General features: G+C 64.3%; 46 protein-coding genes and 1 tRNA gene (1 of these 47 running past the window's edge). 22 read left to right on the top strand and 25 right to left on the bottom strand.

Annotated features, from left to right (window positions below):
• Window positions 1-46: 46 nt before the first annotated feature.
• Window positions 47-123 (top strand) — tRNA-Met (locus AC1DE3_RS17360).
• Window positions 124-437: 314 nt separating this feature from the next.
• On the opposite strand, the gene AC1DE3_RS17355 is transcribed toward AC1DE3_RS17360, so the two are convergent.
• The 6 genes from AC1DE3_RS17355 to AC1DE3_RS17330 all read right to left on the bottom strand — a co-directional run bounded on the left by AC1DE3_RS17355 (window position 438) and on the right by AC1DE3_RS17330 (window position 9,445).
• Window positions 438-1,598 carry an SGNH/GDSL hydrolase family protein gene (locus AC1DE3_RS17355; RefSeq protein ID WP_476797563.1) on the bottom strand — a complete coding sequence of 387 codons (1,161 nt, stop codon included), beginning with the start codon at window positions 1,596-1,598 and terminating at the stop codon, window positions 438-440.
• Window positions 1,599-1,600: 2 nt separating this feature from the next.
• Complete coding sequence (locus tag AC1DE3_RS17350) at window positions 1,601-2,740, bottom strand: glycoside hydrolase (RefSeq protein WP_476852604.1); 1,140 nt, start codon at window positions 2,738-2,740, stop codon at window positions 1,601-1,603.
• A complete protein-coding gene (locus AC1DE3_RS17345; RefSeq protein ID WP_441513875.1) occupies window positions 2,740-3,915 on the bottom strand; it encodes a polysaccharide pyruvyl transferase family protein in 1,176 nt (391 codons plus the stop codon). The genes AC1DE3_RS17350 and AC1DE3_RS17345 overlap by 1 nt, the downstream gene beginning before the upstream one ends.
• A 138-nt stretch (window positions 3,916-4,053) precedes the next feature.
• The gene (locus AC1DE3_RS17340; protein WP_441513876.1) at window positions 4,054-5,229 is read right to left on the bottom strand and encodes a polysaccharide pyruvyl transferase family protein; all 1,176 of its coding nucleotides are present in this window, start codon (window positions 5,227-5,229) and stop codon (window positions 4,054-4,056) included.
• A gap of 24 nt (window positions 5,230-5,253) precedes the next feature.
• Window positions 5,254-7,944: a glycosyltransferase gene (locus AC1DE3_RS17335; protein WP_476797558.1), complete on the bottom strand. Its 2,691-nt coding sequence runs from the start codon at window positions 7,942-7,944 to the stop codon at window positions 5,254-5,256.
• Window positions 7,937-9,445 (bottom strand): DUF6212 domain-containing protein, encoded by a 1,509-nt coding sequence (locus AC1DE3_RS17330; RefSeq protein WP_476797557.1) that lies wholly within the window; start codon window positions 9,443-9,445, stop codon window positions 7,937-7,939. The genes AC1DE3_RS17335 and AC1DE3_RS17330 overlap by 8 nt, the downstream gene beginning before the upstream one ends.
• A gap of 656 nt (window positions 9,446-10,101) precedes the next feature.
• On the opposite strand from AC1DE3_RS17330, the gene AC1DE3_RS17325 reads away from it, so the two are divergent.
• The gene (locus tag AC1DE3_RS17325; RefSeq protein ID WP_476797556.1) at window positions 10,102-10,326 is read left to right on the top strand and encodes a hypothetical protein; all 225 of its coding nucleotides are present in this window, start codon (window positions 10,102-10,104) and stop codon (window positions 10,324-10,326) included.
• 86 nt (window positions 10,327-10,412) lie between these two features.
• Here the strand turns inward: AC1DE3_RS17325 and AC1DE3_RS17320 are convergent, their stop codons facing one another.
• Window positions 10,413-10,622 (bottom strand): hypothetical protein, encoded by a 210-nt coding sequence (locus AC1DE3_RS17320; RefSeq protein WP_441513880.1) that lies wholly within the window; start codon window positions 10,620-10,622, stop codon window positions 10,413-10,415.
• 1,137 nt (window positions 10,623-11,759) lie between these two features.
• Here AC1DE3_RS17320 and AC1DE3_RS17315 point away from each other — a divergent pair.
• The 6 genes from AC1DE3_RS17315 (at window position 11,760) to AC1DE3_RS17290 (ending at window position 16,560) form a co-directional block, all read left to right on the top strand.
• Window positions 11,760-12,479: an amino acid ABC transporter permease gene (locus AC1DE3_RS17315; RefSeq protein WP_476797555.1), complete on the top strand. Its 720-nt coding sequence runs from the start codon at window positions 11,760-11,762 to the stop codon at window positions 12,477-12,479.
• Window positions 12,476-13,132, top strand: a complete 657-nt coding sequence (locus AC1DE3_RS17310; protein ID WP_476852603.1) for an amino acid ABC transporter permease — start codon at window positions 12,476-12,478, stop codon at window positions 13,130-13,132. The genes AC1DE3_RS17315 and AC1DE3_RS17310 overlap by 4 nt, the downstream gene beginning before the upstream one ends.
• Window positions 13,129-13,857 (top strand): amino acid ABC transporter ATP-binding protein, encoded by a 729-nt coding sequence (locus AC1DE3_RS17305; RefSeq protein WP_441513883.1) that lies wholly within the window; start codon window positions 13,129-13,131, stop codon window positions 13,855-13,857. The genes AC1DE3_RS17310 and AC1DE3_RS17305 overlap by 4 nt, the downstream gene beginning before the upstream one ends.
• A gap of 10 nt (window positions 13,858-13,867) precedes the next feature.
• Window positions 13,868-14,467, top strand: a complete 600-nt coding sequence (locus AC1DE3_RS17300) for a helix-turn-helix domain-containing protein (RefSeq protein WP_476852602.1) — start codon at window positions 13,868-13,870, stop codon at window positions 14,465-14,467.
• A gap of 89 nt (window positions 14,468-14,556) precedes the next feature.
• Window positions 14,557-15,627 carry an NAD/NADP octopine/nopaline dehydrogenase family protein gene (locus AC1DE3_RS17295; RefSeq protein WP_476797554.1) on the top strand — a complete coding sequence of 357 codons (1,071 nt, stop codon included), beginning with the start codon at window positions 14,557-14,559 and terminating at the stop codon, window positions 15,625-15,627.
• 60 nt (window positions 15,628-15,687) lie between these two features.
• The gene (locus AC1DE3_RS17290; RefSeq protein WP_441513886.1) at window positions 15,688-16,560 is read left to right on the top strand and encodes an amino acid ABC transporter substrate-binding protein; all 873 of its coding nucleotides are present in this window, start codon (window positions 15,688-15,690) and stop codon (window positions 16,558-16,560) included.
• A 111-nt stretch (window positions 16,561-16,671) separates the two neighbouring features.
• Here AC1DE3_RS17290 and AC1DE3_RS17285 read toward each other — a convergent pair whose 3' ends face one another.
• The 10 genes from AC1DE3_RS17285 to AC1DE3_RS17240 form a co-directional block, all read right to left on the bottom strand.
• A complete protein-coding gene (locus tag AC1DE3_RS17285) occupies window positions 16,672-18,405 on the bottom strand; it encodes a hypothetical protein (RefSeq protein ID WP_476852601.1) in 1,734 nt (577 codons plus the stop codon).
• Window positions 18,406-18,412: 7 nt separating this feature from the next.
• Window positions 18,413-19,522, bottom strand: a complete 1,110-nt coding sequence (locus AC1DE3_RS17280) for a protein-glutamate methylesterase/protein-glutamine glutaminase (protein WP_476797552.1) — start codon at window positions 19,520-19,522, stop codon at window positions 18,413-18,415.
• Entirely contained in the window at window positions 19,519-20,418 is a 900-nt protein-coding gene (locus tag AC1DE3_RS17275; protein WP_476797551.1) for a CheR family methyltransferase, read from the bottom strand. Before AC1DE3_RS17275 ends, AC1DE3_RS17280 begins: the two co-directional genes overlap by 4 nt.
• Entirely contained in the window at window positions 20,418-20,894 is a 477-nt protein-coding gene (locus tag AC1DE3_RS17270; RefSeq protein WP_476797550.1) for a chemotaxis protein CheW, read from the bottom strand. Before AC1DE3_RS17270 ends, AC1DE3_RS17275 begins: the two co-directional genes overlap by 1 nt.
• A gap of 81 nt (window positions 20,895-20,975) precedes the next feature.
• Window positions 20,976-23,054: a HAMP domain-containing methyl-accepting chemotaxis protein gene (locus tag AC1DE3_RS17265; protein WP_476852600.1), complete on the bottom strand. Its 2,079-nt coding sequence runs from the start codon at window positions 23,052-23,054 to the stop codon at window positions 20,976-20,978.
• A gap of 27 nt (window positions 23,055-23,081) precedes the next feature.
• Window positions 23,082-23,504 carry a chemotaxis protein CheW gene (locus AC1DE3_RS17260; protein ID WP_476797562.1) on the bottom strand — a complete coding sequence of 141 codons (423 nt, stop codon included), beginning with the start codon at window positions 23,502-23,504 and terminating at the stop codon, window positions 23,082-23,084.
• Between the two features lie 65 nt (window positions 23,505-23,569).
• On the bottom strand, window positions 23,570-25,591 hold the full coding sequence (locus AC1DE3_RS17255; RefSeq protein WP_476852599.1) for a chemotaxis protein CheA: 2,022 nt from the start codon (window positions 25,589-25,591) through the stop codon (window positions 23,570-23,572).
• Window positions 25,591-25,953, bottom strand: coding sequence for a response regulator (locus AC1DE3_RS17250; RefSeq protein ID WP_441513893.1), 363 nt, complete (start codon window positions 25,951-25,953; stop codon window positions 25,591-25,593). Before AC1DE3_RS17250 ends, AC1DE3_RS17255 begins: the two co-directional genes overlap by 1 nt.
• 31 nt (window positions 25,954-25,984) lie before the next feature.
• Window positions 25,985-26,275, bottom strand: a complete 291-nt coding sequence (locus tag AC1DE3_RS17245; RefSeq protein ID WP_476797546.1) for an STAS domain-containing protein — start codon at window positions 26,273-26,275, stop codon at window positions 25,985-25,987.
• A gap of 236 nt (window positions 26,276-26,511) precedes the next feature.
• Window positions 26,512-27,489, bottom strand: a complete 978-nt coding sequence (locus AC1DE3_RS17240) for an AraC family transcriptional regulator (protein WP_476797545.1) — start codon at window positions 27,487-27,489, stop codon at window positions 26,512-26,514.
• Window positions 27,490-28,063: 574 nt separating this feature from the next.
• Between AC1DE3_RS17240 and asnB the strand changes: the two genes are divergently transcribed.
• The 5 genes from asnB (at window position 28,064) to AC1DE3_RS17215 (ending at window position 34,134) form a co-directional block, all read left to right on the top strand.
• Window positions 28,064-30,001 carry an asparagine synthase (glutamine-hydrolyzing) gene (asnB, locus tag AC1DE3_RS17235; RefSeq protein WP_476852598.1) on the top strand — a complete coding sequence of 646 codons (1,938 nt, stop codon included), beginning with the start codon at window positions 28,064-28,066 and terminating at the stop codon, window positions 29,999-30,001.
• A 23-nt stretch (window positions 30,002-30,024) separates the two neighbouring features.
• On the top strand, window positions 30,025-30,291 hold the full coding sequence (locus AC1DE3_RS17230) for an acyl carrier protein (protein WP_441513897.1): 267 nt from the start codon (window positions 30,025-30,027) through the stop codon (window positions 30,289-30,291).
• Between the two features lie 12 nt (window positions 30,292-30,303).
• Entirely contained in the window at window positions 30,304-31,848 is a 1,545-nt protein-coding gene (locus AC1DE3_RS17225; RefSeq protein WP_476852597.1) for a class I adenylate-forming enzyme family protein, read from the top strand.
• On the top strand, window positions 31,845-32,852 hold the full coding sequence (gene nadE, locus AC1DE3_RS17220) for an NAD(+) synthase (RefSeq protein ID WP_476797542.1): 1,008 nt from the start codon (window positions 31,845-31,847) through the stop codon (window positions 32,850-32,852). Before AC1DE3_RS17225 ends, nadE begins: the two co-directional genes overlap by 4 nt.
• A gap of 361 nt (window positions 32,853-33,213) precedes the next feature.
• On the top strand, window positions 33,214-34,134 hold the full coding sequence (locus AC1DE3_RS17215) for a hypothetical protein (protein ID WP_476797541.1): 921 nt from the start codon (window positions 33,214-33,216) through the stop codon (window positions 34,132-34,134).
• Between the two features lie 95 nt (window positions 34,135-34,229).
• On the opposite strand, the gene AC1DE3_RS17210 is transcribed toward AC1DE3_RS17215, so the two are convergent.
• From AC1DE3_RS17210 to AC1DE3_RS17200, 3 genes are all read right to left on the bottom strand, one after another.
• Complete coding sequence (locus AC1DE3_RS17210) at window positions 34,230-35,342, bottom strand: hypothetical protein (protein ID WP_476797540.1); 1,113 nt, start codon at window positions 35,340-35,342, stop codon at window positions 34,230-34,232.
• Window positions 35,343-35,344: 2 nt separating this feature from the next.
• Window positions 35,345-36,007, bottom strand: a complete 663-nt coding sequence (locus AC1DE3_RS17205; protein WP_476797561.1) for a N5-glutamine methyltransferase family protein — start codon at window positions 36,005-36,007, stop codon at window positions 35,345-35,347.
• Between the two features lie 317 nt (window positions 36,008-36,324).
• Window positions 36,325-38,931, bottom strand: a complete 2,607-nt coding sequence (locus AC1DE3_RS17200; protein ID WP_476852596.1) for a bifunctional diguanylate cyclase/phosphodiesterase — start codon at window positions 38,929-38,931, stop codon at window positions 36,325-36,327.
• 217 nt (window positions 38,932-39,148) lie between these two features.
• Here AC1DE3_RS17200 and AC1DE3_RS17195 point away from each other — a divergent pair, with 217 nt between their 5' ends.
• Window positions 39,149-39,940, top strand: coding sequence for a PstS family phosphate ABC transporter substrate-binding protein (locus AC1DE3_RS17195; protein WP_476797538.1), 792 nt, complete (start codon window positions 39,149-39,151; stop codon window positions 39,938-39,940).
• 21 nt (window positions 39,941-39,961) lie between these two features.
• On the opposite strand, the gene AC1DE3_RS17190 is transcribed toward AC1DE3_RS17195, so the two are convergent.
• Both AC1DE3_RS17190 and AC1DE3_RS17185 read right to left on the bottom strand, forming a co-directional pair.
• Window positions 39,962-41,005, bottom strand: coding sequence for a 2Fe-2S iron-sulfur cluster-binding protein (locus AC1DE3_RS17190; protein WP_476797537.1), 1,044 nt, complete (start codon window positions 41,003-41,005; stop codon window positions 39,962-39,964).
• Window positions 41,006-41,135: 130 nt separating this feature from the next.
• Window positions 41,136-42,878, bottom strand: a complete 1,743-nt coding sequence (locus AC1DE3_RS17185) for an ethylbenzene dehydrogenase-related protein (RefSeq protein ID WP_476797536.1) — start codon at window positions 42,876-42,878, stop codon at window positions 41,136-41,138.
• 579 nt (window positions 42,879-43,457) lie between these two features.
• On the opposite strand from AC1DE3_RS17185, the gene AC1DE3_RS17180 reads away from it, so the two are divergent.
• Window positions 43,458-46,517 carry a cyclic nucleotide-binding domain-containing protein gene (locus AC1DE3_RS17180; protein WP_476852595.1) on the top strand — a complete coding sequence of 1,020 codons (3,060 nt, stop codon included), beginning with the start codon at window positions 43,458-43,460 and terminating at the stop codon, window positions 46,515-46,517.
• Window positions 46,510-47,358 (top strand): MBL fold metallo-hydrolase, encoded by an 849-nt coding sequence (locus AC1DE3_RS17175; RefSeq protein ID WP_476852594.1) that lies wholly within the window; start codon window positions 46,510-46,512, stop codon window positions 47,356-47,358. Before AC1DE3_RS17180 ends, AC1DE3_RS17175 begins: the two co-directional genes overlap by 8 nt.
• 77 nt (window positions 47,359-47,435) lie before the next feature.
• On the opposite strand, the gene AC1DE3_RS17170 is transcribed toward AC1DE3_RS17175, so the two are convergent.
• From AC1DE3_RS17170 to AC1DE3_RS17160, 3 genes are all read right to left on the bottom strand, one after another.
• On the bottom strand, window positions 47,436-48,494 hold the full coding sequence (locus AC1DE3_RS17170; protein ID WP_476797533.1) for a sugar phosphate isomerase/epimerase family protein: 1,059 nt from the start codon (window positions 48,492-48,494) through the stop codon (window positions 47,436-47,438).
• A gap of 142 nt (window positions 48,495-48,636) precedes the next feature.
• The gene (locus AC1DE3_RS17165; RefSeq protein WP_476797532.1) at window positions 48,637-49,782 is read right to left on the bottom strand and encodes an acyl-CoA dehydrogenase family protein; all 1,146 of its coding nucleotides are present in this window, start codon (window positions 49,780-49,782) and stop codon (window positions 48,637-48,639) included.
• 10 nt (window positions 49,783-49,792) lie between these two features.
• On the bottom strand, window positions 49,793-50,956 hold the full coding sequence (locus tag AC1DE3_RS17160) for a dihydrodipicolinate synthase family protein (RefSeq protein ID WP_476797531.1): 1,164 nt from the start codon (window positions 50,954-50,956) through the stop codon (window positions 49,793-49,795).
• A 165-nt stretch (window positions 50,957-51,121) separates the two neighbouring features.
• Between AC1DE3_RS17160 and AC1DE3_RS17155 the strand changes: the two genes are divergently transcribed.
• The 6 genes from AC1DE3_RS17155 to AC1DE3_RS17130 all read left to right on the top strand — a co-directional run.
• A complete protein-coding gene (locus AC1DE3_RS17155) occupies window positions 51,122-52,174 on the top strand; it encodes a LacI family DNA-binding transcriptional regulator (RefSeq protein ID WP_476852593.1) in 1,053 nt (350 codons plus the stop codon).
• Window positions 52,175-52,195: 21 nt separating this feature from the next.
• Window positions 52,196-53,788, top strand: a complete 1,593-nt coding sequence (locus AC1DE3_RS17150; protein ID WP_476797529.1) for an acyl CoA:acetate/3-ketoacid CoA transferase — start codon at window positions 52,196-52,198, stop codon at window positions 53,786-53,788.
• Window positions 53,785-54,558, top strand: coding sequence for an enoyl-CoA hydratase/isomerase family protein (locus tag AC1DE3_RS17145; RefSeq protein WP_476780406.1), 774 nt, complete (start codon window positions 53,785-53,787; stop codon window positions 54,556-54,558). Before AC1DE3_RS17150 ends, AC1DE3_RS17145 begins: the two co-directional genes overlap by 4 nt.
• A gap of 1 nt (window position 54,559) precedes the next feature.
• On the top strand, window positions 54,560-55,321 hold the full coding sequence (locus tag AC1DE3_RS17140) for a 3-ketoacyl-ACP reductase (protein WP_476797528.1): 762 nt from the start codon (window positions 54,560-54,562) through the stop codon (window positions 55,319-55,321).
• A gap of 112 nt (window positions 55,322-55,433) precedes the next feature.
• Window positions 55,434-56,102 (top strand): amino acid ABC transporter permease, encoded by a 669-nt coding sequence (locus AC1DE3_RS17135; protein WP_476780408.1) that lies wholly within the window; start codon window positions 55,434-55,436, stop codon window positions 56,100-56,102.
• A 10-nt stretch (window positions 56,103-56,112) separates the two neighbouring features.
• Window positions 56,113-56,466 carry the 5' portion of an amino acid ABC transporter permease gene (locus AC1DE3_RS17130; RefSeq protein WP_476780409.1) on the top strand. Its footprint extends 297 nt past the window's final position, so only the first 354 of its 651 coding nucleotides appear in the window; its start codon is at window positions 56,113-56,115; its stop codon lies off the right edge, out of view.

Raw genomic sequence — 56,466 nt, 5'->3', positions numbered from 1 at the left:
GCCGCGCAGCCGTTTAAAAAGACCTCAAAAGGTCCCATATCCTTACCGCGGGGTGGAGCAGCCCGGTAGCTCGTCAGGCTCATAACCTGAAGGTCGTCAGTTCAAATCTGGCCCCCGCAACCAAACACAAAAACCCGTCGCAAGCAGCGACGGGTTTTTGCGTCTAAAATCCAAAAAAACAAGAGAAAAGCGCCAAAAACCGCCCCAAAAGGGCGGCTTCGTCGTGGCGAGCCGCGCCGAAACCGACCGCGCAAGCACGCAAACACAACGAAAACAACGCAGAGGACGCGACGCGATCGAATCATCGGGAACTCGAAACGAAGCTGCTGCCGGATGCGATGGGGTGGCATCGCCAAAGCCTCAACCCGAGGCCTCCCGCCGGCGGCGGCCAGTCCGGGTATGTGTTGCCCTTGGTATGCCAGCGCGGGCCGACGCTGCTATGCGGTCGCCGCCTCGGCTGGTCGATCCGAGGTCGAGGGCCGCTGCGTGCTGGCGCTCTCGATGGCGCAGGTCTTGAGATTTCCGGTGAAGAGAATGCCCGTGATCGGAAGGGCTGGCTCTGCCGGAAAGGTTTCGTGCCGAACGCTATCTTTAGGCACATGCAATTTGTGCCCAGCGGCTGCGGTTCCCCCGGAGAGCGTCAGCGTGCGCGTCTGCTGCATGTCGAGAAGCGCCGGGCCATAGAGGAACTCGAAGCTCAGCATCGAGACCAGGAACTTGTAGGTGCCGTCGCGCACGCCGCCCTTGAGCAGCGCTGCACGGTGCATCTCGTCGCCGGCCCGCAGATCCAGCGGGGGCGTGCGGGGCTCGCAGACATAGCTCAAGGCGAGCAGCATGCCCTTGTCGATGTCGAAACGCAGCCGGTCCCGCCCGAGATCTACGGCCGCCACCGAGAAGCGGCGGTTGGCATAATCGACCACTGGCCGCCCGAGCCGCTTGGCCAGCCACGCGCCGTCGAGCGCCCGGGCATTGGCGAAATGCTCGGGATCGATCGCGGGCGGCAACGCGGCGGAGCGAGGAGGGGCGGCGAGGGCCGGCTCCAATTCATCTGCGATCAGGTTGGCGACGATGGTTGTCGCCACCGGCCGGGCATAATGGCCCTGGTCGGAGTAGAAGCTGGGATGGCCGACGACCTCGCGCCCGAGGCGCTGCATGAGCAGCCGCGAGACATCGATGCAGGTCGTCCCATACCATTGCGAGATATAGGCGATCCCGGCGTCGATCGCGGGCACGGCTGTCAGGAACGAGCCGTTGCGGGCGCCGAAGACGAGGGTGGCGATCCTGAGCTTTGGGTTTCGCTCGCGGGCGAAGCGGATGATGCCCTCGTAGAAGCGCGCCCAGTGCCGGAACGGGCGCCGCTCGTCGCCATAGACGAAGGCGTCGTTGAGCGCATATTCGATCAGCAGCAGGTCGCAATCGGCGAGTTCCTGCTCATGCAGCTTGAGCTGGTAGAGGCCGAAGGCACTCGTCGTGCCGCCAACCGCGAGGTCCGCGACGATATCGAGCGCAACGCCGCGCCGCGCCATGACCGAGAGCAGCGCGGAGAGGTAGCCGGGCTGCATGACAGTGTTGGAACCGCCGATGATCAGGGTTTTCATCGTCAAGGCGTCACCGCGGCCCGGCCAGCGGGAGAGAGTTCGCCGCAGCGCCAGATGCCATAGGTCGTCGCGTCCCAGTCGAAATAGAAGGCGGCAGCGATCCGGCCGTCGCGCATGAGATCCGCGAAGCGTTCGCGGGTCGCCTTGACCAGCCGTTCACGGCGGCTGTCATCCGCGGGGCAGGTCTTTGCGGTGTTGGCGAAGCCCCATTCGGTGACCCAGCAGGGCTTGCCCTCCGCCGGGCCCGCGCGGCAGATCGTAAGGGCCTGCTCGATATGCTGTTCGCGGGCGGCCGGCGAGCGGTCGCCTCCGGGATAGATATGGATGCCATAGCCATCGGCGGCCTGATCGAGCCCATGCTCGCGCATGAGGGCGGTGAAGCTCGCCGGGTCAATGCTGTCGATGCCGCGTCGGTCGGCATGCTCCGGCGGGATGTCCGAGAGCCCGGCCGAGATGATTTTGGCGCCGGCGCTGAGCGTCGTCTTTGCCAGTTCGGCGCGGGTGACCTTCAGCAGTTCGACGTAGTTCGCCGCACCGCGCGCGACCGCATCCGGGTCCGATACGTCCCGAAGCGAGCGGGCCGTCCGGCTGTTGGCTTCGGGCCTGATATCGAGATCGCCGTTATAGGCGCCCCAGTTGATCTCGTTGCCGGGTTCGACGGCGATGAGGGGGACGCCGAGCCGGTCGATCCGTTGCAGGGCGTCGCGCAGGACCGCGCGATAGTGCTCCGGAGAGATGTCGGAGAGGCGATACATGTCCCAGATCCGGCCGCGGCCCGAGCGCGGCTTGGTGCCCTCGGGGTAGAGGGCGGCGTTGTTGAGCGAGATCTCAAGGAGGATGGCGAGGCCCTTTTGATGGGCCAGCCGGACGGCGTCGATGCTGCCATCCATCGGATTGGTCAGGGAGAGCCGCACCGAGCGGATGCCGCTCTGCGCGATCTGATCCAGCACCTTCTCGCGGCCGGCGGCGTCGACCCAGGCGAGATTGACGCGGTTGACGCCGAACTGCGTGGGCGCGGGCGGCGCCGCGAGGGCAGCAACCGCCAAGCCCGACGCAGCGACAAGGGGGATCAGCCGGCGCAGCAGCGCCGACTCTCCGGTACGCCAGCTCCATCCTATGGCTCTGCGCGCACCTCCTGCCATCAGCGGATACCGATATCCTTGAGCGCCGCGTTGAAGTTCTCCTCGCAAGCCGAATAGCGATGGATCGCCGCCGGTACGTCGATCTTCGAGAGGAAATCCTGCAGGAAGGCCTTCTTCTTCGCTTCGCGGTTCCAGACCGACGCCTCGATATAGGGGAAGCCCACGAAATCGAGCATCTCGCGCATGCGGTCGTCGACCGCGATCATCAATGCCGGCACGCCGGCCTGCATGCCGATGATCGAGCCGTGGAAGCGGCGGCCGAAGCAGAAATCCTGCCCCGATACCCAGCTGCGCCATTTATGCGTGTCGAAGAAGACGCGGAATTCGCAGTCCCGCTGCCATTTCTCGGCGTGCTTGTACTCGGTCTTGGCGACGATGCGGCCGGCGGCCTGATCGTAGGCGTCGCCTGTCTCCTCGGCGAGGATGTTGAGGTTGTAGACGGTGATCTCGTCCTGGATGACATAGCTCGCGACGCTGTCCTGCCGCAGCAGCGCATGCGCGTCGACGATCGTGTCCGGCACGCTGCCGAGATAGCCGCCGAAGGCGATCCTCTGCGAGTCCGCGAGATCGGGATCGGCGAGGTGGCTGAGCGAGCGCTTCATTGCCGCCGGCTCATAGTACAGTGACGGGCAGCCGGTCGGACGGACGTATTTCAAGCCTTCGGCCTTGAGGAAATCGGCCGTGAAATGGCCCCGCGTCAGAAAGAAGCTTTCCTTCTTCTTGAGTACGTTGAGGAAACGGCGCGTGCCTTCCGGCAGGGCATCCTGAAGGTTCTCCTTCTTCTGGATGCCGATGCCCATGACCACGATCGGCATGTTGAGCCGCTCGAACACGAAGGACTCGGTCGTCGCCGCATAGCCCGGCCGCAGCAGATTGGCCGAGGCGAACAGGCACAGATCGAAGCTCTGGTTCAGCGCCTCGTAGGTTTCCGGCGAATTGACGTTGTTTGCCAGATGCCAGAACGGCACATAGGTCACGTCATGGCCGCGCACGCTGTTGGCGGCCCCTTCGCCGATCAGGTAATTGCCGGTATTGGCGATCTTCTTGACCTGGGAGATCAGGTCATTCTTGGTTCGCACCGGCTCGAAATATGGGCGGTGCCTGACGGTCGCTCCTGATGCACTCTCGACGGTCCGCATCAGGTAGGATGGTATGCCTGTGACCATGATCCGCATGTCAGTCTGCCCTTAAGCCCCGTTTTGCCCAGAGCACTTCCGCGCCGTTCCGACACGGAAGTGCTCAATCTCTTCGTTTCGCCGCATTTTCTTCACGCGAACCGGTGTCCGCTTCGCTCGAAAATGCTCAAACCGGCATCAGGCGATGCCGATCTCGTTCAAGACCGAGCGGAAATTGCGCTCACGCTCGGAATAGGTCTCGACGACCTGCGGAATGTTCATCGCGGCGAGGTGATCGGCGACGAAGGCGGCGCGATCCTTGGCGCTGTTGAAATCGGCGGCTTCGACCTTGGGCAGCCCGGAAAAGTTCAGCATCTCGCGCATGCGGTCGTCGACGGCCACGATCAGGCTGGGAACACCGGCCTGCAGCGCGATGACGTTGCCGTGGAAGCGCCGGCCGAAGGCGAAGTCCATCGACGAGGTCCAGGCCCGCCACTGATTGGTGTCGAAGAAGGCATGGACGTTGATCTTCTTCTTCAGCTCGTTCGAGCCCTTGAATGTCAGGTCCCCTATGACCGCGCCCGAGGCGGAATTGTAGACGCGGCCATCGGCGTCCGGCTCGACCTGCATGTCGAAATGCAGCAGTTCGTCCTGCACCACATAGGATGAGCGCCCGTCATTCGAGGACAGCGCATTCATATCGCCGATCGTGTTGAGCTCAGCGCCCATATAGCCGGTGAAGACCGTGCGGCATTCGCCGACCTTCACGTCCGGTAGCCGGCGCAAGGCGCGCCGGACATTGGCCGGCTGGAAATAGAGAGAGGGGCAGCCGACCGGCCGGACGAAGGAGAAGCCCTGATCCCTGAGATAGGCGGCGGTCTCCTCGCCACGTGTCAGGAAATAATGCTCCCTTTCCTTCAGGACCTTCAGCAGGCGCTGCGTGCCCTCGGGCAAGGATTGTTCGAGATCGGGCCGGTTCTGGATCCCGATGCCGAGCATCACGACGGGCATGTCGAGCTTCGAGAGCACCAGCGCTTCGGCATCGGCCGACAGGCCCTTGCGCAACAGATTGGCGCAGGTGAAGACGCAAATGTCGAAGCGATCGTTGATCGTGTCGAGCCCGGTGCCGTTGTTGACGGCGTTCCACAGATGCCAGAACGGGATATGCGTCGCGTTCGGCGACAGCGCCCGCAGCGCGCCTTCGCCGATCAGATAGTTGCCGGTATTGCTGATGTTCTTGAGCTCGCGGAGGAAGGCCTCCTTGCTCTCGGGCTGCTGCGCCTTCTCCGAATAGAAGACTTGGGCGCCCTCTGCCTTCTGGATGAGGCGGGTGAGATGGCTCGGTATGCCGGTGACAAGAATTCTGGGGGCCATGGCTTCAGGATCTTCCGTTGATCGTCACGCGACGGCACGGACGGAGAGCGTGGTCTCGGCCGTAGCCTCGTCGTCTGCGAGCTTGCCTGCAGCGGCGTTGCGTTGGATGGGAGCAGCGGGTGCGATAGCCTCGCTCCATGCGATGAAATCGGCGAAGGAAGCGCTCCAGGAACGTTGCGCTGCCGTCGCGAGCGCGCCTTCGGCCAGGCGGCCAAGCGTGGCGCGGTCCCGCGCGAGGATGGCGATCGTCCGGGCCATTTCGACCACGATTTGCGCGTCGGCCGCATTCGCAATCAGGACGCCGTCCTGGCCGTCGACGACCAGTTCGTCGACGGCGCCGACTGCGGTCGCCATCGGGACGCAGCCGAGCTGCTGCGCCTCCGCGATCATCAGGGGCGCGCCCTCCCAACGCGACGGCATGACCAGGACATCTGCCCAGGCGAGATGCGCCGCGAGGTCCTTGGCGGCGAAGACCGGCGGGACGACCTCGACGTCGATATCCCGCAAGCGCGTCATCCAGGACGAGCTGGGGTCGTCGGAGAGGATTTCGCCGCCGACGGCCCGGGCCTCGAAGGCGACATCCCGCTGCTTGAGCTGGACAAGTGCGCCATGCAGCCGGTCGATGCCCTTCTGCCGGTCGAGCCGGCCCATATAGAGCAGGCGCAGCGGCTCACTCCCGCGCCCGGCCTTGCGCGCCTCCGTCACCTGGGTCCGCAGCTTCGCGTCGATGGAGAAGCTCGCCGCATTCGGCACGGCGAAGATCTTGCCGAAGGGGACGCCGAAACTGTGCAGGTAGCTCTTCAATTGCTCCGAGCAGGTCAGGAAGGCGTCATAGGCATGCTCGAAGGCGATGGCGGCATAGGGCTGCCCGGCCGGGCGCCGAAGCGCGGTCTCATCGACGACGTGGAGATAGCAGGCCGTGCGGGTTCCGGCGGAGCGGAACTGCGCCATCAGCGGATGGGCCGCCATGACATGGTTGTTGACGATCAGGTCGAAGCCGGAAAGCAGGCCCTTCAGCCCGGCCCAGTCGAGGCCGTGCTCGTCGGTGATGAAATCCTGGCCGAGGAACTGGCCGCTCGCGCCCCAGGCCGGCACGCCGTCCTTCCAGAAATGGAGATGGTCGAATGCCTGGTCGAATTCGTCGAGCACCTCCATCCGTCCAGAGCCGAGCACGAAAAGATGGGTTTCGAAGCCGTTCTGCCTCAATTCCCGCCCGGCCGCGTAGGCGACCTTTTCGGCTCCGCCGAACGAGGCGTTGGGCACCAGCACCGCTGCCGTCCGGCGCGGCACGGCCGGATGCGCCAGCGGCAGCACGGGTGAGCCGCCGAGCTCGGTTCTGAGCAGCTTGTAGAGCTCGGACAAAGCAGGCAGCCGGCGGGGGCGCCATGTCCAGCGCGTCGAGGCCGTCGCACGCAGCGGGCTCGTCGTGAGCGCGCTGACGAGATTGAGCAGCGCCTGCTCCGGCCGGATCAGCGACCGGCGTTGCCGCGCCTTCGGAAAGGGGAAGCTGACTTTCAGGCGTGCCGATGTCGGCCAGGCCTGGTCGCGGCCAATCGACGAGAACCAATCGAGCGCGTCGTCCTTGATGACGTTCCTGATCAGATCGGTCGAGACGAAGGTCAGATCAGCCGCACTGCGCTGAGCGCCGGAGGGCAGGATTTCCCACTCGATGCTCCGCTGCGAAACGACGTTGTTGAGCTCGACGAAGACGACGTTGCGCCGTTCCGCAAAGGTCTCGAGATGGCAGAGAATGTTCGGCAGGAGCCGCGAGCGGGCGAGGAGCTTGAGCGTCTCGCTGCTGCATGCGGCGACGAAGGGCGGGAAATGGACATTGTCGGGCTCGCCGACATTGCCCCAGAAGGCTCGCACCGCTTCGTCGAAGCCGATCTGCCCGGGCGGCAGCATCGGATCGGTGAAGACGTCGAGCATGCCCTCGCCGGTGCGGATCAGAGCATAGCGCGGCGCTTCCTCATGCTCGAAGCCGACGAGGGTCGGCCGGCGGAACAGCGCCTTGTGGCGCCGGCGAAGGAAGCTCATCGAGGCCGAGCGGTCGCGGTTCGCCTCTTTGAAGCGACTTTCGGCGCGCAGACGGTATTCGAAGGCGGTGTCATGACAGGGCTCGCCGACAAACCCTTTTTCGACGGCCGAGAGCCAGAATTCCCAGTCCTCGAAGCCGTTCTGCCGATCTTCCGCGAAGCGGACGCCGCTCCGGAAGACGTCGATCGAGATCATGGACCCGGTGTCGCAGATATTGTCGCTGATGCAGTGGATCAAGCGCGAATAGCTGTTGCCGTAATGGGCCCGCCAATTGACCGAGAAGGTGTCGATATTCGTGTAGACCCATCCCGCCTTGCCAGCCTTCAGCCGGCGATAGAGCGTTTCGACGGTGTTCGGCAGGACGCGATTGTCGGCGTCGAGAAAATAGACCGCCTTGGCTTCCGGCAGTTCGTCGAGGATGTAGTCGATCGCGCGGTTGCGGGCGCCGCCCGGGCCGGCATTCTCTCCGAAGATCACGTGGACCTCCGGATGCGCAGCGGCATGCAGCGCGAGCTGATCGAACACCTCGTGCTGCGGGTCGCCATCGACCGAGACGACGATAGCGAGCCGGCACTGCGTTGCCGAAGCCAAGGCCGATTCCAATGCCTCGATCACGAGCGCGGCATGGCCGTAGAGCGGCATGGCGATGGCCACCAGATCCTGAGGCTCGTCACGCATTGACGACCTCCCGGACCGGGCTGTTCTCCAGATACTTCACCAGCCGGAAATTGAAGACCTTCAGCCAGGCGAAATCGACCGAATGAGTTGCAGCCTTGCTCAGGATGACGAGATCCATGGTGCGCGTTGCCGGCGCTTCCAGCATGAAGTTGATATCCACCGGCTGCGCGGCCGTGATCTCCATCCATCCGCTGAAGAACGCCGTGGGCGGCAATGCGCGGCCATCGGCCAGAGCAGCGATTTCCTTTCGGATATTGGCGGACAAGGGGACGAGCATCAGCCCGACCGTCCCTGGCTTGCCGTCCGGGTGATCGATGACGGCGCGGGCCGAGATGCGCGCAGTGCCAGGCGCAACCACCCGGCGGACGGCGCCGGCGGTGATGCCCTCGCTCAGCGGATGACAGACGATCGCATCCTCGAGCTCAAGAAAGCGCACGGTCTGAAAGCTCGGCTCGATCGGGCTCAAGGAGACGTTGGCGACCGCACGCAGGAGCTCGACCGGCAGCCGATAGTCCTCGATCTTCCGCCCGGAGATCAGCGTGGACGGTGCAAAGACATTCGGCAGGGCGGTCGGACGGGCGCCCGGGAGCCCGGTGAAGATCCGGAGGGCGAGCGGGCGCATGTCGAGGTCGGCATGCGGCATCCGCGCCTGGGCGGCATAGCGCTCATTGGTGATGACGTGGCCGAGAGAGAGTTCGGGCGGCAGCCCGCCGCTGGCCGAAATCCTCAGCCGCAGCGTGCGGGGGCTGCCGTCGCATGCCTTGGGCAGGGAGAAGAAGTTCCAGCCCTGAGTAACGCTGCCATAGGGAATTTGCCATTCCGCGACGCCCTCGCTGCTCTCCACATAGTCGAGAGTGACGATGAGCCGGCCGGTCTTGTCGGTCGGGGCTTCGCGAAAATGCAGGGCGAAGCCGGAGACCGCATAGCTCGAGATCGGGAAGAGCTGCACGATCTCGGATTCGCACAGCAAGGCCGCGAGCCCCTGGTCCTTGGGGTCGACGAAAGGCCCGTGGCCGAACACTTCCGAGACCGAATCCCAGTTGTGGGCGTGGAATGCGTTCTCAAGCGCACGGTAGTTCTCGAAAAGCGTCTCGCGCTCTCGTCGCAGCGTCGCGAGTTCGGTGTTGGCGCTTGCCATGTGCCGCGACAGGCGCCCCAGACCGCCCTCAAGCACGCGGGCCACAAGCTCCGCGTCCGACGCGAGCGCCCCTTCCTGCAGCCGGACGACCGGGATATCCGGCAGCGTACCCATCTTGCGGAACCGCTTGAGCGCGGCTCTCAATGCGCTGCTCCCCTCATCGGATGTCGCGACGCCGATGAGCGGAAACGTGGCCCGCAGGCCTTCGGTATCGGACTCCGGATCAACAAACACGAGAAGGTCGCTGAGCGGAGAGGCTTCGAGCGCATCCTGGTCGCGGATCGAGGCAACCACATAGCGATTGCGACGCGGAAGTCGATGAATGGTCGCAGACAGTGACTCGTTCAAGATAGCGTCCACCATGGGTCAGAAATCATAAAATCCGTTCTGCGTGCGGTGCAGCATCCTGAGTATAACTCACTTCATGTCAACACTATAATTATGGCATTTTTGCGTGATATCTAAATCAATCTAGGTAATTGAAAGAAAAATTAGTTTGAAATTGAAAACATATCTGAATAGTTCTCCATCTTACTTTCATATAATTGTCGCGTTTGAGGCGCGAACGATATGCCCGGGGCGACATCCTCTTCGACCGCGCGGGGGAGAGGGGCCATGTGGCGAAATGGTCGCGGCGGATGGAGCGGGAAGACGGTCGATCACGGCTATGCTTTTGCCTTTGGCCGAGCGTTCGGCGCGCGACCGATCCAATCCGGCAACCGGCCTTCGCCTCCGCCGTGCCGTGATCGGGGCTTGCGCGCGGGCGGCCCGCTCTTCGAGTTCGGCTTCGAATCCGAGCCGAACTGAAGGAGGGCGCCGGACTACCGACGGCAGCCTGCCGGGGACGCCTTCATGCTGTCGGGCGAGGCATTCGCCATCGCCTGCTTCTGCACCACCGAGCGGCTTGATGCCGGCTGCCATGGCGGCCTAACCTGCCCGGTGAGAACTGCTTCGAATTGAGCGCATCTGGCGCGCGTGTTAGCGTGCTCGCTGCTCAGCTACAGGTTAGCCGGTGCGCCATGTATCAATTCTCGGCGGACGAATCCCAACTTGGCTGGTTTCTGGACTTCATCGCCTGGTGGTGTTCTCTCTTTGACTCGCAAGATATCGCAATCATAAAGACCGCTGCGGCGGTGGTGATTGCCGGAATCCTGCTGTTGATCGGCGCATTCATTATCAAGTTGCTGAGCATGATCGTCGCGCGATTATTTCGAACGGGATCCACCCCGCGCCGCTCACTGTGAAGGCGTTTCCGAGGGTGGCGATGACCTCGCGGCCGGCCTTGTCCGGCGTTCTTCGGGCCGAAAAGTGCTCCGCCAAAGTGCCGCGCTCAGTAGCAATTCACGTTCTGGCCTTTCATCGTACAGGTGCTCGTAATGTGCTCCTCCGCCGGCGGCGGCTCGAAGCCTCCCGCTGATCGGGGAACATAGGTCTCTCCCGTGCTTTGCATCGGATCGAGCCCCGGGGGCTCCATCGCGCCGCCGAAGGCGGCGCATCCCGTCAAGAACAGACCGCACGCCGCCGCGAGAAACTTCTTCATATAGAGGGCTCCTTGTCCAAGCCGATCCTGCCGCGATGCAGGAGCGAAGTCACGGCTTCTTCTCGCGGCTATCTCAGGGCGCCTGTCGCAGCCCGCCGAAGGAACGCCTGGGCGGCAAAGCGCAAGGAGCCTCTCGGTTAGTCCTTTCGACGCATGGTCGAGATGCCCAAACGAGGATGGCCGGCTAGGGCGGCGGGCCGCTATCTTGCTGCGTCGCACAATTTCGGATGCGGCGCACAATGAGCTTTCGAGTCCATCATGGCTAAACGAAACAGCGGATCTGTCCGGCGCCGAAAGGCATCTGTGCAGCGCAAGCAATGGAAGGCGGTCGTTTCAGCCTGGCAGCAAGGGGATCTCGACTGGCAGCCCGCCTGGGGCCCCCCACCGACCGATCCGGCTTGCCTTTGCCCGCAGGCCGTGCTGGCCGAGCTTGGTGTGACGGCGAAAGCAGCGGCCTGACGCCAAGGTCTACGGCAATATTCGCGGATTGCGACGAGCATAGGCCATCGGGAATCGCCGGGCGCGATCCATGTGTGACCGGGGTTGCCGCGGTCCCACGCCATGTGACGGGGGTGTTTGCGTGCCGGTGCTGACGTCGCATGGACGGCTATAGTTCAAAGGGCGTCTTCCTTTTTCACGCGACGCGCACCAGAATTGAGCCATCGCGCAGGGTACGCGAAGGTCTTTCGCCCGGCCCCAGGCGTCTTCCATCCACGTCTCCCACGCCTCGCGCTGCCTGCCGACGCGCGCTCATGGGGCGCTGCGATTCGCGTAGCCCTGCTTCGCGCGACCGACGCTTTCGCGATGCTTACTGACAAGATGTGAGTGAATGCCAGCGACTTGCCTTCGATGGGCTCGAGGTCACGCGTCGGCTTCTTAGCCGCGTATGTTATTTTCGTTATAGTGGAATAATTTGCGCGCCTTGACGCTTGTTTTTATTGTCGACAATAAGCAATATGCTTATCCAATGTGTCCTATTTTCCGATGTGGACGGCAATATAGCAAACGCCACCCCTCGTGTATTGAAATTTCCGGCAAGATAATTTCGAGATTGACATTGTCGTCTGGCAATGGGCCAATTCCAGTATATCGGAATGGAATGCGTCTCGGGATTGCCTTGGCGATAGGTGGGGTCGGATGAATTACCGCTGGGACTGGTCCGTCCTGATACGCGAGCCTTTCGTCGATTGGCTGTGGAGCGGTGTGCTCCTGACCCTCGCGATCAGCCTGATGAGTTGGGCTGTTGCGCTCGCGATCGGCACCGTCGCGGGCGTCGCCCGCAGCGCCCCGTCGCCGGTGGCTCGTTTGCTGGCCGGCATCTATATCGACGTGTTTCGGAGCGTGCCCCCGCTCGTTCAACTGTTTCTCTGGTATTTCGTCCTCCCGGAGATCGTCCCCGATGCGGTCGGCCTCTGGTTGAAGCGCGATTTGCCCTATCCGGAGATCGTCACGGCCGTGGTCGCGATCGGCCTGTTCGCCGGCTCTCGCGTGGCCGAGCAGGTTCGCGCAGGCATCGAGGCCGTTGGCGTGCCGCTGCTGCCGGCGGCTCTCGCGACCGGCCTGCGCCCGATGCAGGCCTTTCGGCTGATCGCGCTGCCGCTCGGCCTGCGCGCCATCGTCGGGCCTTTGACTTCGGAATTCCTGATCACGATCAAATTGTCGTCGCTCAGCCTGACGATCGGCGTGCTCGAGCTGACCGCGCAGAGCCGCCATGTGGAGAATTACACCTTCCAGGGCTTCGAGGCCTTCACCTTCGCGACCATCGGCTATCTGGTCATCGGCCTGTGCGCGACCGGGTTGATGCGCCTCATCGATAGCCGGATGGGCGGGGCTGCGCTGCGAAAGGCCACGACGTGAGCGATTTCGACTGGGGCGTCATCGCCCGCTCGTCCGGTTTCCTCGCGGAGGGGATGGCGCTCAGCGCGCTGCTGGTGCTGGTCGCGACGCTGGGCGGCCTCGTCGTCGGCTTTGGGCTGGCGCTGATGCGGCTGTCTGCGCACCGGCTGATTGCCGTTCCCGCGGCCGCCTACGTCACGGTGATGCGCTCGTTGCCGCTGGTGCTGGTGCTGTTCTGGTTCTATTTCCTGATCCCGCTCGCCATCGGGCGGCCGGTCGGCTCGCTCAYCTCGGCCCTGATCGCCTTCGTGCTGTTCGAGGCGGCGTTCTATTGCGAAATCATCCGCGCCGGCATCGGCAGCGTTCGCAAGGGCCAGAGCGATGCGGGGCTGGCGACGGGCCTACGCCGCTGGCAGGTGCTGCGGCTGATCGTGATGCCGCAGGCGATGCGGGCCATGGGGCCGCTGATCCTCAACCAGATCGTGATCGTCTTCCAGGATACGTCGCTGGTCTATGTCGTGTCGCTGCACGACTTCCTCACCGCCGCGAGCGTCGTCGCAGCGCGCGACGGGCGCGCGACCGAAATGTATCTGTTGGTTGCCGTCGTCTATCTGGTGATCTGCCTCTCCGTCACGAAGACCGCCGAATTCTACAGGAAGGGGCGCCCGTCATGATCGTTCTGGATGACGTGCACAAATCTTACGGTTCCCAGAAAATCTTGCGGGGCTGTTCGGCCGAAATCCGTCTGGGGGAGGTCGTGGTGGTCTGCGGGCCGTCGGGATCCGGCAAGAGCACGCTGATCAAATGCATCAATGGCCTGGTGCCTTTCGAGCAGGGTACGATCACCGTCGACGGCATCTCGGTCTCGTCGCCGAAAACCGATCTTCCCGCCTTGCGCTCGCGGATCGGCATGGTCTTTCAGAGTTTCGAGCTCTACCCGCATATGACGGCGCTGCAAAACGTCAGCCTGGCGCAGGTCCATGTGCTCAAGCGTTCGCAGAAGGAGGCCGACGAGCGTTCCGCAAAGATCCTGACGCGGGTCGGCCTCGGCGACAAACTCAGCAACCGCCCGTCTCAACTCTCCGGCGGGCAGCAGCAGCGGGTGTCGATCGCTCGCGCCTTGGCGATGAACCCGCAGGCGATGCTGTTCGACGAGCCCACCTCTGCGCTCGACCCCGAAATGATCAACGAGGTTCTGGAGGTCATGCAGGAACTTGCCCTCGAAGGCATGACCATGGTCGTCGTCACACATGAGATGGGTTTTGCCCAGCGCGTCGCGGATCGCGTTCTGTTCATGGATCGCGGAGAGATCGTCGAGGATACGCCCAAGGACCAGTTCTTCACGGCCCCCGCCTCGGAGCGGGCGAAGCAATTCCTGAAGCAAGTCCTGACGCATTGACGAGGGGCCGATGAGCGAGCTGAACGCCCCTCAGATCGGCCCGCTTCTCCAACGCCGACGCAAGGAGCGGGGCCTGACGTTGCAGCAGCTCTCTGCGCTATCGGGCGTTTCAAAATCGATGCTGTCGCAGATCGAGCGCGGGGAGGCCAATCCGACCTTTGCCGTGCTCTGGAGCCTGACGCGTGGATTGGGCATCGACTTCGTTGCGTTGCTGGGGGAGGGGCAGGCGACGTCAGGTGCCGACAACGCCATCGAGATGCTGTCGCTGGAGCACACGCCGGCGATCCGGAGTGCTGACAGCTCCTGTCAGCTGCGCATCCTGAGTCCGCCCAGCCTGTCCGGCGACATCGAATGGTATGATGTCGAGATCGCGCCGGACGGATGCCTCGACAGCTCCCCCCATGCAGCCGGAGCCGTCGAGCATTTCACGGCGCTGTCGGGCGAGTTCGTGATCGCCAGCGGGGCCTCGCGCCATTTTCTGAGGCAAGGTGAGACAGCGCGATACCCGGTCGACGTCGCGCATTCCATCAGCAACCCGTCGGAGAAGCCGTCGCGCGGTTTGATGGTGCTGCTCTACCGCAAGTCGTCGAAGGGTCGAAATGCCTCGTAAGACGCAAAATGTACCGAATTTCAGTTTCTCCGAAGCGGCTGGCTCCATTTCTGCTGAACGGCCGCTCCCAGCAGAAGAGGCGATTTCATATGCGCGTTAGTATCTTGGGCGCAGGGGCGGCTGCCTGCGGCGCCGCCGCCCAGCTATCGGCGATGGGACATGACCCCATGCTCTGGTCACCGTCGGGCCGGAGCACCGAGGCGCTCGCGGCCGGGGCACCGTTGCGCGCGACGGGCGCGATCGAAGCTAGCATCCACCCCCGCGTCGCGGGCAGTGCCGAGGAAGCCGTGGCCAGCGCGGACGTCGTGATGCTGGCGATGCCGGGCTATGCCCACAAGATGGCGTTCGACGCGATTGCCCCTCATCTCAGGGAAGCGCAGCCCGTCATCATCAGCTCGCATGCCTCCTTCGGCGCGCTCTATCTTTCGCGGTTGCTGGCAGCGCGGAAAGTGCGCGCTTCGATCATCGCATGGGGCACCACGCTGACGACCGGCCGCAAGGTCTCCCCGACCGAAGTCACCGTGAATTCGCTGCGTTCGAAGATCGATCTCGCGTCGGTGCCGCAGAACGCTTCGGCCGAGGCGAAGGCGCTGTGTACCTCCCTGTTCGGCGAGCGTTTCGTCCTCCGCGAAGGCCTCCTCGCGATCGCGTTGAGCAATCTCAACCCGCAAAACCATCTCGCCATCGCTCTGTTCAATCTGACCCGGATGGAGCGGGGCGAAAGCTGGGGGCAGGCCGAGAACGTCACGCCCGCGGTCGGGCGCGTGATGGAGGCGCTGGATGCGGAGCGGCTCGCCATCGCCGAAGCCTTCGGCGTTTCCGTCAGGACGATCCGCGAGCACTATGCCTTTTCCTACCAGCTTCCGGTCGCCAGCATCGCGGAGATGAATGCCGAGCTGCACGGCCGCGGAAAGGGTGGCTTGGGGCCTGCGACATTGGAGAGCCGCTATGTTCTCGAAGATGCGCCGTACGGATTATTGCCTACCGTGCTGCTCGGCCGGCTCGTCGGGCGGCCGGCGACGTTGCACGAGGCGGGGCTGACCCTGCTATCGGCCGCCTATGGCCGCGACTTCACCAGCGAGAACGAACTACTGCCCGCGCTCGGCTTCGACGCGATGACTCGCGAAGAGCTGGCCGCGCAGGCGAAGGACGGATTCTAGATACCGCTTTCCATCGAGGGCGGGCACCAAGCGAGCGATCGCAAAAACGGGAGAGAGCTTATGAGATTCCATCTTGCTGCAGCCGCGGGCGCATTTTTGGCCCTGAATTTGGCGAGCTCGGCCGCGGGGGCCCAAGAAGTCGACGCGATCGTCAAGAAATTGCGCGACACCCAGACCATCACCATGGGCGTTCGCGAGGCGCTGTTTCCATTCAGCTATCTCGACGACAACAAGAATCCGACGGGCTATGCGGTCGAGTTCTGCAAGCGCATTATCGACGACATCAAGACCGAGCTGAACCTGCCGGAGATCAAGATCAAATACGTGCCGATGACGATCCAGAACCGGCAGGCGCTCGTCGCCAACGGAACGGTCGATCTGGAGTGCGAGGGAACAGTCAACACCTTCGGGCGCAACAAGCAGGTCGACTTCTCGTCCGTCAGCCACGTCTCGGCGAGCCAGCTCTTGGCTCTCAAGAGCACGGGCATCAAGAACTACGACGATCTCAACGGCAAGATCGTCGCCGTCGCGACCGGCGGAACCAGCGAGCCCGACCTCAAGAAGCTCGTTGCCGAACGGAAGCTCAACCTGCGCGTCATCAATGTCGATGACCACGCGGCGGGCCTGATCGCGGTCGAAACCCGGCGCGCCGACGCGTATTTCAGCGACAATGGCGCGTTCTACGGGCTGATCAAGCAATCGAAGAAGCCCGACACCCTCGAGATCGTCGGTGACGAATACGGCTACGCGCCGCAGGGGTTCATGGTGCCCAAACTCAATCCGACGATCCTCTGGATCGTCAATCACACGATGGGCAAGATGTTCAAATCGGGTGAGGCCGAAGCCTTGTACCTGAAGTGGTTCGGGCCGCTGGGGGCCCATGTCGGCCCGAAGCTGAAGGCCGCCTGGGCGACGCAATCCTACGCCGAGTGAACGCGGCGAGAGCCACCCGATAGTGGCTGAACCCGCCATGGCCGCATGGCGGGTTCAGCTGGGAAGGCAGAGACGGGCTCGGGGTTCAGCGGATCCGTCGCTCGCCGGGCATCAAAACAGCAGGGCATCGACGTCATCGAGGGCAGGCTCTGCCGTCGTTGCTTGCGCCGCAAGGTCCCAGACGGGCTCGATCACGCCTAGGTGGATCGTCCGTTCGATCGCCATCGTGTAATGCGGCCATATGGCGCCGGTCAGCCAGCTCCGGACGCGTTCGTTCATGTCCGGGGGAACGGCATGGTCGTCGGAGGCCATTGCCGCAAGCGCATATGCGGCCCCTCCGATGGTCTCTCCCGTTGCTGCGGCGCCGGAGAAGCCGAGCCGGGCCTGATCGAAGGCCTTGCCGAAGGTCGCACCCTCGCGCATCAGGCGGCTGAGCTCCAAGGCCAGTTCAGAGGCCGTCTCCTGCACGACGATGAGCGCGGTGCTCATCTCGCGATCGAGTGTGCCGAAATGCGCTGCATCGAGCCGATCCTGGCGCTTCAGTTCGCCCGCAGCCCGCTGCATCTGTTCGAAGATCGGCGGCAGGCGCCGGGAGACGCTGGCCACGAGGTCGGCCGCCAGTTTCAGCTCTTGCGCGATGATGACCAGACTGCGGCCGTTGCTGCCGACACGCGCGGCCCGCAGGCTGGCGTTCGTGCCGATGAGAACGATATTCGAGACCGTGGCGGCAAGCGCGTCGACCGTCTGTTGGGAGGTGTCGAGCAGCGCGGTCAACGCATGCGCAACCTGGTCGGCACCGGCACGGGCGCTGTTGCACTTGCCCAGAAGCACTGAAGCATGGGCGAGATCGGCTCCGAACTGCGCCATGAAGGAGCCGGTATCCGCGCCGCCCGCCCCGTGGAGCGAACGGACGAGGTCGACCAGGTCGACGGTATCGTCTCGCAGCTGCAGCAGGCTCTGTTCGATCGCCGCGGCGTCCTCGCCGAGAGTCGCGGCGCTCGCCTCGAGCTGTGCCGCCTCGATCCTGAGCAGCAGGTCTCGGGCATGCGGAAGGGCCTCCGCCGGCAGTCCCTGAGCAGGACCGCCCTCCTCCAATGTCTCCACCATGCGTAGTCCCACGGTCGCATGCTCAAGCCGTTGGCGGATGCTATCGCCGGATTGCAAGGCGACGATGGCCATCCCCGCCGCCATCGCGATCTTGCCGGAGCGCGCCGCCGCTTCGCTGGCGAGCGTCATGCCGCTGTGCTGCCGAGCCTCGACCTCGGCCAGCGTGACCGAGAGCTTGTCGGCGAGCGACGAGAGCGCGGCGCCATATTGCGTCTCGAATTCGCGTTGCGAAGCCAGCGCTGCGGCCAGGAGCTTGCTCATGCGGGCGTGATCGCGCGCGCAGGCCTCGATCGTACGCTGGGCCTGGGTCGTCAGCTCGAAGATCTCGTTGGCGAAGTCGCCGAAATCGCTCCTCACGCCCTGAAACGAGATCGACTCGATGCGGGCGTAATGGGCGATGATCGTGATCAGCCGGATATGCTCGACGAGCTTCTCCCAGGTCTGGCCGGCGGCTGCGCTATGCGCTGCGATGTCCAGCAAGGAGCGGGTTTCCGCGGCCAGCGTCTGCCGCAGCGGGCGCAGATCGTCCGCGAGCCGTGCCAGAGCGCCGCGCGCCGCGATGATCCTGTCGCCGGAGAGCCGGCCGGAAAGGGCGGTCAGCCGTTCCTTCAAGGTGTCGAAGAGGTTCAGCCCCCTGCCGAGATCGCGGCCGGCGACCGCAAAGGTCGCATCGACCGAGCGGGCGTGATCCTCCAATGACGTGATTAGCTGCGTCAGAGGTTTTGCTGGAGCGTTCATCGCGCCCTCACGCATGCCTCGATGCGGGAGCGGCGGCGCGCGCCGCCAGCGGCCAGGCCATGATTTCCTGTGCGATGAGCTGCAGGCGCACGACGCGTTCGGCCGCGCCGAATTCGATCGCCTCCTTCGGCATGCCGAAAACGACCGAGCTTTCCTCGTCCTGGGCTAGCGTCCGCGCGCCGGCTTTGCGCATTTCCAGGAGGCCGCGAGCGCCGTCGTCGCCCATGCCGGTCATGACGATGCCCAGCGCGTTGCTGCCGGCGTATTGCGCTGCCGACCGGAACAGCACGTCGACGGAAGGGCGGTGCCGCGAAACCGGGGGGCCGTCCTTGATCGCGACACGGTAGTGCTGGCCGACGCGCTGCAGCAGCATATGGCGATTGCCGGGGGCGATCAGCACGCGGCCGGTCTTCATCTCGTCACCATCCTCGGCTTCCTTGATCTCCATGGCGCAGATGCCGTCGAGCCGGCGCGCGAAGGCGGCGGTGAACTTCTCCGGCATGTGCTGGACGATGGCGATGCCGGGGCAGTGGGCCGGGAGCGCCTCCAGCACTTCGCGCAACGTCTCGGTGCCGCCGGTGGAGATGCCGATGCAGGCGATGCGATCCGTGCGCGCGTGGAAGCGGCCGGAAAGCGGCGGCGGCATGATGACGTCGGCCGTAAGTTTCGCTTCGATCAACATGGCGGGACGCTCGGCCCGAGGCCGCGGCTTGGCCTGCGCGGCGGCATGGACCGCATGGCGCAGCCGGTCGGCGGTCTCCAGCAGCGCGTTGCGCGTATCGATCCGCGGCTTGGCCAGCACCTCGACGGCCCCGCTTTCCAGCGCCTCGAACAGGGTGGGCGAGCCGGTTCCGGTCAGGGTCGAGCAGATGATCACGGGGATCGGCCGCTGCGCCATGATCTTGCGCAGGAAGGTCAGGCCGTCCATCCCCGGCATCTCGATGTCGAGGATCAGCACGTCCGGTACTTCGTTCTGCATGCGCCGCGTCGCCGCGTAGACGTCGGCAGCCGTGCCCATCACCTCGATGCCGGGCGATTGCGACAGGATCGAGCTCAGCACCTGCCGCACCGAGGCGGAATCGTCGACGATGAGCACGCGTATGGGCTTGCGCGTCATGCTGCGCTCCTCCCGAGGGCGGCCGGCTTTGCCTGGTAGACCGTTGGCGCGACCGAATGCAGGCCCGGCACCCCGGCTCCCGCCATGGATTCGGAATGCCCCAGCAGGATGTAGCCTCCGGGGCGCAGATGGGACATCAGCCGGGACAGCACCGCGGCCTGGGTCTGCCGGTCGAAATAGATCAGTACGTTGCGGCAGAAGATGACGTCGATGTCGCGGTCGTAAGGGTAGGTTTCGTCCATCAGGTTCAGATGCTCGAAACGTGCCCTGCGGCGCAGCTCCGGAGTGATCCGCACCGTGTCCTGCGCGGGGTTGCGGGACCGCATGAGATAGCGCTGTTGCAGCGCGGCCGGGATCGGCGAGACGAAGGATGCCGGATAGACCGCGTCGCGCGCGGCGGCGAGAACCTGCGTCGAGATATCGGTGCCGAGGATGGAGAAGTTCAGTTCGCCTGAGCTTCCGCGCGTGGCGTTCGCGAGGTCCTGCAGAACCATCGCGATGGTATAGGCCTCGGCGCCGATCGAGCAGGCAGCGCTCCAGATCTTGAGCCTGGTCGGGCGCGCCCCGTGCAGGCGGCGGAGCGCAGGCACTGCCGTGTCGCACAGGAACGTGAAATGACTCGGCTCACGGAAGAAGTCGGTCTTGTTCGTGCTGACGCAGTCGATCAGGTGCACATATTCCTTGTCCAGGCCGCCGCGTTCGAAGAGCAGGCTGCCATAGTCCGCCAGGTTGCTCAGGCCGAGCGCACGGACCCGCTTGCGCAAGCGGCCTTCGACCATCGTGCGCTTGGTGCGCGGCAGCTTGATGCCGGCATTGCGCTCGACGAGGCTCGCGATGGCATTGAAATGCCGCTCTTTGAGTTGATCGCTCATGGGCTCTGTCGTCGCCGGGGCCATCACGCGGCTTCGCTCGCATCGATGTGAGAGGGAACCCCCGCGCCTGCCATGAGCCGCGCGAGGTCGAGGACGATGACGAAGGCTTCGCCCTTGCGCCCGAGGCCGGCGATATAGTTCGACTGCCAACGGCCTCCGACGTCGAGCGGCGCGTCGGTCTGCGCCGAATCGAGGCTCGTCACCTCGAAGACACGGTCGGCAACGAAACCGACGCCAAGAGTCCGGCCTTCCAGCGGCACGTCCAGAATGATGATCCGCGTCGCCTCCGTCGGTGCGACGCGCGGAATGCCGAGCTTCGTACGCAGATCGACGATCGGGAAGCCGGCGCCTCGCACGTCGATCATGCCGAGAAGGAAGTCGGGGGCATGCGGGAGCTTCGAGATCGGCCGCATGTCGAGGATCTCTCGCACATGCGCGATATCGATGCCGAAGGACTCGCCGTCGATCCCGAGCGTCAGATATTGTGCGTTTTGGGTCAAAGCCGTCTCCGCCAAGGGAAATCGTCGTGCGCCGGATGCCGGCGGGATGGGCGCTCCGCTGGAGCGAAGCGCCCGCGCGCTTCAGGAGGCGCGGCGGAATTCGGCGTCCCGCGCATCATGGGCGTCGTCGAGATCGAAGGAGAACCCTCCCGAGGCCGCCTTGGTCTGTGGTTTGGCCGCGGTCGGCTTGCTGGCCACGGGCCTGGCTGCCTTCGGGGCGGAGGCGGTCTTCATCCTGGCCGCCTGCGCCTTGAGCTGCTCCACCGCACGGTCGACGCCCGGGCCGGCCGCATCGATCTTGAAGAAGGCGATGGCGGTCTGAAGCTGCTCGGCCTGGGCCGCTAGCTCTTCGGACGTCGCGGAGACCTCCTCCGAAGCCGCGGCATTCTGCTGCGTCACCTTGTCGAGCTGCTGGATGGCCTGATTGATCTGCGCGGAGCCGACATCCTGCTCGCGGCAGGCGGCGGTGATCTCCTCGACCAGCTCGGCGGTCTTCTTGATGTCGGGAACGAGCTTGGCGAGCATGGAGCCGGCCTCCTGCGCGACCTTGACCGTATCGGTCGAGAGCGTGCCGATGTCGGCGGCCGCCGCCTGGCTGCGCTCGGCGAGCTTGCGGACCTCGGAGGCGACGACGGCGAAACCCTTGCCGTGCTCGCCTGCCCGGGCCGCCTCGACGGCCGCATTGAGAGCGAGCAGGTCGGTCTGGCGCGCGATCTCCTGGATGATGGTGATCTTGGAGGCGATGGTCTGCATGGCGTCCACGGCCTTTCCGACCGCGGTGCCCGAAGCCTCCGCATCCTTGGCCGACTGGGCCGCGATCTGCTCGGTCTGGCTGGCATTCTCGGCGTTCTGCTTCACATTCGCCGCCATCTCCTCCATCGAGGCCGAGGCCTCCTCCGTGGAGGAGGCCTGCTCCGTCGAACCCTGCGAAAGCTGCTCGGCGCTCGCCGACAGCTCCTGCGAGCCGGCGGAGACGTTTTCGGCGGCACGCAAAGCATCGGACACGACCTCGCGCAGCCGCTCGACGGTGCCGTTCAAGGCGGTCAGCAGGTCGCCGACCTCGTCATCGCTCCGGACGGTCATGGTGCGTGTCAGGTCGCCGGCCGCCACGGCATTGGCGAGGCCGACGGCACCGGCCAGACCACGGCTGATGCCGAGAGCGGTCCAGACCGCGACGGCGACGGAGATCAAGGCCGAGATCGCGACGATCGACGTCAGCAGCATCTTGGCGAAGCTCGCCACCTCGGCCGCGTCGGCGCTGATCTCGCTCATCCGCCTTTCGGCGAAGGCGGCGTATTGATCCATGGCGGCGATCGTGGCGTTCAGCGCGTTGCGCCCGTCTCCCTTGCTGAGCTGGGTCGCCTTGATATTCCCGCCTTCGCGCGCGACCTCGATGGCGCCCCTCATGGCCGTCTGCAACTGCTCGGACTGGACTTCGATAGGCCCGATCGAGAGACCCGCGTCCTTCAGCGCCGACAGGGCCGATGCGGTGGCCGGGCGCAGGATGTCCATCTGGGCGAGAGCGGCCGCGCTGCGGCTGGCAAGTTCGCCTTCGGCAGCCGCGGTGAAGATCTCATAGGTCATCCGGAGGGCGCGAGCGGTCTGATAGCGCATCATCAGAACCTGGCGCGCAGCTGCCTCGTATGCCGCGCCGCCCTGCTGAGCGAGATCGCGGCCGAGGCTGTCCAAGGCGGCATTCTGGGCGTTCAGAGCGGGAAGGCCGCGCGCGGTCCACAGTGCCTCGGCCTTGTTGCCGGAATTGAGCTTGGCCTGCCGGATGGTCTCGTCCTGAATGGCGTCGAGCGCCTTTCGATTTCCGATGACCTTGTCGAGCAGAAGCTTGCCCTGATCGCTCGCCCTCTGCTCGATCTCGGTGAGGATCTTGCCGGCTTTCTCCCGCCGCTGGAGCACATCTGCAGCGAAAGCCTCGATGTCGCGGCCCTCGGACGCCAGGATCACGTTCTTCTCGGAGCGGACCTGGCCTTCGAATTCCGCCTGCAGGTCGCCGAGGAGGCTCACCTGCTTGGCCTGCCGCAAGATGCGCTGCTGGGCCGCCTCCATCTCCGCCAGGCGGTTATAGGCAATTCCCCCCGCGGCGACCGAAAGGGCGATGATGACGCCGAATGACGTCGCAAGCTTCGCTTTGATAGTAAATCGCATGGGTAGCCCCCGTTTTCGCCAATTTTATTAGATCAATATGGTCGACATACTCGGAACGATGATGAATTCGTCGTTCCATTTGGTAATGAATTGGATGTATTCGGGTCGCCAGCTCATGCCGATTCGTGGCGTCGTCTGAATATCATCTCGCGAGATCTCGGTGACCTCGTAGACCTTGTCGGCGATGATGCCGAGCGTCACGGGGTCGTTGTCGATCTCGACCTCGATCACCACGATGCGGGTGTCGGGCGCGGCTTCGACCTGCGGCATCCCGAAGCGCTCGCGCAAATCGGCGAGCGGGATGATGTTGCCGCGGACATTGATCAGTCCGGGCAGATGCGGACGGGCTCCGGCGACGCGCGTCAGCGGCACGGGATCGATGATCTCCCGGACCATCTCGGTTTCGATCGCAAAGATCTCCGGGCCGAGGCCGATCATCAGGGCCTTCATGGCACCTCGCGAAGCAGGGTTCGGAGAGAGGCTGCCCTGCTTGAGGGGCGGTTGCGTCCGCGTCATCACGCCGCCTCCGTCATCTTTTCGATTTCGGCCTGCATCTGCCCGAGCCCTACCAGCTGGGCCACGTCGAGGATCAGCGCCGCCGAACCGTCACCGAGAATGGTGGCGCCCGAGAACATCGTGACGTCGGCATGCAGCTTCGATAGCGACTTGATCACCGTCTGGTGGCTGCCGATGATCTGGTCGGCCACGAGGCCGACCCTGACCTCGCCGGTCGAGATGATGATGACCTTGGGATGTGGGTCGGGGTCGCCTTCCGCGCTAAACTGCTCGCGCAGCCGCAGGAAGGGGACGAGCTCTCCGCGCACGCTGAGGAAGCTGCGGCCCCTAGAGCGGTTCTCGTCGGCCGCGGTCAGCTCGATGCATTCTTCGACCGCCGAGAGCGGGATGATGTAGCGGCCGCCGCCGACCCGGATCAGCAGTCCGTCGATTATCGCCAATGTCAGGGGCAGGCGCAGCGTCACGGATGAGCCTCGGCCGGGAAGGGTGGCCAGATCGATCGAGCCGCGCATGCCCTCGATGGTGCGCTTCACCACGTCCATCCCCACGCCACGGCCGGACAGTGCGGAGACGGTCCGCGCGGTCGAGAATCCCGGGTGAAAGAGGAACTGATGGACCTCGTGGTCGGAGACGCCAGCTCCGGCCTGAAGCAGGCCCTGCTCCTCGGCCTTGGCGCGAATACGGGCGGTGTCGAGGCCGCCGCCGTCATCCTGCACTGAGACCAGGACCTGGGCACCGACATAGCGTGCGGAGAGCTCGATGCGGCCGATAGCCGGCTTGCCGACAATGGCACGGCGCTCGGGGCTCTCGATGCCGTGGTCGATGGCGTTGCGGATCAGGTGGACCAGCGGGTCGGCGAGGCGCTCGATCATCGTCTTATCCATCTCGGTGTCCTTGCCGACCGTGACGAATTCGACCGGCTTGGCGAGATCGCGGGCGAGATCGTGGACGAGACGCCGGAAGCGCCCGAAGAGCGAGCCCATCGGCACCATGCGCACGCCCATGGTCGTGTCGCGAAGGCCGGAGGCGAGCCTCTCGATCTCCTCGGCGATCGCCTTGATGGCGAGGTCGTCGCTGGCATGGGCAAGCTGGGAGAGCCGAGCCTGGGCGATGACTAGCTCCCCGACACGATCCATGAGCTCGTCGAGCCGTTCGGCCTGGACGCGCACGGTCGAGCTCTTGTCGTCCGCCCGGCGATTGTATTCGGTCTTTTCGACGGGCCTGTCCGTGGTGGCGACCGACGGATTGGGCGCGGCCGATGCGGGTACTGTCTCGGCATCGGCATCGACCACGCCCCCGGACGGAGCCAGCGTTTCCTGCGAGGCGCCGGCGTCGAACGGCGTGATCGCGAGTGCCATTTCGTCGCGCACGAACATGAAGACGTCTTCGATCGCCTCGCGCGGGCACGAGGCTCTCAACGCGACTCGCCAGGCGATGAAGCAGCCCTCCGGGTCGAGCGCGGTGAGATCGGGCACATCGTCGAGACGGGCGGTGATCGTGCAGGGGCCGAGGTCGCGCAGTTCGTCCAGGAGGTTCAGCGGATTGGTACCGTTGCGCAGGATGTCCGGCCGGAACGCGATGTCGATCAGCCAACCCGGCGCCTGATCAGACGCGGTCGGCGCATGCGCCTCTGCCGGCGCTGCTTCGAGCCCCGAGACCAAGCGGTGGAGTGCCGCTACGGTAGCCTCCCCGATAATCTCGTCTGTGGAGTCGGGATCTTCGATGAGGATCCGGATGTAATCCTTGGCCGAGAGCGCGACGGTAACGATGTCATGGTTCGCCTCGATCCGACCCTTGCGGATCAGGTCGAAGGCGGTTTCGAAATCGTGGGTGAAGGCGGCGACGCGGTCGAAGCCGAACATGGCGCCGGAGCCCTTGATGGTATGCAGGGCCCTGAAGGCTGCATCGACCAGATGGCCTTCTCCGGGCCGCTGACCGAGGTCGAGCAGGACCGTCTCAAGCGTCTCGAGCAGTTCGGCGGCTTCCTGCCGAAAGGTCTCTGCCGGATCGAGGTCCAGCATCAGCGCACCAGCTTGGCGACAACCGCCAGCAATTGTTCCGGCTTGAAGGGCTTGGTGATCCAGCCCGTCGCGCCGGCGGCCTTGGCCTGCTGCTTCACCGCGTCATTGGATTCGGTCGTCAGGAAAACGATCGGCACGCCGGTGAGCCCAGGCAGTGCCCGCATGCCGCGGATCATGTCCAGCCCGTTCATCACCGGCATGTTGAGATCGGTGATCACGAGGTCGAAGCGCTGCGCCTTCGCCCTGGCCAGCCCATCGGCGCCATCGCCGGCCTCGGCCACCTCGTGGCCGGCTCCGCCAAGGACGAGCTTGATCATCTGTCGAATGCTGGGAGAATCGTCCACCGTCAGAACGCTGGCCATAATCGTCACTTTCCGGAAAGAAGGCGGGTGTTTACGCCAGCGAGACGCTGGCGCGGGCGAAGGCCGAACGAACGGCGGCCGAAGCCCCCTCGATCGTCAGCGGCAGCCTGCGCGCGGCGAAGCTGCGGCGGGCGCTGATGATGAGTTGCACGAGGGCAATGTCGGCGGCCTCGATATTCGCGCAGTCGATCTCGGCGGGTTGGCCTGCGGCAAGCAGGTCGCGCATCCTTTCCGCGACGGCGCCGATGCCCCTGATCGAACAATCGGTCGGCAAGCTGAGTCGAACCGGTGTGGCGATCCGTTCCGGTGTCGTCCGCGGCATCCTTGGCGGCCTCCAAATGAAAGCATCATCTGGGGGCGCATTTCTTACGAGCTAGATTGATGACATATTAAGAGTGCCGCGACGAATATTATCCAATTCTTTACGATTATTCGCGCGGCGAGTCGGGCGTGCGCTCCCGGAGTCACTGCGGGGTCGTCGCGTAACCCCGCGTTTACCATGTGCGAAACTTGTGCGTCGGCGTCGCCGGAACCGCTCCGTCTCGGCTGGGCCGGCATTCAACGTGCGCGGCGGGTCTCGGACGGCAGCTCGCCGAAAAGCCTGCGGTACTGCGCGGCGAAATGACCGCGGTTGGCAAAGCCCCATTTACGCGCGATCTCCTCGACCGAGTGCTCCGAATGCGGATCCTCGATCTCGCGGCGCGCGCCGTGGAGCCTGGCGGCTTTGATGTATTCCTGCGGCGACGTCTGCAGGACCTTTCTGAAACTCTGCTGCAGCGTTCGAAGGCCGATCCCCGCCGCGCGAGCTACGTCCTGGACCGCAATATCCTCGTAAGCATGGGCGAGAATGTAGTCGACGGCTCGCCTGACGTGCAGGGGAGCATGTTGCGTGCTGCCGCGCGACATGCCCTGCGAGTAATTATGGGGGAGATTTTCCAGAACGAGCGCGACCCAGCTCGATTGGAGGAAATCGGCCGCGCATGGCGAGATCGCCTGGGTATCGTCCCCCGCCGATCCGACGACGGTCGCAGCGAGAATCGCGGCAAGCACGGACCCGGTTCCTGAACGGATATCGAAGCTGGTGGTGATCTGGAGCTGCTCTTCAAGCCGCCGGCCGGCCAGTCTTTCCAGGAGCGGAACGATGTCATCGATCCTGACCCTGAACATGCAGAATTCAGTTCCCGCCAAAAAGGTCACGCGGCGCGCCAGGGAGGTGTTCAGCGCAACTCCGTCGCCTCTGCGACAAGTCAGGAGCCCATCCTCGACCTCCAGTCTCACATCCCCCGACAGGACGAAGATGGCGGTGATGTTATCCGGGCAATCGGCGAAAGCTCCTTCGAGGCTCTGCGACACCCTCGACAACATGATTGTCGTGTTGGCGACCTTGATCGAGAGGAGTTTGTTGCTGCCTGATCCGCTCGTTTCTGCCTCGTGCCTAAAATTGTAACCCAATATACGTTCATAATATGAGATCAAATGCTCGACTTCAACGGAAGGGAGATTGATATTGATGAATGTATTACCGATGATATCCACGTATTTCTTCCGAATATAAAAATATCTATAAAATAAAATGTAGCTCTAATCTAAATCGATGGAAAATTTTGTCGAGGTGATATTAGGTATTATCGCTCACGAATTAGTATGAATTACGGGATGATCAAGTAACGCTGGAATCACAATCTCGGCATATGCGTGTATATGCACTGGTAAGCCTCCTCGCGATTGACCGATTTCCGGATGCGCCGAGGACGACGCTGCCGGGCCAGCTCCGTTTCCGTCGATGCGAATTTGATGCCGGGACCGACCGGCGGAACGGTCAACCCACCGCCGGTGAACCCGCGCGACGGGCATTTCGCGTCGACGTTTCCTGTCTTGCGCGCCGGCTTGCGAGGGCGAGATCGCCACGTCCGCGCGGGACCCATGTTTCTGCGCGTCCTTCCGCTTGCCTGACGAGCGCCTCTCGGCCGAGCCGTATTTGCGGGAAAAAAGCGTCCCGGACGCGACGTCAAATTTACCATTCCTGCGAATAGCCGCGGATCTTTAACGCCTGCCGGTGTGTTGCTGGCTATAGTCCGAGCCGCGCTGATAGACTCGGAATTATCTCGGCATGTGCGGTTTTGGCGGCTATTTCGGCCTTGTCCGGGATGGGAGGGCGCTCCTTGAAAGGATGACGGCCGCCATTGCGCATCGCGGCCCGGACGGGCAGGGCTTCTTCACCGCAAAAGCAGCCGGCCTCGGCCATGCGCGGCTGTCCATCGTCGGCCTCGGCGACGGCCAGCAGCCCATGTCCGATGCGACCGGGGAACTGACGATCGCCTTCAACGGCGAGATCTTCAATTATGTGGAACTGCGCGAGCAGTTGCGCGCCAAAGGTCGCCAATTCCGGACGAGCAGCGACACTGAAGTGATCCTGCATCTCTATGACGAGATGGGCGAGGATTGCGTCTCCATGCTCAATGGCGATTTCGCCTTTGCGCTCTGGGACGGTCGCCGCCGCCGCATGGTTCTGGCGCGCGACCGGATGGGGGTTCGGCCGCTCTTCTATACGAGGCAGGGCGAACGGCTCTACTTCGCCTCGGAGGTTAAGGCGCTGCTCCAGGTCCCGGGCGTCGTGGCCGAGCTCGATCCGGTCGCGCTCGACCAGATCTTCACGCTCTGGGCTCCGATCGCGCCGCGCACGGCCTTCCGCGACATCTACGAACTCGAACCTGCCAGCCTGATGATCGTGCAGGAGGGCGGCGTCTCGACGCGGCCCTATTGGAAACTGGACTATCCCGACCGAGAGACGCTGCCCCGGCACCGGGACGAGCGCGCCGCGGCCGAGGAACTGCGCGCCCTGCTGACGGAGGCGACGCGCATCCGCATGCGCGCCGATGTGCCGGTCGGCTCCTATCTCTCCGGCGGCCTCGATTCCTCCATCACATCGGCGCTGGCGGCGGGCATGGCGCCGGGCCGGCTGAAAACCTTCTCGGTCACCTTCGCCAGCGCCGAACATGACGAGAGCGCCTTTCAGCTCGAGATGGCGCGCGCGCTCGGCACCGATCACAGCTCCGTCGCTTGCGGCGAGGGCGATATCGCCGCCGTGTTTCCCGATGTGATCCGCTTCACCGAGCGCCCGATCCTCAGGACTGCCCCGGCCCCGCTCTACAAGCTTTCGCGCCTCGTGCGCGAGGCCGGCTTGAAAGTGGTGCTGACCGGCGAAGGTGCGGATGAAGTCTTTGCCGGCTACGATATTTTCAAGGAGGCCAGGGTTCGCCGCTTCTGCGCCAGGCAGCCCGGCTCCCGCATCCGGCCGCATCTGTTCCGCAAGCTCTACCCCTATCTGCCGGGGCTGAGGCAGCAATCGGCCGAATATCTGGCCTCGTTCTTCGGGGCTGGCGGCACGGGGCTTGACGACCCGCTGTTCTCCCATCGGGCGCGGCTCGACGGCACGGCAGCGACGAAACTGTTCTTCTCGGGTGACCTGCGGGCCACATTGTCGGGATATGATGCCGCCGAGGACCTCGCAGCGCGGCTGCCCGAGGCTTTCGCCCGCTGGCACCCCCTGCACCAGGCGCAATATCTGGAGGCCCGCTTCCTTCTGCCCGGCTATATCCTGTCGAGCCAGGGTGACCGCATGGCGATGGCCCATGGCATCGAGGGCCGCTTTCCCTTCCTCGACCATCGTCTGGTCGAGTTTGCCGCCGGGCTTCCTCCCGAGATGAAGCTGAAGGGGCTCGTGGAGAAGCATATTCTCCGCGAGGCGACCAAGGATCTGCTGCCGCCCGCGATCGGCAGGCGACCCAAGCAGCCCTATCGCGCGCCGGACAGCCAATCCTTCGTGGGGGCGGGGGCGGGAGACTATGTCCGGACGGCGCTGAGCGAAGCCGAGATCGGTGCCGGCGGCCTCTTCAATCCAAAGGCGGTGGCAAAGCTGCACGAGAAATGCAGTCGCCACCCGGCCTCCGGCTTTCGCGACAATGCGGCCTTCGTCGGCATTCTGTCGACGCAACTGTGGCTGACGGCCTTCACCGGCACAGGCAGTTGCAGCGCCAAGGCCGCCTGACACCATCAAGAGAGGAAAACGATATGACAGATACGATCCGCGACACCGTGAAGGCCTTCGTCATCGAGAATTTTCTGTTCGGCGACACCACCCACGCCATCGCCGATACGGACTCGCTCATCGAGAACGGCATCATCGACTCGACCGGCGTTCTGGAACTCGTGGCCTTCATCGAAGACCGCTACGAGATCGCCGTCGCGGACGCCGATATCGTGCCGGCCAATCTCGATTCACTGGCGCGCATCACGGCCTTCATCGCATTGAAGACCGCGGCGCTCGCGGCGGCCTGACGGTTCTGGTTCATGCGGGTCGAGCAATTCCTCATCACAAACGCGGCGGCGCGTGTCGCGAAGACCGCGCTGGTCACCGAGCGGACGCGGTTGCGCTATGACGAGTTGGACGACCTGTCGAATCGGCTCGCGGCTGCTCTCGCCGCGAGTGGCGTGCAGCGCGGCGACCGTGTTCTCGTCTTCATGGACAATTGCTGGGAAGCCGTCGTCTCGATCTTCGCGGTTCTCAAGGCGGGCGCGACCTTCAGCCCGATCAACGCCTCCACCAAGGCCGACAAGCTCGCTTACGTCATCGGCGATTGCGAGGCTGCGGCGATCCTGACCCAGGCGAAGCTGATGCCCATCGTGGCGCAGGCGCGCGCGCTGTCGGACCGGCCGCTCTTCGTCGCGTCGACGCAAGGACCATCGGGCTTTGTGCCGGATGGCGCCGCCTCCTTCGAGGGTTGTCTCGAAGTCGCGCCTGAGCCAGTGAACCATGGCGGGATCGACGTCGATCTCGCCATGCTGATCTACACCTCGGGTTCCACGGGCCGTCCCAAGGGCGTGATGATGACGCATCGCAATATCGATGCTGCCGCGGACTCGATCACCAGCTATCTGCGCAACACCCCCGACGACATCATCCTTAACGTGTTGCCGCTGGCTTTCGACTACGGCCTCTATCAGTTGCTGATGGCGATGCGGCTTGGTGCGACCCTCGTCCTCGAAAAGTCCTTCGCCTTTCCGCAGGCGATCTTCGAGCGCATCCGCGCCGAGCAGGTCACCGGCTTCCCACTCGTACCGACGATGGCCGCGCTGATCCTGCAGATGCGCGACGTCGAACCGGGTTTCCTGCCGAGCCTGCGCTATATCTCGAACACCGCCGCGGCCCTGCCGCCTCCGCACATCGCGCGCTTGCGCGAACTCTTCCCCGGCGTTCGGCTCTATTCCATGTATGGCCTGACGGAATGCAAGCGCTGCACTTATCTGCCACCGGAGGAGCTGGACCGCCGGCCGGGTTCCGTCGGCATCGCCATTCCCAACACGGAAGCGATCGTCGTCGACGATGAGGGCAACCGCGCGCCGCCCGGCGTCGCGGGCGAGCTGGTCATCCGCGGACCGCATGTCATGCAGGGCTATTGGCGCAACGAAGTCGCGACTGCGCAGATGCTGCGCCCCGGCCCGTTTCCCTGGGAAAAGCGCCTCCATACCGGCGACCTGTTCCGGACGGATGACGACGGCTTCCTTTATTTCGTCGGCCGCAAGGACGACATCATCAAGACGCGCGGCGAAAAGGTTGCTCCGAAGGAAGTCGAAGCGGTTCTCCATGCCCATCCCGGCATTGCCGAAGCCGTGGTGACCGGTGTGCCGGACCCGGTGCTTGGCCACGCCATCGCCGCCGTTGTTGTTCTCTCGGACGAGAGCTTGAGCGAACGGGACATCATTCGCCACTGCGCTGTTCATCTCGAGGATTTCATGATGCCGAAGCTCATCGAATTCCGCCATGAGCTGCCGAAGACGGATACCGGAAAGGTCAGCCGAAGGCTGGCGGCCGAAACGCTGGGAGCGGCGGAATGAACATCTCTCCTGCGCCGAGTCGTCCCGCCTTCTCGGCTGACGTGCTGATGCTCGACAACACCGCGGAAACCGACCGCATCGTGACCGGACTGCGCGGGCAGCTCCGTGGCATGCGCAAGCGCGGCCTCGTGCTCGGTCTTTCCGGCGGCATCGATTCCAGCGTCTCGGTCGCGCTGGCCGTGCGCGCTGTCGGGGCGAAGAACGTCTTCTGCCTGTTCATGCCGGAAAGCGACTCCGATCCCGAGAGCCTGCGCCTCGGCCGGCTGGTCGCCGAGACCTTTGGCGTCGAGGCGGCAGTGGAGGATATCGGACCGACGCTGCTGGCAATGGGCTGCTATGAGCGGCGCGATGCCTTCATCCGCGAGCTGGTGCCGGGTTACGGGCCTGGCTGGGCCTCGAAGATCGTCATCGCCAATTCTCTCGCCGGCGACGGCTACAACATCTCCTCGCTAGTGGTTCAGGACCCCGAGGGCCGCCAGACGAAGCTGCGTATGCCGCCAGCGATCTATCTCGGCATCGTCGCAGCCACCAACATGAAGCAGCGCACGCGCAAGCAGATCGAGTATTATCACGCCGACCGGCTGAATTTCGCCGTGCTGGGTACGCCGAACCGGCTCGAATACGACCAGGGTTTCTTCGTGAAGAACGGCGACGGCGCCGCGGACGTGAAGCCGATCGCGCATCTTTACAAGAGCCAGGTCTATGCGCTCGCCACCCATCTCGGTATTCCCGAGGAGATCCGCCGGCGGCCGCCGACGACCGACACCTATTCCCTCGCGCAGACGCAGGAGGAGTTCTACTTCTCCCTGCCTTACGATCGCATGGATCTTTGCCTCTTCGGCCTCAACAATGGCATCTCGGCAGCAGAGGTCGGCGCCGCCGCGAAGCTGACCGCGGTCGAGGTCGAACGGGTCTGGGCCGATATCGCCGCCAAGCGCAGGGCGACGCGCTATCTGCACCTTGGCCCGCAGCTCGTCCGCCCCGTCACAGAAATCGACGGCTGAGATCGACGCTGTTGCGGGAGGCGGGCGGCAATCCGCATCATTGCGGAGGCGGCGATCCAAGGTGTCAGACCGGAAAGTCGGGACAGGTTTTCCGAATATTCCGATGTTCAGAGCATTTTTGGTTAAATTGACGCCGGGTCGCGCGAAGAAAATGCGACTAAACCGTGAGTTAGAGCATGACCGCGATTCAAGGAAAAGCGAACATGCCCTAGGGAACTGACGAGCACAAGCCGTGAGCGGTTCACGGAGCATCCAACTCAAGAGCTGGCAAAGGTGTGAGCGAGCCTTGTGACAGCTTGCTATTGAAGATGATCCCCGCACGGAATAGGCTGCTGATCTGTCGATAGCGGATGAGGTCGTCATGGCTCATTTCGTAAAGCCGCTGGGTGCCTCGGCAGAGGGCTATACGATCGATAGTCGCCTCGCGCCGCAATCGGTATCACAAATAGCAATTCCAGCTGGCGAACGCCGTTTTATCGGCTTGTGGGGTGGCGACAGGCTGTGGGCGCGATCGGCGAATGGAAAGATCGCCGCATATGACGATTTCAACGACGGCGTGATGGGCGATGTGCGCATCCTCAGCATTTTCGGCGCAGGCGTCGGCTCGTGCGATTTGGAAGTTGGCCAGGGCGTCGGCGTGTGGATCCGCTTGCGGATCGTAGTCGCACCGAGGGCCACGAAGCAGCAGGTATTTATCGTGCGGGACGTGCGCCTCGCCGGTTACAAGCCACTCGGCGACGTGTTGGAGGTCGATTCCAATACGCCATTCCGCTGGATCGTCGACAATATCAAAGATCGTGGCGACAGGTATGGCGGACGCTTGCGCGTCATCTTTATGGCGCACGGCCTGCCTGGTTATATTCAATGCGGGATGGGAAGGTTCAACCATCCACAGGCCGGTCCCGGTCTTACACGCACGGATCTCAACGAATTCGGCGAGATCGAAGGTAAAATCGAACAGATATCTATCTATTCTTGCCTGGTGGCCCGGATAAACACGTGCCCCGAATGTGAGGGAATGCAAGGATATGACGGTAACGAGTTTTGCTTCAAGCTGGCGCAGTATACACAAGCGCGGGTAAAAGCTTCAATTCATCTCCAATATTATCGCGACGGCACGCGCTGGTTCTTCAAGCGTCCCGACGGAAGCGGCATAACCTTTGGAACTTGGAACGGCACCGTGTTCACTTGGGGCCCGTCCGGAGCGATCATCTTTCGGGAACAGTTTCCATACGTCGATTACGCGAATGAGAGCCCAAGCGACCCGGAAGGCAACTACTAATCGTCATTCTGCTTGGCGGGATTCTCGCCTTCGGTCGTGCGGGCACATATCAGCGGCGTGCGCCCCCATTGCAAGCGCAGCGAAGCAATGACGGCTTACTCGAACGGCTCTCCGGCCAGGCGGTTCCAGTGTTCGCCGGCCAGCCCGTTGAAGAAGCCTTGCGAGCTCAGGAAAGCGTTCACCAGCTCCTCGTCGCGCGAATGCACGACCGTTGAGGCGGGCTGCGTGAAGGCAACCCGCCGACCCAGCATCGCGGCGAGCAGGGCAGGTTGCGTCCGGCCGCGCAGACCGGCCGCGCCGCGCTCAGCCGCATCGCCGATCAGGCAGTCTATGACGGCTCCAGCCTGTCCCGGCATGGCCAGAACCTGCAGGACGCGCGCGACCCGGCCGGGATGGGCATGGTAGAGAAAGGCGCCGGTCAGGGCCCCTGTGGCAGAGGAGACGGACGCGAAGACCACCTCGCCATAGTCCGGTTTCCGGGACGCCTCGGCGATGATGTGTGCAAGCTGCTCCTCGCTCCAATCGGGGCGGAGGGCGAACTGCCGCGTCAGCGGCTCTACGAGGGCCGCAAAGCCGGCCTGATCGATTTCGGTGACCTTGAGGCCCTTGCTCGTCCAAATCTGCGGGACACCGGTCCAGCGCAGCTCGTTCTCCTGCATCCGCCCGCGAACGTAGCGGTCGAGCCCGCGCGCGAGTGGGTCGAGCAAGCGGGCGGCGCCGATCCGTCGCGAGGCCATGTCGAGCATGAAGGCCGAGGGGCGGATCACCCGGAGCCAGTCCAGGCTGTATTGGGGCAGGGCGACACCGCGCAGTCTCGTCCACATCTGGGTCGAGAGTGCGTTCGCGGTCTCGCTGAAGGAGATGTCCTGCGGCCCGGCCAGGAATGTCCTGAGCAGCCTTGCGCCGGCCATCGGGTCGTTCGTCCGCTGCTCGGCCATCAGCGAACCGCAGATGGCCGCACGCAGCTTGCGGGGGCCATGGCTCATCGGCAGCACGTTCACGCCGACGAAGCCGGAGATGTCGCCTTCGCTCGCGACATGGACAAGGGATGCGATATCCGGGTCGCACACCGGCCCCTCAAGATACAGCCGGCGCAGATAGGTTTCGAGCGCCGGAGGCGGCGGTCTCCTGCCGTTCCGGAAGGTCCTTTGAAAGAGCCCGGCGACAGCCGGAATATCCGCGGCCTGCAGGGGACGAACCTGGCTCATGCTCAACCGGCCGAGGATGAGGTCGCGGAATCTGCGTTCCGCAGTTTGCGAGCGAGCGCGACGCGCGGCACGCCGTCCTCGTCGGTAGCGAAGGTCACGGGGTCATAGGTCTTGGTTCTGGCTATCAGCGCGGCGATCTGGCGGTCCTGCCCCTGCCCGAATTCGAATAGCAGCCAGCCATCCGGCTTGAGGAAATCGACCGCGTCGCGGATCAGCCGCTGATGGATCGAGATGCCGTAAGGCCCACCGTCGAAGGCCTCGCGCGGCTCGGCTTCGAGCAGATGGGCGCTCTCGCCTTCGAGGCGCGCGGTCGAGATATAGGGCGGGTTGCAGACGATGACGTCGGCAGCGCCGGCAAGCCCATCCTCCGACAACGCACCGAACAGATCTCCTTGCCTGATGGCGACACGGTCCTGAACGGCCAGACGTTCGGCATTGCTGCGGGCCAGCGCAACCGTGCTGTCGGTCATGTCCGCCGCCCAGACCCGGGCCGATGAAACCTCCGCCGCGATGGCCAAGGCAAGGTTGCCCGAGCCGCAGCACATGTCGATCACCGTGGAGCCCGGAGCGCGGTCGTGAAGGATCGCGATCGCGTTTCTTCCGAGCAGCTCGGTCTCCTGGCGCGGCACGAGAACGTCAGGAGCAAGTTCCAGCGTCACGCTCATGAAGCGATGCAGATGTGGGGCGAAACCGCCGGCAGGGGCATTTGCTCTGGGCGGCACGGCGGCTCCTCCGTCACTGGACGGGAATACATGCATGATGAACTATCGCGCTCCGGTAAACGGCCGCTGAAAAACCGCGACCGCTCGATTGACCGCTCGCGAAGGTTTCCCTCCGACGACCAAGCCAAAGGCTGGAAGAGGGCCTGCGCAAGCGGCGCAGGCCGCTGGCGCCGCCGCTTCTCACCGCGCTTCCAAATAAGCAGGCATGCGAGATCGGGTCCGATGCGATCGTCAGGCAAGTCGGCCCGAGCGTTGGCGGCCTATCGCGAGAGGCGCTTGATATCCGCATAAGATTCGAGCCGGGTCAGATGCGCTTTACCTGAGCTGGATATCCGGCGCAGACGTCTCGCATTCACGAAGGCCTCAAAGCTCCCGATCGGAATTGCCTCGCTGAAATAGTAGCCTTGAGCCACATCGGCACCCTCCCTCATCACGAAGGCCAGATCCTCGGCCTGCTCGATGCCCTCGACGATCGTGCCGAAGCCCAGCGAGCGCGACAACGACAGAATCGTCCGGACGATCACCTGTTGTTCGACGCCCGCTCGCGCGCCCTGAACCAGCGAACGATCGATCTTGAGCGTATCGAACTTCAGGCGGGCCAGCATCGAGAGGTTGGAGTAGCCGGTTCCAAAATCGTCGATCGAGAAGCGGACGCCAAGCGCCCGCAATTGCCGCAACTGTCTTTGAACGACGTCCGATGCCCGCATGGCTACGGACTCGGTCACCTCCAACTCCAGGCGCGAGGGCGGCACCCCTGCCTTCAGGAGGCAGTTCTCCACCGAGGCGGCAAAAGTCGGGTCTTCCAGCTGCAGGACCGAGACATTGACCGAGATCCTGATGTCGTTCGCATGGCGAAGCTCCTCGATCGCCCGCGCGAGGACGAATTGGCCGAGTTCGGCGATCAGGCCTGCCTCTTCCGCGATACTGATGAACTTTCCAGGTGCAATAGCGCCTCGCGAGGGATGCGCCCAACGCACCAGAGCCTCGGCTCCCACAACTCCGTTGTCGGCCAGAGAGATCATCGGCTGGTAGAAGACGTCGAGAGAGCCGTTCCGCAAGGCGGTGCGCAGATCCTGCTCGAGCGCTCGCCGCTCATGCATGAGCTCCGCTGCTTCCGCGGTGAAGAACGCGAAAGAGTTCCGCCCTTTCCGTTTGGCTTCGTACATCGCGACATCGGCGTTGACGAGAAGCTCGTCATATCTGACGCCGTCCCGACCGGAGACGGCGATTCCGATGCTTGCTCCGATCGTCATATGGGTACGATCGATAACGTAATTCTCGCTCAATCTGTGGATCAGAGCTTCTGCACAGGCGCGGAGACCATCGATGGTCAGCGGACCGTTCAGAATGATCAGGAACTCGTCACCGCTCAAGCGTCCGGCCGAGAAATGGCGGAAGTCTCCGGCCTCCAGCCGCTCCTCGAAGAACTGCTTGAGACGAGAGGCCAACTGCCGAAGCAGGACGTCGCCCGTCTTATGGCCGAACGTATCGTTGATGGACTTGAAGCGGTCGACGTCGATGAAGAAGAAGGCCACGACATCCTTGCCGCTCAGCAGGGTGCTCATCCCGTCGATGCGGATCTTCTCCCGGTTGGCGAGCTCCGTCATCTGATCGAAGAAGGCAAGCTGCCGAATGCGGCCGAGGCTCTCGCGAAGGTTCGAGAGCATCACTTCGAAGGCTTGCCCGAGGCTGCGTACCTCGCCGATGCCGGATGCGTTGAACGGGATGTCGAGATCGCCGCGCGCCACCGACGTCGCGGCGGACGCCAATTGAGGCAGGCCGCGGGTGGCGCGCTTGACGCTGATCAAGACCACCACGACCAGCACGCCGAGCGCGCCGGCGGCGAGAAGCAGGAACCATCGAAACAGGGTCCCCGCCTGACGCTCGCTGATGCGCTGCAGCTCTTTTTGCGTTTCCTCAACCTGCGCGGCGTCGACGTGAACGCAGATCCGAAGACCGAGTTCGTCGGTGACACAGCGCGCCACGCGCCCACTGCCGGCCATGCCGATGAGACCGTCCGGCGTTTGCGGAGCGAGTGGCTTCAGGCCGACGGGCGGCTCACCGCTGGCGGAGATGATCCTGTCGCCATCCACGACCGCGACCCCGGCCTGGACGATTCCGGCGAAGAGCTCGAGCGTCTTCTCCGAAGGGGCGAGTGTTCTCAGCCCCATCAGCGCTCCCACCACATCGCCGAAGTCGTCAAAAACCGGTTCGATCGCGAGATGTGCGATCGTTCGGCCTTCCGGGAGCCCTACCGCGACGTTGAAGCTTTCGGACACCCGGTAGGTTGCATGATGCGACCATCTGACCAGGCGTCGATTATCCTTGAAAATCGAGGTGATGGCCTCCTTGACGCCGAGGACGGAGAGGGCTTCCGAAGCCGCGAGCAGGTCTGACGCGCGGCTGCCGCCAATGACGGTTCCGGTCGCATCGGCGACGAGCAAAGCGTCGAGTTCGCCGGTCACGCTGGCGGGGGCCAGCAACTCCTGGATCGCGACGTGATTGGCGGAGCCGACCGCCTTCACGATGTCGAGCCGTTGGGCGAGATACCGCGTCTGCCGGCTGGCTTCGCCAAGCAGCACGGAGACGCGCGCCTGCGCGAGCAGGGCCTCGGCATCGAGCCTGCGAGCGATCTGCTGGCGGGATAGCTGTGCCAGCGCATGGGCCTGTTCGACGGCATCCTCGCTGAGGCGCCACAGGGCAACGAGCCCGACGACGGCAAAGGTTACGGCTCCCGTCAGCATCACCACGAAGGCGAGATGCGTTCCGATATGCGCGGTTGAAATCCAGTCGCGCCAAGCCGTGCGCAGGCGCGCTTTCCGGGCGCCCATCGAGTTCCAGAGACGGCGCAGCAGGCCCCCATCCATTCGGCCAGATTCATCGATCTGCCTGACGCTGGCCCGATCCTGCGGCACGAAGCCTACTCCACAACGTAAATTCCCATCCACTCTAGCAGCAACCATTGAAGCTTACGTAAATTCATAAGTATAAGAAGATACCTATCATTTTTGCGCTTTCAGTTAGAATTTGTTCACGGAGTCATGGCAATTCTGATCATCCCGTGGCGGAAGATTTTATCGATCTATGACACCGCGCTCTATTGCATTGATTCTTGGTCTTCTGACCCTCTCTAACCCTGTCAGGGCAGACGAGTTGATCGTGGTCGGCACCGGGGATGGCGTGGAGATGCTTCAGGCCGTGGCCCAGCGCTTCAGGGCGGCCGAGCCGACCATCGAGGTCAAGATTCCACCCAGCATCGGCTCAGGCGGTGGCATCGCCGCGGTCGGTTCGGGAACGGCGAAGCTGGCGCGCGTCGCCCGGGTTCTCACCGATGCCGAGCGAGCACGCGGCCTGATCTATGTGCCGGTGGCCAAGATCGCGTGCGCCTTCTTCGTTCATCCCAGCGCCGGCGTCGCGCAGCTCAGCGGCGAGCAATTGACGGGCATCTATGCCGGCCGGATTTCCAACTGGAAGGACGTCGGCGGAGCCGACCAGCGCATTCGCGTCGTCCGGCGCGAAGAAGCCGACAGCACGCTCACGACCTTGCGGGCGACGATGCCCGGTTGGCGAGAACTCGAGATCACCGAGCGCTCGAAGACTGCGACGTCGACCCAGGAAGCGGTCGAGACCGTGCGCCTGACGGAGGGCACGATCGGCTTCGGGCCGTATAGCCGGGTTCTCGACATCGGCACGCAGGTGCTGAAGATCGACGGTTTGCATCCCTTGGATCCGCGCTATTCGAGCAGCGGCGAGGTGGCCTATGTCTACAAGGAAGGGGCGCTGACGCCGGCGGCGGAGAAGTTCATCGCCTTCACCCGCATTCCGGATGCGGGCAGTGTGATCCGGGAATTCGGCGCCATTCCAATCGCGCCCTGAGCGCCGAGAGGCGCGGCCGCGTCAGGGGCGAAGGTTTTCGGCGGCGGCCCGGGTCTGCGATGTCCCGGGCCAGTTTGCAGTGCGCGCAAAGAGGAGGCCCGCGATCCTGTCCCGGATCGTCCGCTTGGCCACCGAGGCGATGAACGGGTCAGCGTAGCAGGTCGTGCCGGCAGCCTCACAACGCATCCGCACCGCCGCCACCATCTCGTAGGAGCCGGCCACGTAGACCGTGTCATCCGGCCGAAGCGCCGGCATGTGATCGGTGGGGCGACCGCTGAGGATGCCGGCTGCCTTGCCGCCGCTGCTGGTGGGGGCGATGCTGGCAACGCCGGTTTCAGCCAACCATGCCAGCGCCTCTGCCATGTAGAGATTGCGAGGATCGCGCGCACCGACGATCACGACCATTTCCCGCGAGGGTTCCCGGTAACGTGCCGCGCGGGCAATGGCCCAGATGGGAGCCCAGCCGGTGCCGGCGGCGATCAGAATGATCCGGCCGCCGTCTGTGCGATGGAATGCACTGCCGTAAGGTCCCTGCACGGTCACCTTGTGCCCTGGGCGGATACGCGTCCCGAGATCCGGCGACACGACCCCGCCGACCTGGCGCCGGATCTGCAGGATCAGCTCATTGCGCTCCCCCGTTCCATCGCTGCGCAAGGTCGGGCTGTAGTCGCGGCTCGGATAGCCGCTGAACTTGCATTTGACGTATTGCCCGGGGAGATAGGTGAAATCCTTCCTGAGCAGGAGCGTCGTTTCGATGATGTCGGGCGAGAGCGGGCGGATGGCCGAGACGGTCGCCGCCAGCTTGCGTATCTCGGGAACCGCATCGAACTGGAGGACGGCGTCGCCGATGACCCGCGCCTGGCAGGCCAGCACGGTATCGCCTTGTCGCGTTCCCATTGCATCGACTTCGCCGGCATAGACGCGGACGCGGCAGGTCTCGCATTGCCCCGTGCAGCAATCATGCGGAATCACGATACCCCCGCCCATGGCCCCCTCCAGCAAACTGTCGCCGCGCGAGACCGCGACGGCTTTGCCATTCACGACAAGGGATGCCTGCTTAGCCATGTCCTGCCCTGTTCGCGGTGCTGATTGAGGCGACTTGCCCTGTTTAGGTCGCCGCGGGTCCTATCGGACGGGCGCGGCGACCCAGGCGCTCGTTCGAGTGTGGGATTTCGCCGACAAGCGGTCCGTTGCCTCAGCGCAGGGTGAGGGTGACAGGGCGAACGTGCCGCGTATGGCGCGTCTGCGTGTGGTCGAATACCGCCACCCACATATAGACGGGTGTTTGGGGCTCGAAGTCGACATCGTAGGCGCTGCCCGTCTTGAGATCGCGCGAGGCTTCCAGGGTCCAGTACCCGTCCTTCCAGCGCGCGCCCGCCCGGATCTGGGCGCGATCTCCCTCATAGGCACCCGTGATCAGCACGCCGGGCATGACGGTGCCGACGGGTATGCGTGCGTCGGCCTCCGCGCTGTAGGGGGCGCTGTCGGTCTCGGTCAGCCACCAACGGGTGCCCTCGTCATGGATCAGCTCGGGATTCTTCGGGTCGAACCGGCCAAGAGCAGCCATGGCGGCAGCCGGGTCGTTGGGCAACCGTTTCGGTGTGACCGGGCCGGCATAGCCTCCCGGCCCTTCGAAGCCGAAATTATAGCTGTAGAAGGCCCGGCCGGGATCGTTCCAGTAGCCGCCTTGGTAACGTGCCCGCTTGGCGGCCTCATCGGCCGTCGGCTCGCGTGGGGGGCCGATATATTGATCGTCCATGTAGCCAAGCAGGCCGCCGCGGGAGGCCTTCCATTGCCACATGTCGATGATCGATCCATCGGTGGTGTAATGGAGACCGCGCTGATTGAGCGACGACGGCTTGTCGTCGAGCGGCTTCGGACCCAGATGCGTCGCTCCTGCTGCTCCAAACCCATTGGAGCGCGAGAAGATGACCGCCAACTTGTCCTCGTAGAAATCGACCACATCGGTTTCGCCGGCACGCGCGCCGACGACATGCCAGCCATCCTGCTGCTTGAGCAGGGGAAGCCGTGCGAGCGAGCGCGTCGGATCCTGCCAGCGGAATGCGAAATAAATCTTGGCGCCGTCATGCACGGCGCGGATCTCGACGATCGATTCGCCTGATCCGCCGAGGTTGGCTCCCTGCTGCGTCCTGACCCGAACCGGCCGGGCGCTGCGCCAGACGTCGTCGTCGAGCACCCCATCCAGCTTCGGCGGGGTTCGCATTTGCGCGACGATCAGTTCGTCGCGGCTGGCGAAATCGATCCCGGCCGCAGCAGCGGCGGCCGGGATCGCGATAACAGCGGCCATCAGCAGCGGCCGCCGGCTACGCTGTCCCGCGGCCGGCACGAGCCTGGCCGGCCTGAAGATGCGAAGCAGCTGAAGCCAGCCGCCATAGCCGAAATGCGTCAGGATATGGACGAGCGTGTAGGCGAGCATGCTCATCGCTGCCGTCACATGGACGGAAACGACCCAGCCGCCGAAGCCGAGATAGAGCAGGATGCCCGAGATAGTGAGCACGACGACCAGAGCATAGAGCAGCCAATGGAGCAGGATGTTTGCGCTCATCCACCGCAGCTTCGACGTCGTGGCCATCCGCCACATCTTAAGGCGCCGAAGAGCGACGCGGTTGCCGAGGCCGCTCAGCGCCATATAGACGAGATAGGCGGTCGATGTGCCGAAAAGCGTGAGGCCGGCGATGATATGGACGCTCCAGATCTCGCCTTGCGGCAGGATCGGCGCCATCCATCGCGAAATCACGGCGTCGAGTGCATCGGCCGAGATGCGCAATCCGGTGGCGAGGCTCACCATGACGGCCGCGACCGTCAGCCAATGCAGCAGCAGCGTGCCGACATCGGTCGATGGCCAACTCGCCTCCGACGGGGCTTGCCTGCTCCGCTCCGCCCCTACGGAGCTCGAGGCGGGCTGTGTTTCGCGCATGCGCGGCCTTGCGGCCGATTCCGCGAGCTCCATGTTCGACCCTGTCATGACCAACCCCGATCTGGCAGGACGCGTCGACATGAAGCCCCCCGACTACATGGTTAATGAAACGTAACCGCGTCCCGGGAGCAAGCGCGACATCGGGCTAGTCACAACGGAGCGCCGAGCCGCCTCAACGACCACAGGGTCTTGCGGTGGACCTGAGCGGGATATGCAGCATGCGAGGTGGCGATCGATCCGGTGCGGCCAGCCAAGTGGTACGGTGCTTGAGAAGATCAAGCGCGGCTACGATGCGCAAACCGGCCGAGATTCACGCCGGGGCTTTTCCCGGACTGGCAGGTCCTGATCAAGAGCCGGACGAAGGCTCAGCCGGTCGAGAAGCCCCGCAAACGGCTCGTCCGACCTGTGCCTCTTGTCAACGGATGGCGACGCTGCTTCCTTAACCTGCTGCCGCCGGGACCGGCTACGCTGTCGCGGGTGCGTCCGGATCGTATCGCTCCGCCTTATATTGACAATGTCTGTTCGTGTTCCACGGCTTGAGGCGCCTAGGACGGGTGAGCGTTTCGAAGGGGAAAAATAATGCCCCGTTTGAATCAACTTTTTTCTTATATCTGGAAGAATAGTTGTCGAGAGCAGCTCAGGATTATTTCAATCGTCATTCTGTCTCTGCCGTTCTATTATCTTTCTCTCGAGTTGCCCAAATACATCATCGCGGGCGCCTTGCAGGGAAATGCCTTTCGGGATGGCAGCGAATACGCGGTATTTCTGTCGTTCAGTACAGGCGTTGATTTATTCGGATCAGAGGTGAAATACGATGGAGTTAAAGTAAATCGTATCTCTTATCTTTTTATTTTGTCCTTTTTATTTTTAACGTTGATCGTTATCAACGGTTACTTCAAATATACAATCAATATGAAAAAGGGGGCTCTCGGCGAACGATTGCTGCAGCGGCTCCGCTTCGATCTGTTCTCGTCCCTGCTTTCGTCGACGCCCGAGCAGCGCCAGCGCCTGAAGCCTTCGGAGGCCGCCTCGATCATCAAGGATGAGGTCGAGCCTATCGGGGGCTTCGTCGGGGATGCGTTCGTTCAGCCGGTCTTCCTGGGCGGGCAGGCGATGACCGCACTCGTCTTCATCCTGATACAGAATGCTCTGCTCGGCCTTGTCGCCGTCGCGATGATCTCCTCGCAGGTCCTCGTCATTCCACGGTTGCGGCGGGAGCAGATCCGGCTCGGCAGGGAGCGCCAGATCGCTTCGCGCGCCCTGGCCGGCAAGATCGGGGAAGTTGTCGAGACGCTGGACGAGGTTTCCAATCACGGGACCGCCGCGCTCGAACGCGGAGAGGTCGCGCAACGGCTCGAAACGCTCTTCGGCATACGCTACCGACTCTATGGGCGGAAATTCGCCGTCAAAGCTCTGAACAATCTGATCGCGCAGATCACGCCGTTCCTGTTCTACACGATCGGCGGCTATGCCACCCTGACTGGAAATCTCGGGATCGGCCAGCTTGTGGCGGTCATCGCGGCCTATCGCGACCTGCCTCCACCTGTGAAGGACCTCATCGATTGGGACCAGCAGCGTCTCGATGTCGAAGCCAAGTTTCAGCAGGTCACCGAACAGTTCGCGCTCTCGGTTCCTTCCGCGCAACCGGAGCCCATCAACGACCCATTCCCCGAGGCCGGCGTGATCGCCCTGCAGGGCCTCAGCGCGGTCAGCGCAACCGGCGACCGAATGCTCGACCGGGTCTCGCTGACGCTGCCACTGAAGCAGCATGTCTTGCTGTCGGGCATGGGGGAGGGCGCCGGCTGCGTCGCGCGCATCCTCGGGGGACGACTGACGCCGAGCGGCGGTTCCATCAAGATCGGCGATGTCGCGCTCGACGCGATTTCCGTGACGGCTCGCGGCCGCTGCATCGCCTATGCGGGCAGCGAGCCGGCGATCTTCGATGGATCACTGCGCGACAACATCGCCTATGGTCTGCGCGGCGACGGCGTGAGGACCGATCGCGATGCGGATCCGACGCATGACGGGGAGGCCCTGCCAGGAGCCGAGGGCGAATTGTCGGCAGCCCAGCTGGCCGCAACGCTGGATATTGTCGGCCTTGCCRACGTCGTGTTCCGCTCTGGCCTCGCGAGCAAACTCAACGTGGACGAAGTCCCCGTCCTGGCTGCCCGCCTGACGGAAATCCGGGCCCGTATTCACGCGGTGCTGGTCGCGCAAGGCGCGCAGGATGCCGTCGAGCCTTATGATGCGACGCAGTACATCCGCACCGCCACGATCGGTGAAAACATCCTCTTCGGCGTTCCGAACAATGCCCGGTTCGGTGGAAGCCGGCTGGCCGGGCACGGGTTGACGCGGAACGTTCTCGATTCGCTGGGCCTGAGCGATGATCTCACGGCGGCTGGCCAGCGCATCGCCGCGACGATGCTCGAGATCTTCTCGGATCTGGCCCCGGACCATCTCCTTCTCGACAATTTTTCCTTCATTGCCGCCGAGGAGTTTCCCGCTTTTCGCGAGCGCCTGGCGCGGGCCGAGGCTGGGCAGATCGACGAAGCCGACCGGGCCCGGTTCCTGGGGCTGTCATTTCTCTATGCCGAACCCCTGCACCGGCTCGGCCTTCTCGACGAGGGGATGGAACAGCGCATCCTGCTGGCGCGCAGGGCCTTTCGCATTCGCATTTCGCAGGACGCTGCGAAGACCATCGATTTCTACGACTCCGGCGAATGGGGAGCTGCATCGGTCCGGGAGAACCTACTGTTCGGGCGCGTGACACAAGCGAGCGCCGGCATTCGCGAGCGGGTCGACGAGGCCATCCGCGAAGCCGTGACCGGACTCGGGCTCGATCACGAGATTTCACGGATCGGGCTCATGCAGCCGGCCGGCTATGCTGGCCGGCTGCTCTTCCCGGCGGTCAAAACGCAGATTGCGCTGGCGCGCTGCCTGATCAAGCGCCCCTCGCTGCTGATCCTGGACAATGCTCTGGGCAGCTTGAGCCCGACCGAGGGCAAGGCGATCTTGCGGCGCCTTCGCGCTGCGATGTACGGCAGGACCCTGATCGTCGTCGCGCGTGAGGACGATGGCGATATACCCATGGACCGGTCGGTCGTCTTCGACGGCGCCAGGCTGCGCCGGGCAGCCGGCCTGCAGCCTTCTTCGGTCGCCTTCCCGATCGAAGATGAAGGCGGCGAGCGCGACGATGTCAGAGCGCTCAGAGCCGTGCCGATCTTTGCCAATCTCGATCTTGCGCGCATCAAGCTGCTGGCCTTCACCAGCGAGCGGGCCGTCTTCGCAGCCGGCGACATGCTGTTCGAGCAGGGCGCGGAATCCGACGCAGCCTATGTCGTGATCGCTGGCACGGCGGAGGTCTTGATCGGACCTCGAGGGAGCGCCGTTTGCGTTTCCTCAGTCGAAGCGCCTGCGATCGTCGGCGAGATGGGCGTCGTCACCGGGGAGGTCAGGTCGGCGACCATCCGTGCTACCGGCGAGTTGACCGCGTTGAAGCTCCGTAAGGAGGTGTTCACCGCCTTGATGGAAGAATTCCCGGACATGACGCTCTCCGTCATGCGGCTGATGGTCAAGCGGTTGCAGGACAATGTCGCGATTGTTTCCAAGCGCGATCTCGAGGGCCCGGCGCGTGACTGAGACGGCGCGGTTGCTCGATTGCGGCTTCGGCATTCGGTTCTGGGGAACGCGCGGATCGATTCCGATTTCCGGCCGCTCCTGTAACCGCTTCGGCGGGGATACGACGTGCTTCGAGGTCCGGATCGCCGAGCGCCGTGTCATCGTCGATGCGGGATCGGGACTGCGCCGGCTCGGGCAGGCGATGGCCGCTGCCGGGGAGCGCGACGCGACGCTGCTCTTCAGCCACCTGCATCTCGACCATGTCATCGGCCTGAGCGCCTTTGCGCCGCTCTGGCGCATGGGCGGCGAGATTGCGCTGCATGTGCCGGCTTGCACGGCAAGTGCGGAGGCGAAGCTGTCGGCCCTGTTCAGCGAGCCGTTCTTCCCCGTCAGCTTCGCCGAAGCTCCCAGCCGGGTTCGTTTTTCGAGCTTCACGCCGGGAGGCAATCCCGGRCTTTCTGGGGTCGACGTCGCGACGATCGCGCTACAGCATGATCCGTGCGCGGCCGGTTTTCGGTTCCGCCATGGCGGGCAGACAATCGTGATCCTGACGGACCATGAACATGCCGCCGGTGATCCGGACCCCGCGCTCGCCGCCTTCTGCGGCGGTGCCGATCTTCTCGTCTACGACGCGATGTGGGACGAAGCGCTCGATTACGAACCGCATCGCGGCTGGGGCCACTCGACCTGGCAGGCGGGGCTGCGCCTGCTGCAGGCTGTCGGGGCGAAGCGCCTCGCATGCGTCCATCATTCGCCTGAGCTGTCCGATGCCTCGCTCGAAGCGCGCGAGGCCGATCTGAAGCGACGCCATTCGCAGAGCTTCTTTGCGCGGCAGAATGACGTCGTCGTTCTCGTGGCCTGACGCCGATCGGGCGCGATCACAGGCGGATCATCGCCTCTCCGATCTGATCCGCCTTCGGTTGCCTGCCCTCGCTCTCGTCATCCATCCAGTCCCAACAGCGAACGGTTGGTGGCCAGATCGATGCCGCTCGCCGCGAAGTCGTCGAAGGCCCGCGCGGCAACGTTGATGAGGTGGCTGGCGATGAAAGGCGCTCCCTCCGCTGCGCCCTGCTCGGAATCCTTGATGCAGCACTCCCATTCCAGCACGGCCCAGCCGTCGAAATCGTACTGTGTCAGCTTCGAGAAGATCGCGCCGAAATCGACCTGCCCATCGCCGAGGGAGCGGAACCGCCCGGCACGCTCGATCCAGGGCTGGAAGCCGGAATAGACCCCTTGCCGGCCGCTTGGATTGAATTCCGCGTCCTTCACATGAAACATGCGGATGCGCTGGTGATAGATATCGATGAAGGAGAGATAGTCGAGCTGCTGCAGCAGGAAATGACTGGGGTCGTAGAGGATGTTGCAGCGCGGGTGATTGCCCACGCGTTCGAGGAACATTTCAAAGGTAACGCCGTCATGCAGATCCTCGCCGGGATGGATCTCGTAGCAGAGATCGATACCGGCTTCGTCGAAGGCGTCGAGGATCGGGCGCCAGCGCTTGGCCAGCTCCTCGAAAGCGGTCTCGACGAGGCCGGCCGGGCGCTGCGGCCAGGGATAGATGAATGGCCAGGCGAGCGCACCGGAGAATGTCGCATGGGCCGAGAGGCCGAGATTGCGGGAGGCCTTGGCGGCCAGCCGCAATTGTTGCGTCGCCCATTGCTGGCGCGCCTTCGGTTTCCCGCGCACCTGCGGCGCGGCGAAGCCGTCGAAGGCGTGATCATAGGCAGGGTGGACCGCGACGAGCTGGCCCTGAAGGTGGGTGGAGAGCTCGGTGAGTTCGATGCCGGCCTCGCCGAGAATGCCCTTCACCTCGTCGCAATAGGCCTTGCTCTCGGCGGCGCGTGCGAGATCGAACAGCCGCGCATCCCAGCTCGGAATCTGGACACCTTTGTAGCCATGCCCCGCTGCCCAGCGGGCGATGCCGGCAAGATCATTGAACGGCGCCGCGTCCCCTGCGAACTGGGCGAGGAAGATGGCCGGTCCCTTGATCGTTTTCATCCCTGTCGCTCCCGCATTCGGCGCGAATCCCAAGGCTCCAGGATTCGCTTTCTTGCAGCCCAGCGCGATCGGCAGGCGATGTCGAGGGCATTGTGCCGGAGGCGACGGGGCAGGGCACCGCGCCGGAGTGATCTTGGAGCTGTCAGGCGCCCTTGATCAGCTCCCGTGCGATGATGGTGCGCTGGATCTGGTTGGTGCCTTCGTAGATCTGGGTGATCTTGGCATCGCGATAGAGCCGCTCGACCTCGAAGCCGCGGATATAGCCGGAGCCGCCGAAGATCTGCACGGCATTGGCCGTCTGCGCCACGGCCATGTCGCTGGCGAAGCACTTGGCCATCGACGAAGCGGATGTCGCTGGCTTGGCATGGTCGATCAGCAGCGCGGCGCGCTCGACGAGGGTGCGCGCGGCGGCGATGTCCTTGGCCATGTCGGCCAGCATCCATTGCAGGCCCTGATTGTCGAGGATCGGCTTGCCGAACTGGCGCCGGTCGCGAGCATAGGCCAGCGCCGCTTCGAGGCCGGCCTGCGCGATCCCCACCGCCAGCGAGGCGATGCCGACGCGGCCTTTCTCCAGCACGCTCATCATGATGTGGAAGCCGCGGCCCTTGGGGCCGAGCAGCGCTTCGCGCGGCACGGTGACGCCGTCGAAATTGAGCGCGCCGACCTGGCTCGCGCGCTGGCCCATCTTGTGTTCCTTCGGGCCGCGCGAGACGCCGGGCGCGTTGAGGTCGACCAGGAAGATGCTCATGCCGCGATGGCCGGCGGCCGGATCGGTCGAGGCCAGCACGAAGCCGAGATCGGCGACCGGGGCATTGTGGATCCAGAGCTTGCCGCCGTCGATGACGTAGCCATCCGCCGTTTCGCGCGCGGTGGTGCGGACATTGGAGAGGTCGGAGCCTGCCTCCGCCTCGGTCAGGCAATAGGCGATGCGGGTCTTGGCCGAGAGGATGTCCGGCAGGCGTTTCAGCTGCTCCGGCGTGCCGTAGCGCGTGAGGAGCGTGCCGATCAACTCTACGAGGCCGCATTGGTCGGCGACCGAGGAATAGCCGCGCGACAATTCCTCCATCACGGTCGCATAGGCGAAGGTGTCGAGGCCGGCGCCGCCATGCTCTTCCGGAACGGTGATGCCGAACAGGCCGAGCTCGCCCATCCGGCGGTAGATGTCAGCGGGGAAGGCCTCGTCGCGGTCGAGATCTCCGGCAGCGGGCTTGACGACATCCTCGGCGAAGCGCCGGGCGGTCTCGCGGATCTGGTCGTAGATCTCGGCGTCGAGCAGGGGGGCGTGCATGGCTTGCTCCTCAGGCGATGCCGTTGAGGGCGCAGAGATGCGTCATCCGGCGGGCCGCCAGCTCCGGATCGACGAAGAGCCCGGACTGATCCGCGAGGCGGAAGAGATCGGCATAGTGCAGGATGCCGCGCGCGGATTCGGCGCCGCCGACCATGCGGAAATGGTTCTGGAAGCCATTGAGCCAGGCGAGGAAAACGACACCGCATTTGTAATGCTGCGTCGGCGCCTCGAAGAGCCGGCGCGAGAGCGCAACGGTCGGGTCGAGGATGGCGTGGAAGCCGGCGCGGTCGCCTGCCTCCAGCTTGGCGAAGGCGGCCGCCGCCGCCGGAGCGATCGGGTCGAAGATGCCGAGCAGCCCGTGCGAGAAGCCCTGCTCGTCGCCGCCGATCAGCTCCGCATAGTTGAAGTCGTCGCCGGTATACATGACGATGCCCGCCGGCAGACGGCGGCGCATGGTGATCTCCTTGCCCGCGTCGAGCAGCGAGATCTTGATGCCGTCGATCTTGTCGGCATGCTCGCGGATCAGGGTGAGCACGGTCTCCATGGCCGGCCTGAATTCGCGGTTGCCCCAATAGCCGGCGAGTGCAGGGTCGAACATCTCGCCGAGCCAGTGCAGGATCACCTTGCCCCGGCACTGGCGGATCAGGCGGCCATAGACGGCGAGATAATCCTCCGGCCCCTTCGCAACGCGGCAAAGCGCGCGGCTCGCCATCAGGATGATCTTGCCGCCATGCTCCTCGACATGGCCGATCTGCTCCTCATAGGCGCGGATCACGTCATCCAGGCTGCGGGCGGCATTGGGATCGAGCTGGTCGGTTCCGGCGCCGCAGGCGAGATCGGCGCCCGGTGTCGTCTTGGCCTCGGCCAGGACGCGGGTGATCAGCTCGGCGGCGTTGGGCCAGTCCAGCCCCATGCCGCGCTGGGAGGTGTCCATCGCTTCGGCGATCTTGAAGCCGAGCCCCCAGAGGTGATGGCGGAAGGCCAGCGTCGCGTCCCAGTCAATGGCGGGCTCGCGCCAAGGCTCGATAAGCTTCTGCGGGTCCGCGACGACATGGGCGGCTGCATAGACGGTGCGGACGCCATTGGCCCTAGCCGTCTGCGGGAAAGGCGAAGGCGGCGCCAGCCTGTAGCGCTCGCTGCTGCCATCCATGCGGGGCAGGCTGATCTCGACCATCGCTTCCTCCGGTGATTTATTGGAACGTTCCAATAAAGGAACGCGTTTCCAGCTTTATACAGGCGCATAAAAAGCTTTGAAAGAGGGATATTGCGCACCGATCCATTCGCTGATAATGGAACGTTCCAAGAAAAGAATAGCGCCACGCGCATCAGGGATGAAACGATGCCGCAACCGCAAGGCAGCAAGGGAAAGGTGACGATCATCGAGATCGCGGACGCCGCCGGCGTTTCGAAATCGACGGTCTCGCTCGTCCTCACGGGCCGCGGCGCAGTGAAGCCCGAGACCCGCCAACACGTCCTGCAGACCATGGACCGGCTCGGCTATGTCTATAATCGCGGCGCCGCCAATCTGCGCAACGCGCAGTCCCGCATCGTCGGCCTCGTCCTCAACGACCTCTCCAACCCGTTCTTCGCCGAGTTCGCCATCGGTGTGGAGAAGGTGCTGCAGATGGCCGGCTATGTCGCCTTCATGGCCAACACCGCCGAGAGCGTGGTGCGGCAGGACCAAGTGATGCGGATGATGCGCGAGCACGGCGCCGGCGGCATCATTCTCTGCCCGGCGCTGGATACGCGACCGGAGCACCTCGACTGGGCCAAGGCAGCCGGCACCGCCCTGCTCGTGGCGATCCGCCGCCTGCCCGGTGCCGACACCAGCGTCGTGGTACCCGAGAACCTCGTCGGCGCCAGCCGCGTCACCCGCCATCTCATCAATCTCGGCCATGAGCGCATCGCTTTTCTCGGCGGCATGCATTCCATGGTCGTCCGGCAGGAGCGCCATGGCGGCTTTCTCTCGGCGATGGAAGCAGCCGGCCGCAATGTCGACCCGGCGCTCAATCTCGAGAGCATGCCGACGCGCGACGGCGGCTTCGGCGCAATGAGCGCCGTGCTCTCGCTCGCCGACCGGCCAACCGCCGTCGTCTGCTACAACGACGTCACCGCCATCGGTGCGATGCTCGCCGCCGCGCGGCACGGCCTCGTCGTCGGGCGCGACATCGCCATCGTCGGCTTCGACGACACCAGCGAGGCGCGCCATGTCTCGCCCGCGCTGACCACCGTCGCGGTCGATCCTGTTGGCTTGGGCGAGCGCGCCGCCGCGCTGCTGCTGAAGCGGATTGCCGATCCCGCCGCAGAGCCTGAGAGCTTCATCGGCCCCGCCCATCTCGTCATCCGCGAATCCTGCGGCGCCTATCAGCGCGCACTCGCCGCCGCCGGCTGAAACCTCCCAAGAGACAAAATCATGGCCTTTCCCCGCATCCTCTCTGCCGACGAAGCCGCCGCCCTGATCCCGGACGAGGCCATCGTCACGGTTTCCTCCTCCTCCGGCCTCGGATGTCCCGATGCCGTGCTGGCGGCGATCGGCCGGCGCTTCGATGCCTCCGGCCATCCGCGCAACCTGACGACTTTGCATCCTATCGCGGCCGGCGACATGTGGGGCGTCAAGGGCATCGACCATCTCGCCAAGCCCGGTCTGCTGGCGCGGATCATGGGCGGCTCCTACCCATCCGGCCCCTCCTCGGCCGAGCCGCCCGCGATCTGGAAGATGGTCACAGGCGACGAGATCCCGGCCTACAACATTCCGAGCGGCATCCTGTTCGACATGCATCGCGAAGCCGCCGCCAAGCGGCCGGGCGTGCTGACCAAGATCGGCATGGACACCTTCGTCGATCCCAAGCATCAGGGCTGCGCGATGAACGCACGCGCCGCCGCCGAGCCGATCGTTTCCCGCGTGGAGTTCGACGGTGAGGACTGGCTCTATTTCCGCAGCATCGTGCCGAAGGTCGCGATCATCCGCGCCACCACGGCCGACGAGCGCGGCAACCTCTCCTACGAGCATGAGGGCGGCCTGCTCGGCCCGCTCGACCAGGCGCTGGCGGTGCGCAACAATGGCGGCGTCGTCATCGCGCAGGTGAAGCGCGTGGTCGAGGCCGGCAGCTTGAACACGCAAGCGGTCTTCGTGCCCGGCATCCTCGTCGATGCGATCGTGGTCGCCCCCGACCAGATGCAGACGACACAGACGGTCTACGATCCCGCGATTTCCGGCGAGGTGCGCCGGCCGCTGTCGAGCTTTGAGACGCCGGCCTTCGACGTCGCCAAGGTCATTGCGCGCCGGGTGGCGCAGGAGCTGCGCCATGGCGATGCCGTCAATATCGGTTTCGGCATCTCCGCCAATGTCCCGCGTATCCTGATCGAGGAAGGCCAGCACGGCGCCGTGACCTGGGTGATCGAGCAGGGCGCCGTCGGCGGCGTGCCGCTGCTCGAATTCCAGTTCGGCTGCGCCTCCAATGCCGAGGCGATCGTGCCTTCGCCCTACCAGTTCACTTACTTTCAGGGTGCGGGCTTCGACATGTCGCTGCTCTCCTTCCTGCAGATAGACCGGCAGGGCTGCGTCAACGTCTCCAAGCTCGGCGTCAGGCCGCATGTCACGGCCGGCGCCGGTGGATTCATCGACATCACCGCGCGCGCCAAGCGCATCGTCTTCTCCGGCTATTTCAGCGCTGCGGCCAAGCTCGCCATCACTGAGGGCAAGCTTGTCATCGAGAAGGAGGGCAAGGTGAAGAAGCTGGTCGAGGCGGTCGAACACATCTCCTTCTCCGGCCCGCGCGCCGTCGCACAAGGGCAGGACGTGACCTACATCACCGAGCGCTGCGTGATGAAGCTGACGCCCGAAGGCATCGTCGTCACCGAGATCGCGCCCGGCGTGGATCTGGAGCGCGACATCCTCAGCCGGAGTGAATTCCCGCTCCTCGTCCCCAATCCGCCGAAGCTGATGGACGCCGCTCTGTTCGACGAGGCGCTGATCGGCCTCAACGTTCCCAAGAGGGCAGCATGAGCGATCCCGTTCGCCTCGACATCGCCGCGGGTATCGCGACGATCACGCTCGCCCGGCCGGAAAAGCTCAATGCGCTCGACGACGTCATGGTGGGCCTGCTCGGTCGCTTCGCTGACGCTATCGACACCGATCGTTCGGTGCGCGCCGTCATCCTGACCGCCGAGGGCAAGGCCTTCTGCGCCGGCGGCGACATTGTCGCCTGGGGCGGCCTTTCGCCGCTGGAAATGGGGCAGGGCTGGGTGCGCACCGGCCACCGCGCCTTCGACAAGCTTGCGCGGATGAAGCCGCCGGTCATCGCCGCAATGAACGGCCACGCGCTCGGCGGCGGGCTGGAGCTGGCGGTCACCGCCGATATCCGCATCTGCGAGGTCCAGGCCAAGATCGGCCTGCCCGAGACCGGTCTCGGCATGATCCCCGGCTGGTCGGGCACGCAGCGCTTGGTGAGGCGGCTCGGCGGGCAGGTGGCGCGGCGCCTTGCGCTGACCGGCGAGATCGTCACCGCCGAACAGGCGCTGACGCTCGGCATCGTCGATCAGGTCGTGGAGAAGGGCGGGGCACTGGCCGCGGCGCAAGCCATGGCCGAGCGTATCAGCCAGCGCGGGCCGGTCGCGAACCTCATCGTCAAGCAGCTCATCAACGCGGCAGAGGGCGAAGATGGCGGCGCGATCCTGGAGACGCTGGCGAGCTCGCTCGTCTCCTATACGGAGGACGTGAAGGAGGGCGTCGCCGCCTTCCAAGAGAAGCGCACGCCAACCTACCGCGGAGAGTGAGATGACGCGTCCCGTCGCCCTGATCACCGGCGCAAGACGCGGCATCGGCCGCGCGATCGGCGTGGCGCTTGCCAAGGCTGGCCATGACATCGCCTTCACCGATATCGCCGAGGACGAGGCGGTGGCCGAGGCGTTGAAGCTCTTCGAAGGAGCCGGTGCCAAGGCACGGTTCTTCAAGCACGACGTCGCGGCGGTCGCGAGCCATGCGGGTCTCGTCGCGACTGTGAAGGCGGCTTTCGGCCGGCTCGATCTCTTCGTCTCGAATGCCGGCATCGGCGCCCCGGTGCGCGGCGACATGCTGGAGATCACCGAGGAGAGCTTCGACCTCGTGATGGACGTCAATCTGCGCGGAGCGGCCTTCCTCAGCCAGGAAGTCGCCAAGGCGATGTTGGCGGACAGGCCGGAACGCCCGGCAATCGTCTTCATCACCTCGGCCTCGACGGAGCTCGTCTCGATCGACCGGGCGCAGTACTGCGTCTCCAAGCTCGGTCTCTCGATGTGGGCGAAAGCGCTGGCGGTCAGGCTCGCGCCAGAAGGCATTCCCGTTTTCGAGGTCCGTCCCGGCGTGATCCGCTCCGACATGACCGCCAAGGTCGCCGCCAAATATGATGCCCGCATCGCCGAGGGCCTGATCCCCGCCGGGCGCTGGGGCGAGGGCGAGGATGTCGCGGACTGCGTCGCCGCTCTGACGAGCGGGCAATTCGCCTATGCAACAGGCACAGTGATCAACGTCGATGGCGGCTTGCTGATTCCGCGATTGTAGGGCTGGTGCGACAGCATCGGCCGAGCTGGTGGAACAATGCCGGCCGGGAGGACTGGATGAGGAAGGCGCATGAAGGCTGTTCTGCTTTCGCGGCCCGGCAGGGGCAGTTCGCATGAGCTATGAATTCGATTTTGCCGACGTCTTCGCGGCGTGGCCGGAGCTGCTGCACGGGCTCCTCAATTCGCTCGTGCTTTCGGCGCTGGCGATGGCGATCGGAATGGTCGTCTCGGTAGCCGGCGCGCTCGGCAAGACCTCGGGGCCAAAATGGCTGCGCTGGATCATCGACGAATATATCGAGCTGATCCGCAATACGCCGTTCCTGATCCAGATCTTCGTGATCTATTTCGGCCTGCCTTCGATGGGGCTGAAGATGTCCTCGAACGCGGCAGCGCTGCTGGCGCTCGTCGTCAATGTCGGCGCCTACGGCATCGAGATCATCCGGGCCGGTATCGAGAGCATTCACAAGGGGCAGGTCGAGGCGGGCAAGTCGCTGGGCATGCGCCCGCTCCAGATCTTCCACTACATCATCCTGAAGCCGGCAATCCAGGCGATCTATCCCTCGCTGACCAGCCAGTTCATCCTGCTGATGCTGAACACCAGCGTCTGCTCGGCGATTGCGGCGAGCGAGCTGACGGCGGTGGCGGGCGACATCCAGTCGCGCACCTTCCGCAGCTTCGAGGTCTATTTCGTCGTCACATGCATGTATCTCGGCCTGTCCGTCTTCTTCTGGACGGTGTTCGCCGGGATCGAGCGCGCCTTCCTGCGCAAGCCAACCCGGTGAGGTGACGACGATGCGCACGCTCGGATCAGCCGACATCATCTACATCATCATGGCGGTGCGCTGGACGCTGCTGCTGTCGCTCGTCGCCTTCCTCGGCGGGGCGATCGGCGGGGCGCTGGTCGCCCTCGCCAGGACCAGCGAGTTCAAATGGCTGAGGATCGCCTCGGCCGGCTATATCAAGCTCTTCCAGGGCACGCCGTTGCTGATGCAGCTCTTCCTCGCCTTCTTCGTGCCCGGACTGTTCGGCTGGTCGGTCGACCCCTGGACGGCGGCGGCGCTCGGCCTGTCGCTCCATGCCAGCGCCTTCCTCGGCGAGATCTGGCGCGGCGCGATCGAGGTGGTGCCGCGCGGGCAATGGGAGGCT

Source organism: Allobosea sp. 10L417, from assembly GCF_056395485.1.
This window is presented reverse-complemented; position numbering and strand designations above follow the sequence as displayed.

Excerpts from the sequence above, each read along its gene's own strand:
- AC1DE3_RS17255 (WP_476852599.1), bottom strand. The coding sequence starts at position 25,591 with ATGCTGGACCTCGATCCGGCAGAGACCTTTCGGCAGGAAGCCGCCGAA.
- AC1DE3_RS17335 (WP_476797558.1), bottom strand. The coding sequence starts at position 7,944 with ATGCGTGACGAGCCTCAGGATCTGGTGGCCATCGCCATGCCGCTCTAC.
- AC1DE3_RS17280 (WP_476797552.1), bottom strand. The coding sequence starts at position 19,522 with ATGACGCGCAAGCCCATACGCGTGCTCATCGTCGACGATTCCGCCTCG.
- AC1DE3_RS17230 (WP_441513897.1), top strand. The coding sequence starts at position 30,025 with ATGACAGATACGATCCGCGACACCGTGAAGGCCTTCGTCATCGAGAAT.
- AC1DE3_RS17140 (WP_476797528.1), top strand. The coding sequence starts at position 54,560 with ATGACGCGTCCCGTCGCCCTGATCACCGGCGCAAGACGCGGCATCGGC.
- AC1DE3_RS17350 (WP_476852604.1), bottom strand. The coding sequence starts at position 2,740 with ATGGCAGGAGGTGCGCGCAGAGCCATAGGATGGAGCTGGCGTACCGGA.
- nadE (WP_476797542.1), top strand. The coding sequence starts at position 31,845 with ATGAACATCTCTCCTGCGCCGAGTCGTCCCGCCTTCTCGGCTGACGTG.
- AC1DE3_RS17145 (WP_476780406.1), top strand. The coding sequence starts at position 53,785 with ATGAGCGATCCCGTTCGCCTCGACATCGCCGCGGGTATCGCGACGATC.
- AC1DE3_RS17265 (WP_476852600.1), bottom strand. The coding sequence starts at position 23,054 with ATGCGATTTACTATCAAAGCGAAGCTTGCGACGTCATTCGGCGTCATC.
- AC1DE3_RS17295 (WP_476797554.1), top strand. The coding sequence starts at position 14,557 with ATGCGCGTTAGTATCTTGGGCGCAGGGGCGGCTGCCTGCGGCGCCGCC.
- AC1DE3_RS17225 (WP_476852597.1), top strand. The coding sequence starts at position 30,304 with ATGCGGGTCGAGCAATTCCTCATCACAAACGCGGCGGCGCGTGTCGCG.
- AC1DE3_RS17355 (WP_476797563.1), bottom strand. The coding sequence starts at position 1,598 with ATGAAAACCCTGATCATCGGCGGTTCCAACACTGTCATGCAGCCCGGC.
- AC1DE3_RS17345 (WP_441513875.1), bottom strand. The coding sequence starts at position 3,915 with ATGCGGATCATGGTCACAGGCATACCATCCTACCTGATGCGGACCGTC.
- AC1DE3_RS17155 (WP_476852593.1), top strand. The coding sequence starts at position 51,122 with ATGCCGCAACCGCAAGGCAGCAAGGGAAAGGTGACGATCATCGAGATC.
- AC1DE3_RS17330 (WP_476797557.1), bottom strand. The coding sequence starts at position 9,445 with ATGGTGGACGCTATCTTGAACGAGTCACTGTCTGCGACCATTCATCGA.
- AC1DE3_RS17290 (WP_441513886.1), top strand. The coding sequence starts at position 15,688 with ATGAGATTCCATCTTGCTGCAGCCGCGGGCGCATTTTTGGCCCTGAAT.
- AC1DE3_RS17185 (WP_476797536.1), bottom strand. The coding sequence starts at position 42,878 with ATGCGCGAAACACAGCCCGCCTCGAGCTCCGTAGGGGCGGAGCGGAGC.
- AC1DE3_RS17205 (WP_476797561.1), bottom strand. The coding sequence starts at position 36,007 with ATGAGCGTGACGCTGGAACTTGCTCCTGACGTTCTCGTGCCGCGCCAG.
- AC1DE3_RS17245 (WP_476797546.1), bottom strand. The coding sequence starts at position 26,275 with ATGCCGCGGACGACACCGGAACGGATCGCCACACCGGTTCGACTCAGC.
- AC1DE3_RS17340 (WP_441513876.1), bottom strand. The coding sequence starts at position 5,229 with ATGGCCCCCAGAATTCTTGTCACCGGCATACCGAGCCATCTCACCCGC.
- AC1DE3_RS17300 (WP_476852602.1), top strand. The coding sequence starts at position 13,868 with ATGAGCGAGCTGAACGCCCCTCAGATCGGCCCGCTTCTCCAACGCCGA.
- AC1DE3_RS17160 (WP_476797531.1), bottom strand. The coding sequence starts at position 50,956 with ATGGTCGAGATCAGCCTGCCCCGCATGGATGGCAGCAGCGAGCGCTAC.
- AC1DE3_RS17325 (WP_476797556.1), top strand. The coding sequence starts at position 10,102 with ATGTATCAATTCTCGGCGGACGAATCCCAACTTGGCTGGTTTCTGGAC.
- AC1DE3_RS17285 (WP_476852601.1), bottom strand. The coding sequence starts at position 18,405 with ATGAACGCTCCAGCAAAACCTCTGACGCAGCTAATCACGTCATTGGAG.
- AC1DE3_RS17320 (WP_441513880.1), bottom strand. The coding sequence starts at position 10,622 with ATGAAGAAGTTTCTCGCGGCGGCGTGCGGTCTGTTCTTGACGGGATGC.
- AC1DE3_RS17190 (WP_476797537.1), bottom strand. The coding sequence starts at position 41,005 with ATGGCTAAGCAGGCATCCCTTGTCGTGAATGGCAAAGCCGTCGCGGTC.
- AC1DE3_RS17135 (WP_476780408.1), top strand. The coding sequence starts at position 55,434 with ATGAGCTATGAATTCGATTTTGCCGACGTCTTCGCGGCGTGGCCGGAG.
- AC1DE3_RS17275 (WP_476797551.1), bottom strand. The coding sequence starts at position 20,418 with ATGGCCCCGGCGACGACAGAGCCCATGAGCGATCAACTCAAAGAGCGG.
- AC1DE3_RS17210 (WP_476797540.1), bottom strand. The coding sequence starts at position 35,342 with ATGAGCCAGGTTCGTCCCCTGCAGGCCGCGGATATTCCGGCTGTCGCC.
- asnB (WP_476852598.1), top strand. The coding sequence starts at position 28,064 with ATGTGCGGTTTTGGCGGCTATTTCGGCCTTGTCCGGGATGGGAGGGCG.
- AC1DE3_RS17250 (WP_441513893.1), bottom strand. The coding sequence starts at position 25,953 with ATGGCCAGCGTTCTGACGGTGGACGATTCTCCCAGCATTCGACAGATG.
- AC1DE3_RS17215 (WP_476797541.1), top strand. The coding sequence starts at position 33,214 with ATGGCTCATTTCGTAAAGCCGCTGGGTGCCTCGGCAGAGGGCTATACG.
- AC1DE3_RS17315 (WP_476797555.1), top strand. The coding sequence starts at position 11,760 with ATGAATTACCGCTGGGACTGGTCCGTCCTGATACGCGAGCCTTTCGTC.
- AC1DE3_RS17150 (WP_476797529.1), top strand. The coding sequence starts at position 52,196 with ATGGCCTTTCCCCGCATCCTCTCTGCCGACGAAGCCGCCGCCCTGATC.
- AC1DE3_RS17165 (WP_476797532.1), bottom strand. The coding sequence starts at position 49,782 with ATGCACGCCCCCCTGCTCGACGCCGAGATCTACGACCAGATCCGCGAG.
- AC1DE3_RS17305 (WP_441513883.1), top strand. The coding sequence starts at position 13,129 with ATGATCGTTCTGGATGACGTGCACAAATCTTACGGTTCCCAGAAAATC.
- AC1DE3_RS17200 (WP_476852596.1), bottom strand. The coding sequence starts at position 38,931 with ATGGATGGGGGCCTGCTGCGCCGTCTCTGGAACTCGATGGGCGCCCGG.
- AC1DE3_RS17195 (WP_476797538.1), top strand. The coding sequence starts at position 39,149 with ATGACACCGCGCTCTATTGCATTGATTCTTGGTCTTCTGACCCTCTCT.
- AC1DE3_RS17170 (WP_476797533.1), bottom strand. The coding sequence starts at position 48,494 with ATGAAAACGATCAAGGGACCGGCCATCTTCCTCGCCCAGTTCGCAGGG.
- AC1DE3_RS17260 (WP_476797562.1), bottom strand. The coding sequence starts at position 23,504 with ATGAAGGCCCTGATGATCGGCCTCGGCCCGGAGATCTTTGCGATCGAA.